The organism is Sphingomonas sp. (genome assembly GCF_019749955.1).
Classification (GTDB): domain Bacteria; phylum Pseudomonadota; class Alphaproteobacteria; order Sphingomonadales; family Sphingomonadaceae; genus Sphingomonas.
The window spans coordinates 109,831-164,623 of the sequence record NZ_JAIEPC010000014.1 but is presented as its reverse complement, the minus strand read 5'-3'; the positions used below and the strand labels follow the sequence as shown (position 1 = coordinate 164,623).

Sequence of the window (54,793 nt, the reverse complement as noted above, 5' to 3'; positions counted from 1 at the left end):
GCGATCTGGTGGTGAGCACCGGGCATGTCCGCTTCGAAAATGTCGTGTTCGATTACGACCCCGAGCGGCGCATCCTGAAGGGGATCGATCTCGATATCCCGGCGGGCGGCACGCTCGCGATCGTTGGCCCGTCGGGCGCGGGCAAGTCGACGCTCGCGCGGCTGCTCTACCGCTTCTACGATCTGACCAGCGGGCGGATCACGATCGACGGGCAGGATATTGCGCAGGTCACGCAGGCGAGCTTACGCGCCGCGATCGGCATCGTCCCGCAGGACACGGTGCTGTTCAACGACACGATCGCCTATAACATCGCTTATGGCCGTGAAGGCGCGACCCAGACCGAGATCGAGGGCGCGGCGCGGGGGGCGGCGATTGCCGATTTTATCGCGGCGCAACCCGGTGGCTATGGCGCGCGCGTCGGCGAACGTGGGCTGAAGCTGTCGGGCGGTGAGAAGCAGCGCGTGGCGATTGCGCGCACGCTCCTCAAGAACCCGCCGATCCTGATTCTGGATGAGGCGACCAGCGCGCTCGACAGCCGCACCGAAGGCGAGATTCAGGCGACGCTCGAGGCGATTTCGAAGCGCCAAACGACGATCGTTATCGCGCACCGGTTGTCGACAGTGGTCAACGCCGACGAGATTGTCGTGCTCGACGCGGGGCAAGTTCGCGAGCGCGGGACGCATACCGCGCTGCTGCGCAAAGGCGGGCTCTATGCCGAAATGTGGAACCGTCAGGCACAGGAACGCGCGGAGGAAACGCTGGCGGCGGAGTAGGGGTTAGCCCTCAGCCACTCCCCCGTTCGTTTCGAGCGAAGTCGAGAAACAGGCCGCAAGCTAAGGCCCAAGGTGTCTCGACTTCGCTCGACACCAACGGGGGTTGGCACAGCGTTGCTGCCTACAAACAACTCAACCGGATCACCTTGGCCGGTTTGTCGAATATGATCGACGAACAGCCCGCCAGTGCGTCGCGGCCGATGATCAGCACGTCGCGGCGTTTGCCGCCGCCTTTGGCGGTGACGACCACTTCATCCGGATCGGCATCCGCATCGGCAATGCCCGCGACCGAGCCGCTGTCGCCGATCCGCACCGGCACGCTGTCGAAGCGGAGCGGCCCGATCGCGAGCGACCGCGCTAGCTTGAGCGTGCGGATTGGCCGATCGATGCCGAACGCGACTTCGGCCTTGCCGGTCGCACCGACCAGTTGCCCGCCATAATCGGCCGCAATCGCACCGCCCGCGCCCGCCGTCGCCAAGGTCTGCGCGTGCTGCGGGTCGAACAGGATGTTGACCTCGCGCCCGGCGACCGTGATCCGGCTATAGGTCGGCTGGAACAGGCGCTGCACCAGCGGCAAAGTGGCGACGCGCTCGCCGGGGCGCGGGCTGCGGAGCTCGAAGCGAATCACCTCGGCGGGCAGTCCGCCCGGGCCGACCGCGCCGTCACCCTGCGGCTCATAACGCCGATCGAACCACACGACGCGGCGGCGAAAGCTCATCGTGCCGAAATCGAGCCGGGTGACGCTCGATTTGCCGTTCACCTTGACCGGGCCGACCTTGACCGCAAAGCCGAACCAGCCGCCCTTCAGCCCGATCCGGTCGGCGAAATCGGGGTTGAGCGTGGGCGCGGCGGGTGCCCAGGGGGTGATGCGGATGCGCGCGGCTGTGCCGCCGATGGTTGCGTTGACGAGCCCGTCACCGCGCACCACGAGCGGAGTCGTCGGTTTGGCGGCGCCCATCAGCAGGCAGAGTGCGGCGGACGCCATGACGATCGGCAACGGTCGCGTCGGCATCAATCTTCTCCTGAAAAACACGCCGTCGCATATCAGCCGCGCGTCATGGCCAAAGCAAGGCAGCTTAGCCGGGAGACGCCGCCGACCCCGCGAGCAGCCCGCCGTCGATGTCGAATTCGCTGCCGGTGACATAGGTGGCTTCGTCGCTGGCGAGGAATAGCGCCATGGCAGCGACTTCGTCGGGCAGGCCGAAGCGCTTGAGCGGGGTATCCTTGACCAGCGCCGCCATTTTGTCGGCGCGGTCGGCGCCGTCACCGAGCATTTGTTCCCAGATGTCGGTCAGGATCGCCGCCGGGTGGACCGAATTGCAACGGATGTTGAGCCCCTGTTGCGCGCACCACAAAGCCACGGTCTTGCTGTGGTTGCGCACCGCCGCCTTCGACGAGGCATAGGCCGCCGCCCCGGGAATGCCGACAAGACCCGAGCGCGACGAGATGTTGATGATCGCGCCCGATCGCTGCGGCCGCATCGCGCGGATCGCATAGCGGCATCCGAGCATCGTCCCGTCGAGGTTGACGCGGTGGACGGCATGCCATTCGGCAAGGCTGACATGTTCGGGATCGTGCCGCCCGCTATCGGGGCCAAGTCCGGTGATGCCGGCATTGTTGACGAGCACATCGAGCCGCGCGTCGCGATCGAGCAGATCGGCGATCACCGCTTCCCAATCGCTTTCGTCGCCCACGTCGAGCGGTGCAAAGCGCGTCGCGCCGCCGATATCATTGGCGAGCGCCGCCCCCGCTTCGCCGTCGATATCGGTGATCCACACCGTCGCGCCCTCCGCCACGAAGGCGCGGACGATGGCAGCGCCGATGCCGCGCGCCGCGCCCGTGACGAGCGCGATCTTGCCGTGCAGGCGGCCCGGGTGGCTAATCGTGTCGGTCATGATGTTTCCTCGTGCGCCCGATGGAGAGCATCAGACCGATTGCGCCAACATAACGCACCAACGCAAGCTACGGGCGCGACGATCGGCGCCGCGCGCGATCAGCCGCCGGTACGAAAGCCCCGTACCAGAGCGGCGCCGGTGATCGACGCCAGCACGCCGATCAACACCGCGTCGAACGCCAGCAACGCGACATCGGCGGCGAAGGGCGTGCGCAGCGCCAGCACGTGAAGGGCTTTGTGCAGATACCATGAGGGCGCGAACGCCAGCGGCAAAAGCAGCGCCAGCGCGACGAGCGCCTGCCAGCGGCGGACATGGTGCCAGACCGGCCGGCGACTATCGTCGAGCAGCAAGGCAATGATCGGAATCAGCAACAGGAGCTGGCTTGCCCAGTTGATCGCCACCACGATCGAGGCGAGCGGGCTCGCGCCGAGCGCGTGCTGGACCCATTGGATCGCAAACCCCAGCGCGTTCCACAAAGCGACCGCGACAACGACAGCGCCAACCGTTCGCCAACCCGGCAACAAGGCGGCGCGCACCGAACCAAGCGCATGGAAGCGCGCAAAGGCAAGGATCGCCATCACGAACGCGACCACCTTCGGCATCCCGAACGCCATCCGCAGGGGATCATTTCGGAGCGCGCGTGCCGCTTCAGGCGAATCGAAAATGCCCATGCCGAGTTCGACGACGTGTTGCAGCGCTTCGGGTACCACCACCAGCGCGGCAATGAGCGGCGCGGCGATCAGCCCGCGACCCCCTTCCGCATAGGTGCGCCACACCGCCGTCGCACCATCGCGCAGCCAGCGTCCGGGCGAAGATTTGACGGTTTGATAGGGTATCGTTGCCATCATTGCTCTCCTTCAAGATCGAATATGAGAATGTCGCCGGGCTGGCAGTCGAGCGCGAGGCAGATCGCCTCGAGCGTGGAGAAGCGGATCGCGCGTGCCTTGCCGGTTTTGAGGATCGACAGATTGGCGAGCGTGATGTCGACCTTCTCCGCCAGTTCGGTCAGCGTCATCCGCCGCTGGTGGAGCATCGCATCGAGCGTGACGCGGATCACCATCAGACCAACCCTTCGAGATCGGCCTGCATTTGGGCACCCTGGCGGAAGACTTGTGCGAGAACGAACAGCATCAGCACCGACAGCCAGCCGCCAAACGACAGACTCCAGCCGAAATAGTCGCCGGTCACCTTGCTGAGGCTGAGCGAAATCGCCCCGAACACGAGATCGAGCAGCTGGAGCGCGAGCATCGCCCAGGCAATCGTCTGGATGCGCCCGACATTGTCGGGGTGAAAGGTCGATCCGGCGACCACCGAATCGATCATCGCGATCAGCCGCGTGAAAATGCGATTGGTGGCAATGCCGGCGGGTACGACCAGCGCGCAGACCGCCACGAACGACCAACGGACCAGTTCTTCATTGCTGCCGAACCGCGTCGCCAGCCGCGCAGCAAGCGGGGCCGGATCGATGATCAGCACGACCATCACGATGCAGACAAAAGCCACCCCGATCCAGTTCAGGATGTTACAAAGCCGGAGCAACCATTTTGTCGATGAGAGCATGTGAACGAATCTCCTTATTGATATTCGATATATCACTTATTGCTATTCGGCAAGTTATTTATCGATGAACGATATGGAAGGTGCCCGAGTCGCGCTGTCTGTCGCGCCACAGCCGCTCGACAATCGCGCGCCCGAACGGCTAAGCGCGCCTGCGTGATCGATCCGCTTCCCATCCTGCAACAGACGTTTGGCTTTCCCGATTTTCGCGGCGTCCAGCGCGATGTGGTCGACCGCGTAATGGCGGGCGCGAATACGCTGGCGGTGATGCCGACCGGCGCGGGCAAGTCGCTGTGTTACCAACTGCCTGCGGTGGCGCTGCCGGGGACCTGCGTCGTGGTGTCGCCGTTGATCGCGCTGATGCACGACCAGCTCCGCGCCGCCGAAGCCGTCGGCATTCGCGCTGCCACCTTGACGTCCGTCGACACCAATCAGGCCGAGACGGTCGCGCGCTTCCGCGCGGGCGCGCTCGATCTGCTCTATGTCGCGCCCGAGCGTGCATCGAACGATTCGTTCCGCCATCTGCTGAGCCAGTCGACGCTCAGCCTGTTCGCGATCGACGAGGCGCACTGCGTCAGCGAATGGGGGCATGATTTCCGCCCCGATTACCGGCTGCTGCGGCCATTGCTCGACCGCTTCGAGGAGGTACCAAGGCTCGCGCTGACCGCAACCGCCGACGCGCATACCCGCGCCGATATTCTCGACCAGCTCGGCATTCCCGCCGATGGACTCGTGATCGCCGGGTTCGACCGGCCCAACATCCGCTATACCATTACCCCGCGCGACAATGTCGGCGCGCAGTTGGCGGCGCTCGCGCGCGCGGTCCCCGGGCCGGGCATCGTCTATACGACGACTCGCGCGGGCACCGAGCGGCTCGCGGCGCAGCTCGTGAAGACCGGGCGGCCGACGCGCGCTTATCACGCTGGGCTCGACCCGGCGGTGCGCGCGCGCAACCAGGCCGATTTCGTCGATAGCGAAGATATGGTGATGTGCGCGACGATCGCGTTCGGCATGGGCATCGACAAGCCCGATGTCCGCTTCGTCGCCCACGCCGGGCTGCCCAAGTCGGTCGAGGCCTATTATCAGGAAACGGGCCGCGCAGGCCGCGATGGCGATCCGGCGCAGGCGCATCTGTTCTGGGGCGCTGAGGATTGGGCGCAGGCGTGGCGGCGTGTCGGCGAGGTCGAGCCCGAGCGGCAGGCGGCAGGGCGCGCGCAGTTGAATGCGCTCCAAGGCTTGATCGAAACGCCGGGGTGTCGCCGCGCGGTGCTGCTGCGCCATTTCGGCGAGTCGCCGTCCGAAACCTGCGGCAATTGCGACAATTGCCTGTCGCAACCCGTGCTGTTCGACGCGACCGAGCTCGCGCGCAAATTCCTGTCGGCGGTGTATCGCACCGGGCAGAGCTTTGGGTTGGGGCATATCGAGAAGGTGCTGACTGGCTCAGCCGACGAGCGCGTGGCGAAGATGGGGCATGACCAGCTCAGCGTGTTCGGCATCGTTAGCGGCGACGATGTCAAGCTGATCAAGCCGCTGTCGCGCGCGCTGCAAGCACGCGGGCTGCTGACGCCGACCGAGCATGGCGGACTGCAACTCGGCGGCCGGGCGCGCGCGGTGCTGAAAGGCGAGGAATCGGTGCAGATCGTCGCCCCGCCGCCACCGCGCCGCCGCACGCGTGATCGCGCCGAGCCCCTCCCCGACGATCCGCTGTTCGATGCGCTGCGCACCAAGCGCCGCGAACTGGCCGCCGAGGCCAAGGTGCCGCCCTATGTGATCTTCCACGATTCGGTGCTGCGCGAAATGGCGGCGCTGAAACCCACCAGCCGCGCCGCGCTCGCGCAGATCAGCGGCATCGGCGCACGAAAGATGGAAGCTTATGGCGACGCCTTCTTGTCGGTGATCCGCGAAGCGGGCTAGGCTGCGTCCCATGATCATTCCGCTCGACCAACATTTCGCTGTCGCCCCGCAGATCACGCCGGCCGATGTCACCGACATCGCCCGCGCCGGGTACAAGGGCATCATCAACAACCGCCCCGAAGGCGAGGAGCCCGACCAGCCCGAAGGCGACGCGATCCGCCGCGTCGCCGAGACGCTCGGGCTGCGCTACGCCGAGATTCCGGTGACGCATGCCGGATTCGCGCATCCGCAGCTCGACGCAATGACCAGCGCGATGGCGGACGGCCCGGTGCTCGCCTTTTGCCGATCGGGGACGCGCAGTTGCATGCTCTGGGCGCTCGCCAGTGCCAAGGCAGGGGCTGAACCTGCGGAGCTGTTCAAAAAGGCAGCGGCGGCGGGCTATGACCTGTCACCGGTCGCGGGGATGATGCAGGCGCTCGCGGGCGGGCACTGAGATGTGGGTCCAGCTCGGCGGGTCGCTGGTCGCGGTGCTCGCGCTGGCGGGCCTGACGTGGCTGCTTAGGCTCGGGCGCACGCCGCCGATCGTCGATGCGGCGTTTGCCGTGCGCGAGGCCGAGGCGATGCTGTCGGGCTTTGACGCGCGCGAGGCGATTATCGCTACCGATGGCGAGACGGCGCTGGTCCACGGCCGCGACGGCAGCGTTGCGGTGCTGAAGCGGCACGGCGCGCATTTCGTCGCGCGGCGGGTGCCTGCCGACGCCGTGCATGAGACACCCGAAGGCTGGCAGGTCGACACCGGCGAAGCGCTGTTCGGCCCCGTCTTGGTTCGGCGCTGACACTGGTGTAAGCAAGCTGCCATGGCGCTTCCCAACCCCACCGATCTTGCCGTCCCCGGCTTTGTCGCGCTGGTGCTGATCGAAATGATCGCCGTGAAGCTGACCCATCCCCAACGCTATGAACCGCGCGACACGCTGACGTCGCTCGGTCTCGGGCTGGGGAGTGTCGTTTCGGGCGTGATCTTCGGCGGACTGCTCGGCGGTTTTGCGCTGGCGGTGTGGCAGTACCGGCTCTTCGACATCGGCTGGCAATGGTATTGGTTCGTCATCGCTTTCGTCGCCGATGATTTCTTTTACTACCTCGTCCACCGCGCCGGACACCGCATCCGCTGGCTATGGGCGAGCCATGTTATCCACCATTCGAGCCAGCATTATAATCTGTCGACGGCGCTGCGGCAGACCTGGACCGGTGCTTTCTCGATGGGCATCCTGATCAAGCTGCCGCTGTTCCTGATCGGCTTTCATCCGGCAATGCTGGCGTTCGTCGGCGGGATCAACCTGATCTACCAATTCTGGATCCATACCGAAGCGATCGACAAGATGCCGCGCTGGTTCGAGGCGGTGATGAACACGCCGAGCCACCACCGCGTCCACCACGCGACCAACCCGCGCTATCTCGACAAAAACTACGCGGGCGTGTTCATCGTGTGGGACAAATGGCTCGGCACTTTCGAGCCCGAGCGCGCCGATGAGCCGCCGCGCTATGGCATCGTCAAGAATCTCGGCAGTTTCAACCTGCTCTGGTCGGCGTTCCATGAATGGGTCGCGATTGCAAAGGACGTGTGGGCCGCGCCGACGCTCACGGCCAAGCTCGGCTATATGCTGATGCCGCCGGGCTGGAGCCACGACGGCAGCCGGGATACGTCCGAAATCATCAAGGCACGCTGGCTACAGCGGCAACAAAGAGAACAACAATTGGGGAGCGACGCGTGGAAGAAACCGATATCGTCGTCATCGGCGGCGGATCAGGCGGCAGCGCCGTCGCCGGTCGCCTGAGCGAAGGCGGCAAGTATAAGGTCACCTTGCTCGAAGCGGGCGGCAACAACACCGGCTATCGCACGCGCATTCCGGGGATGATCCCGTTTCAGACGCCCGCGACCAACTGGCAGTTCGAAACGGTGCCGCAAGTGGGGCTCAACGGACGGCGCGGCTATCAGCCGCGCGGCAAGGGGCTGGGCGGCTCATCGGCGATCAACGCGATGGTCTATATCCGCGGCAATGCGTGGGATTATGACAATTGGGCGGCGATGGGCTGCGACGGTTGGCGCTATGACGAGGTGCTGCCCTATTTCAAGCGCGCCGAGACCAATGTGCGCGGCGGCGATGAATATCATGGCGGTGACGGCCCGCTCTGGGTGAGCGAACAGACCAGCCCCAATCCCGGCACAATGGCGTTTATCGAGGCAGGCGCGAACCTCCAGATTCCGCGCAACGACGATTTCAACGGCGCGCGGCAGGACGGGATCGGCCTTTATCAAGTGACACAAAAGGGTGGCGAGCGCTGGAGCGCGTCGCGCGGCTATATCGAGCCACACCGCGACCGCGCCAATCTGCGCATCGAAACCGGGGTGACGGTTGAACGCGTGCTGTTCGACGAAGGCCGCGCCTGGGGCGTTGCCTATCTCCAAAAGGGTGAGGCCAAGGAGTTGCGCGCGCGCCGTGCGGTGATTCTTGCAGGCGGCGTGTTTGGTACGCCGCAAATCCTGATGCTGTCAGGCATCGGCCCGGCCGCGCATCTCGCTGAGCATGGCATTGCGGTGCGGATCGATCGCGGCGAAGTTGGCGGCAATCTGCAGGATCACCTCGATTATGTCGCGTCGTACGAATGCGATGATACGCGTTTCCTGGGGCAAACGCTGACCGGGCAGATCAACGGGCTGAAATCCTTTTGGCAATGGTTCACCAAGCGCAGCGGCGCGATGACATCGCCCTATGCCGAAGGCGGCGCCTTCCTGAAAGTCGATCCCGACTCGCCCTGCCCCGATGTCCAGCTCCATTTCGTGATTGCCGCGCTTGAGGATCACGGCCGCACCAAGGTGAAGGCGCATGGCTTTTCGGGGCATGTCTGCGTGCTGCGACCCGAGAGCAAAGGCACGGTGCGGCTCGCCTCGACCGATGCGCGCGCCGCGCCGTTGATCGACCCCGCCTTCCTCACCGATCCGCGCGACATCGCGCTGATGAAAAAGGGCATCAAGGCGATGTACCGCATCCTCGAATCGCCGCCGCTCTCTGACTACAACGGCCGCGACCGCAACCCCATTGACCTGAACGACGACGACGCGCTCGACCGGCTGATCCGCGCGCGATCGGACACGATTTATCACCCGGTCGGGACGGCGCGCATGGGGTCGGACGAGGGCGCGGTCTGCGACCCGCAGTTGCGCGTCCGCGGGGTCGAGGGGCTGTATATCGCAGATGCGTCGATCATGCCCAAGCTCGTCAGCGGCAACACCAATGCGCCGTCGATCATGATCGGCGAGCGCTGCGCCGATTTCGTGCGCGCCGATCTAGGCTAAGCTCAAGGGTTTCGCCCCGCCGCTAAAGCGCTTAGGCGGGGGCGATGGCAAAGACCAACTGGCGGCGTATCGGCCTTGTGGCCACCATCCTGTTCGTCCCGGGCGGTTTCCTGCTCGGCGCGTCGATGGCCGCGCGGCGGATGCGCAAGGAAGAGGCCCCCGTGCCGCCCTTACCCGAAACGCCACCCCCCGACAGCGAGCCCCCGGCGCTCAGCTAGAGGATGATGACTCTTCCTTGACCCGTTCGTTTCGAGCGAAGTCGAGAAACAGGCCAAAGGCGACGCGCCAGCGTTTCTCGACGTCGCTCGAAACAAGCGGATGGGTGGTGATTCAGTCCAAAAACCATCCCTCTCCAAAAAAAGGGCCGGTGACTTTCGCCACCGGCCAGTGCGTCCGCAGGAGGAACCTCGGTTGGGCCGCGTCGCACCCCCGTGCGCGCGGCCCGATCTCGTCAATAATTATAGGCGCGCTCGCCATGTTCGTTGATGTCGAGCCCTTCGGCTTCGACTTCGGCCGACGGGCGCAGGCCAATCGTGTATTTGAGCGCCAGGAACAGCACCGCGCTGACCCCGCCCGACCACAGCAGCGTGATGCCGACCGCTTGGAGCTGGACCCAAAGCTGCGTTCCCATGTCGTAAGCGTCGAGAACGGCGGGCGTGACCTTATAGTTGAAGAAGCCCTGCCCACCGAGTGCCGGGTCAGCGCAGATCGCCGTGCCCAGCGCGCCGACGATGCCGCCGACGCAGTGGACGCCGAACACATCGAGCGAGTCGTCATATTTCAGCGCGCGCTTCACCGTGGTCACGAACACGAAGCAGACGCCCGAGGCGACGAAACCGAGCACGATCGACGTCATCGGCGCCGCAAGGCCGCTTGCCGGCGTAATCGCGACGAGACCCGCGACGGCACCCGTTGCGGCCCCCAGCAGCGAGGGCTTTTTGTGGACGAATTGTTCGATCACCGCCCACGCAACTGCGGCGGCTGCCGTCGCGACATAGGTGTTGATGAACGCAACCGTGGTGACGCCATTGGCTTCGAGGTTGGAGCCGGCATTGAAGCCGAACCAGCCGACCCACAGCAGCGACGCGCCGATCATCGTCATCGTCAGCGAATGTGGCGGCATCGGATCCTTGTTATAGCCGACGCGCGGCCCGATGATCAGGCAGCCGACGAGGCCCGCGATCCCGGCATTGATGTGGACGACGGTACCGCCCGCGAAATCGAGCGCGCCCTTGCCCCACAGATAGCCGGTATCCGTCGGATTGGCGGGGAGGAAATCCGGGCCTGCCCAATACCAGACCATGTGCGCGATCGGGAAATAGGCAAGCGTCAGCCAGGCCACGACGAAAATCATCAGCGGGGTGAATTTCACCCGCTCGGCAAAGGCGCCGACGATCAGCGCGGGGGTGATGCACGCGAAGGTCATCTGGAAGATGACGAAGGCATATTCGGGCAAGTACACGCCGTTCGAGAAGGTCGCGGCAAACGTGCTTGCATCGACGCCCTGCAGCATCACCTTGGACAGGCCGCCGATGAACGGCGCGGTCGCACCGCTACCCGCCGTGAAGGCAAGGCTATAGCCCCAGCACACCCAGACAAGGCTGGCGACCGACACGATCATCAACACCTGCATCAGGATGCTCAGCATGTTCTTGGTGCGCACCAGCCCGCCATAGAAGAGCGCGAGCCCCGGCACCGACATCATCAGCACCAGCACCGATGAAATCAGCATCCACGTCGTGTCGCCCTTGTTGACCATCGCCGCTGTGGGCTGGAATGGCGCCGCCGGTGCCTGGGCAAGGGCCGGGACGGCATAGGCGAGCCCGAGCATCGCAATGCCCGCTGCCGCCATCTTCAAATTCTTGGTCATAATCCCCCTCACAGCCCCAATCACAGTGCGGTCTCGTCGGTTTCGCCAGTGCGGATGCGCACAGCCGAATCGATATCGAGGATGAAAATCTTGCCGTCGCCGATCGCGCCGGTCTGCGCCGCTGCCTGGATCGTCTCGGCGACACGCGGCGCGAGATCGGCACTGCACGCGATCTCGATCTTGATCTTCGGCACCATCGATGTGGTGTATTCGGCGCCGCGATAGATTTCGGTCTGGCCCTTCTGCCGCCCAAAGCCGCGCACTTCGGTGACGGTCATGCCCGCCGCCCCGATCGCGGTGAGCGCTTCGCGCACCTCGTCGAGCTTGAATGGTTTGATAATCGCGATGACGAGCTTCACATGGATCCCCCGGCTATTGCCACGGCAGATCGCTACGCAAACACCGTGCCAAACGTAATTCTACGTTAATCTGTGTGAATCGGCGTTAGGATCATGTCGCAGCGCGGTGGATTTTTGTGCAGTTGCGAAGGGCTGCCTGTTTTTTCAGCAGTCTAGCCCTGCGCCGCCGCGACGATCGCGCGTGCGTCGGCAAGGTCGCTGTCGTCGACCATCACCCGCACCGGGATGAAATATTGGCTGCCGTCGGCGATGCTCGCGCCTTCGTCAAACGCGACCGCCGGGATGCCCTGCGCGTCAAGCGCGCAGATCACGATATTGGCTTCGTTCTTCGAGAAGCGACCGAGTTCAGCCAGCGGCACCGGGTCAGGCGTCCCACGCAGGCATCGCCGTCTGCACTGTCACCGGCAGGCCATCGATGCTGTGCGTCCGCTCGGCAATCCGCGCGAGGCGTTCGACGGGGTCCTGCTGGGCGTGATATTTGACCAGCGTGCGGCGCTCGGCGTCGAAGGTCATGCGCGGCACGCCCCAGCCGCAGCTTTCCTGCACGCTGTCGACCGCGATGTCGAAGATCTGGCGCGCACCGGGCAGGCGTGGAAAATGGCTGGCTAGAGAGACGTACTCTGGCGTCCCGGCCACCACCGCATGCCCGCGTCCGTAAAGCCGCAGGATCAGCGCGGGATTGTCGAACGCGCAGAACATGATCGTGATGCGGCCATCGGCGGCGAGATGCGCATGCGTCTCATTCCCCGACCCGCCGAGATCGAGATAGCCGACGCGATTGTCGCCCAGCACGCGAAACGCATCCATCCCCTTGGGGCTCAGGTTGATCCGCGCGCCTTCGGCCGCAGTCGCCACGAAGAAGATCGGCTGGCGCGCGATGAAGGCGCGGTGATCATCGTTCAGGGCAGTGAAGAACTCGGACATCGGCGACCTCCGCATTGACGCGCATGACTGATGCGCATAAATTATGCGCATGAAGATCGATTCCATCGCTTCCGGCAAGCGCAAGGCCGTCAATCTATCGCTCGACACAGGCGTCGTCGAGGCTGCCCGCGCGGCTGGCTTGAACCTGAGCCAGATTTGCGAAGCGGCATTGCGCGAGGCGAGTCGAAGCGAACGTGCGCGCCAATGGCGCGAGGAGAATCGCGAGTGGGCTGATTCGGTCAATCGCTGGATTGATGAGCGTGGTCTGCCGCTCGAGCGCTACCGCCTGTTCTGATGGCGCAGTCTGACGTCTACATATTGATGGATGGCGGCATGGTCGTCGACTGCCAGGCAGATCATTTCGGGGGCATCGCGACGCGCCTTGTGGTGCCGCTTGAACCCGTCAGCCAGAGCCATCGGCAAGAACCCCGGCTCAACCCAATATTCTCAGTGAACGGCGAAGACGTGATGTTGATGACGCAATTTGCAACAGCGATTCGCGCCGCCGAACTACGTAAGCCCATCGCGTCGCTCGATCATGCACGCCTGGAGATCATCTCTGCCTTCGATATGTTGCTTACTGGCGTTTGAACGGCGCTAAACCGCCGTCCCGCCCACCGTCAGCCCGTCGACCAGCAAGGTGGGTTGCCCAACGCCAGCGGGCACGCTCTGGCCGCCCTTGCCGCACATGCCGACGCCTTCGTCGAGCGCGAAATCGTTGCCGATGCCGATCACGCGGGTGAGCACGCTCGGCCCGTCGCCGATCAAGGTCGCGCCCTTGATCGGCGCGCCGATGCGGCCATTCTCGACCAGATAGGCCTCGGTGCAGCTGAACACGAATTTGCCCGACACGATATCGACCTGCCCGCCGCCGAAGCTCTTGGCGAAGATGCCCTTTTTCACGCGGCCCAGCAGCTCGGCGGGGTTGTCGCGCCCGCCGCGCATGAAGGTGTTGGTCATGCGCGGCATCGGCGCGTGCGCGAAGCTCTCTCGCCTGCCGTTGCCCGTTGGCGCGACGCCCATCAGCCGTGCGTTGAGCCGGTCCTGGATATAGCCCTTCAGAATGCCGTCCTCGATCAGCGTCGTTTCCTGCGTCGGCGTGCCTTCGTCGTCGATCGACAGCGACCCGCGCCGATCGTTGAGCGAACCGTCGTCGACCACCGTCACGCCGGGCGCCGCGACGCGCTCCCCGATGCGGCCTGAAAAGGCACTGGTGCCCTTGCGGTTGAAATCGCCCTCAAGCCCGTGGCCGATCGCTTCGTGGAGCAGGATGCCGGGCCAGCCGGGGCCGAGCAGCACCGTCATTTCGCCCGCCGGTGCATCGACCGCGTCGAGATTGACCAATGCCTGCGCCAGCGCTTCGTCGATGGCGCGGTTCCAGACCTCGGGCGAGGTGACCTGATCATAGAGGTAGCGCCCGCCCAGCCCGAAGGTGCCCGTCTCGCGGCGGCCATTCTGCTCCACGACCATCGAGACGTTGAGGCGCACCAGCGGGCGGATGTCGGTCGCGACAAAGCCATCGGCGCGGACGATTTCAACGACGCTCCACGATCCCGACAGCGACACCGATACCTGGGCGACGCGCGGATCGCGCGCGCGCGCGGCAGCGTCGATCGTCTGGCACAGGTTCACCTTGTCGGCGAAGGGCATCAGGTCGAGCGGATCGGCGCCGGTGTAGAGGTGGCGATTGGTACCCTGCGGCGGTGGCGCCTTGGGGCCGGTGGCGGGATCGATCAGTGCCATCGTCTCGGCCGCGCGCTTGATCGCGGCGGCGCTGATTTCGCTCGAATGCGCGAACGCCGTCGTCTCGCCCGACACCGCGCGCAGGCCAAAACCGGCGTGCGAATCATAGCTGGCGGTCTTCAGTCGACCATCGTCGAAGCCGAATGCCTCGGCTTTGCGATATTGCAGGTAAAGCTCACCGTCATCGGCATGCGCGAGCGCCTGCGCGGTCAGCGCTTGCGCTTCGGCGGGGTCGAGCGTGGCGGCATAGAGGAAAGCGCGGGGGTCTGTCGGGCTGGTCATGCCCGGCAATATAGGGGCATCAGGCGGCGGCGCCAGCCACCCCGTCGGTATCCGCCGGGCCGCCGATCAGCACGAAGCGCCGGTCGCAATAGCCGCAATCGACGAAACCGCGCTCGTCGATCTCCAGAAACACGCGCGGATGGCCGAGCGCAGCGGGAATCCCGGCATGCGCGCCGTCGCAGGCAACGCGGGGTGCGCTAACGCGCGTGGTTTCGGGTGGCGGGATCATGGCGCTCGCGATAGCAATGCCGGGGAACCACAGCAACACAGGATCGCGCGCATGGCATCGAAGACTCTCGCGCTGATGCTCGCAGGCCTGGCGGTGACGGTGGCGCCCGCTGCCGCACAAACCGCACCGGGTGCGGTGACGCTGACGTCGATCCGCGCCGGGATGGCGGGGAGCTGGAAGGGGCAGCTCGAATATCGCGACTATCAGGCCGACCGCTGGTTCGGCTTGCCGGTGCAGGTGCGGATCGAGATCATGCGCGATGGGCTGACGCTGATCCGTCACGCCGATTTCGATGATGGCCCGAAGACCGGCATCGTCACGATCACGACCGCCGCGCTGCTCGATCCCGCCACCGGGCGCGAGCAGAGTGTAAGCTTCCGCAAGGGGCGCGACGCCGAACTCGACACCGCGACAATGCGCCTGACGCGCGCCGAGGCTGCCGATCGCTGGACGATCGAGGAAGTGCAGGACGGCCGCGATGACGACCGCCCGGCGCGCATCCGCGAAACCACCAAGCGCGACGGCGCGACGATGGTGACGCTGAAGGAAGTCGATTTCCTTGACGACAAGACCGAGACGTGGCTGACGCGCAATCGCACCACGCTGACGCGGGAGTAGAGCTTTCGATGTCCGACACGCCGTCTATCGGCGCCTTCGCGATTGTGCCGAGCAACGACCTGCCGGGGGCCATCCCCTTTTGGGAGCGGCTCGGCTTCGCCCGCACCGGCGGGTCGCACGAATACATCATCATGACCGGCTGGGGCTGCGAAGTGCATCTCATCCAGGCCGGGAGCGGCCCGTGGCGCGTGCCCGCCGACCATAATCCCTTCGGCGTCTTCATCCGCACGCCCGACGTCGACGCGATTGCCGCAAGGGTCGACGATCTGGTCATCCGCCCCGGCGGCGTGCTGCGCCACCGCGAATGGGGGCTGTACGAAGTCGGCATTGCTGGCCCGGATGGCCTGCTGGTCCGCATCGGCTGGCCGTCGGCGCTGATGGAGCGATAGGCGGGCGCCGAAAATATTTGGCGGCGCTGCTTTCGCGGCTTAAGCGGCAAGGATGACCGACGCCGCCATTTCGATCGACCGCCTGTCCAAAACCTATGCGGGCGGCAAGCGCGCGCTCGATGAGGTGAGCTTCGACGTCCCGCGCGGGCAAATCTTCGGGCTGCTCGGGCCGAACGGGGCGGGCAAGTCGACCCTCATCAATATCCTCGCCGGCCTCGTCAACAAGACCAGTGGCAGTGCGTCGATCTGGGGCTTCGACATCGACGCGCACCCGCGCAATGCCAAGGCGTCGATCGGCATCGTCAATCAGGAAATCCTGTTCGACCCCTTCTTCACCCCGTTCGAGACGCTCGAAATCCAGGCGGGTCTCTACGGCGTCCCCAAGGCCCAGCGGCGATCGATGGAGCTGCTGCGCGCAGTCCATCTGGAGGACAAGGCCAAGGCCTATTCGCGCACGCTGTCGGGCGGCATGAAGCGGCGGTTGATGGTAGCAAAAGCAATGGTCCACACCCCGCCGGTGCTGGTCCTCGACGAGCCGACCGCAGGGGTCGACATCGAACTGCGCCAGCAGCTCTGGGCTTATGTGCGCGAACTCAACCAGGGCGGCGTGACGGTGGTGCTGACGACGCATTATCTGGAGGAAGCCGAGCAGCTCTGCGACCGGATCGCGATCATCAACCACGGCAAGCTGATCGCGAACGAGCCGACGCGGGCTTTGGTCGGGATGGCGACCGAGAAGCTCGTCGAAGTGACGGTCGACCGTGACGTCACGGCGGCACCCAGCGATGCAGCCTTCCACAAGATCGAGCTGAAGGGCGAGCGCGTGCTGTCGATCACCTACCAAAAGGACCGCGTGAATGCCGGCCAGGTGCTCGCGGCGGTGCAGGCCAACGGCTACGGCATCGTCGACGTCTCGACCCGCGAGGCCGATCTGGAGGATGTGTTCCTCAATCTGACGCGGGCCACGAACTGATGGACGAGATTGAAGGGCCTGAAGACGGGAGCGAGACCGAGCCTGGCTCGAAGCGTTCAGCTAGGCGACGCGCCGACGAGATCAAGCAATTTCGCTGCAAGAATCTGATCGCTGTCATCGAAAACCCGACCGACATCAAGAATATTGGCACGGTGATCCGGAACGTGAACGCACTCGGCGTGGAGAAAGTCTGTGTCGTGGACAGCCGGAAGTCGCTACCCGATGACTGGCAAGAATTGCGCGAGCGGAAGGCCATTTCGAAAACCTCGGTTTCCGCTGTAAAATGGACCTTCGTGAAACGTTTCGACAGCACCGAGGAATGCTTCAATCATCTTGAACGAAAGAACTTCAGGTCCATCGTCACCTCGCCGCATGTGAAGGGCAAGGCGCACGCCTATCTGCATGAGGCAGATTTCGCTGCCTTTACCAAATTGGCCGTCTGGTTCGGCAGCGAAGCAGTGGGCATCAGCGACGCAGCCGTTGCGCGAAGCGAAATGACGGTCAGTATTCCGATGTTTGGGATGATCGAAAGCCTGAACCTTGGCACAAGCTCCGGCATTGTCTTGTACGAGGTTGCAAGGCAACGACGCGACTATCAAAGCAAGTACCGGCTTCGAGACAAGCGTGGACCGCGCGCCAACCCTCTGCCGACCGTCATCGCCCAAAAGGACACGCCAGAACAATAATGGCAAACGATCCGCATCAATCCGACGTCCTCATCATCGGTTCCGGCGCCGCGGGCCTCACCGCTGCGCTCAACCTCGCCGATCAGTTCAAGGTCACCGTGCTCGCCAAGGGGCGGCTCAACGAAGGGTCGACTGCCTGGGCGCAGGGCGGGATCGCGGCGGTGCTCGAGGAAGGCGATACCTTCGACAGCCATATCGAGGATACGATGACCGCTGGCGCGGGGCTCAACGATCGCAAGACCGTCGAGTTCGTGGTCGAAGGCGCGCCGCGCGCGATTGCGCGGCTGGTCGAGCTGGGCGTGCCGTTCAACATGGACGGCAACGGGCTGCATCTGACGCGCGAGGGCGGGCATAGCCACCGCCGCATCGTCCATGTCGCCGACGCGACCGGCTGGGCGGTGCAGGAGGCGCTGCAGCACGCGGCCGAAATCCACCCCAACATCACGCTCGTGCCCGACATGGTCGCGATCGATCTTGCGACCGGCAAGCATGAGGAGCGCTATTCGGGCTCCGGGCATGTGTGGGGCGTCTATGCCGTCAACCGCGCGACGGGCCGCGTCGAGCTGTTCACCGCGCGCGCGACTTTGCTCGCGACCGGCGGTGCGGGGCGGACCTATCTCTATTCGACGGCACCCCGAGGTGCGACCGGCGACGGCATCGCGATGGCGTGGCGGGCGGGGGCGCGCGTCGCCAATATGGAATTCATGCAATTCCACCCGACCTGCCTCTATAATCTCGACGTCAAGAATTTCCTGATCACCGAAGCGGTGCGGGGCGAGGGCGGGCATCTGCTGCTGCCTGAAAGCGGCTATCGCTTCATGCCCGATTTCGATCCGCGCGCTGAACTGGCGCCGCGCGACATTGTGGCGCGCGCGATCGATCATGAGATCAAGCGGCTCGGGCTCGATTATGTCCATCTCGACATCAGCCACATGGGCCCCGATTTCGTCCGCGAGCATTTCCCGACAATCTACGAAAAGCTGCTCGGGCTCGGTATCGACATGACGGTCGATCCGATCCCGGTGGTGCCCGCGCAACATTACACCTGCGGCGGGATCGTCGTCGATCTCGACGGGCGGACCGACTTGCCGGGGCTTTATGCGGCGGGCGAATGCAGCGAGAGCGGCTTGCATGGCGCCAATCGGCTTGCGTCCAACTCGCTGCTCGAATGTTTCGTGATCGGCGAGAGCGCGGCGCAGCATATCGCCGCGCATTGGGACGATCTGCCACCGCCGCCGCCGATCCGCGCGTGGGACGAAAGCCGCGTCGCCGACAGCGACGAGGAAGTCGTGATCAAGCAGAACTGGACCGAAATCCGCCGCTTCATGTGGAATTATGTCGGCATCGTGCGCACCACCAAGCGGCTCGAACGCGCGCAGCACCGCATCCGCATGCTGACCGAAGAGGTTGCCGATTATTACGGCCATTTCCGCGTGACGCCCGATCTGATCGAGCTGCGCAACCTGCTCCAGACCGCCGATCTGATCGTGCGGTGCGCGCTTGCCCGCAAGGAAAGCCGGGGGCTGCACTATACGCTCGATTATCCCGAGCTGCTGCCCAACGCCGTCGACACGGTGTTGATCCCTTAATCGCGCGCCCATTTTGGCGATTCGTCGCTTAAATCGGGCATTTGGGCGCTTCGCACGCCATGGGGTGATACCCCGGCAACCCTATGCCGGTCATGACATCGTGCAGCATGACCGCCATCGCCTTGAATCGACACCAGAACCGGACCCTGCCGCATTTTCGTGCGCTGATGGGCGCGGCGGTGGCGTTTGTGATTCTCGCCGGGTGCCAGTCGACCGAGCTGCCGCGCGTCGCGGTGGCCGCCGCGCCGCTTCCTGTCCCGAGCGCGACCATTGTCCCTCCAAAGGCACCGTCAAAGCCGCTGCCGCCCCCGGCGCCGGCTGCGCTGATTGCGACCGTCAATGAGCTGGCGCGCGGTTTTGACGGCAAGGTCGGGATTGCGGTGCGCAGCATCGACCGCGACTGGCAGGTCGCGGCCAATGGCGATCTGCCGCTGCCCCAGCAAAGCGTGAGCAAGCTGTGGGTGGCGATGGCGGTGCTCGACGCGCGCGATCAGGGGCGGTTGACGCTCGACGATCCGGTGACGGTGACGCGCGAGGATTTGACGCTGTTCCACCAGCCGATTGCGGCGATGGTGAAGGGCGATGGCTATAAGACCACCGTCAGCGAATTGCTCCAGCGCGCGCTGACGCAGAGCGACAACACCGCCAACGACCGGTTGCTGCGCTTTGTCGGCGGGCCCGATGCGGTGCGCGATTTCGTCCGCCGCAAGCAACTCGGCACGATCCGCTTCGGCCCCGGCGAACGCCTGCTCCAGAGCCAGACTGCGGGGCTGCAATGGCAATCGGGCTTTGCCACCGGCAACAGCTTTATCCGCGCGCGCGCGCAACTGCCGATTGAAACGCGGGTGAAGGCGTTTGATGCCTATATCGCCGATCCGCCCGATGGCGCCGCACCGGTCGCGATTGCGGGGGCACTGGCGAAGCTGAAGCGCGGGACGCTGCTGTCGCCCAGCTCGACGCAATATCTGATCAGCACGATGGAATCGTCGAAGACGGGCCGCCAGCGGCTGCGCGGGGCGGTGCCCGAGGGCTGGAGCGTCGGCCACAAGACCGGCACCGGTCAGGATCTGGCGGGCCGCACGGCGGGCTATAATGACGTCGGCATTTTGGTCGCGCCCGACGGGCGGTCCTATGCGATTGCGGTGATGATCGGCGACACCCCGCGCCCGGTTGCCGAGCGTCAGGCGCTGATGCAATCGGTGGTGGCAGCAGTGGTGGCGAACCACTCGTAAGCCGATCCTGCTGACAGGTTCGAGCGCAAGCAGCGGGATGCCTTGAACGCGCATGCGGCGCAAACTGCCAGTATGGAACACGACACTATCGCGGTTGGCCGCACGGAGAACTGGGGCGCCATCTCAGCCACGCTCGATGCGCAGGGCTGGGCGGTATTGCCCGCCCTCGTCTCGCCCGAACAAGCGCAAGCCACTGCCGCGCTGTTCGACGAGGACGCGCGCTTCCGCAGCCGCATCGTGATGGCCCGGCACGGCTTTGGGCGCGGGCATTATGGCTATTTCGCGCAGCCGCTACCGCCGCTGGTGGCGCGGTTACGACATGACCTCTATCCCCCACTCGCCATGATCGCCAACCGGTGGCAGGCGCGGATGGGCAGCGACACGCGCTTTCCCGATACGCACGCCGACTTCCTCGCGCGCTGCCATGCTGCCGGCCAGACGCGCCCGACCCCGCTGCTGCTGTGCTATGGCCCCGGCGACTATAACTGCCTGCATCAGGACCTGTACGGCGCGCACGCCTTTCCGTTGCAAGTCGCGATCCTGCTGTCGCAGCCGGGTGCGGACTTCACCGGCGGTAATTTCGTGCTGACCGAGCAGCGCCCGCGCATGCAATCGCGGGTCGATGTCGTCCCGCTCGCGCAGGGCGACGCGGTGGTGTTCGCCGTCAACCAGCGCCCGGTGCGCGGCACGCGCGGCGAGTATCGGGTGACGATGCGTCACGGCGTGGCGACGGTGCGCAGCGGCCAAAGGCATACACTCGGCATCATCTTTCACGACGCGACCTGAGCGCGCGCATCACGCGCTCAATGCGAAATAGTTGGTACGGCGCAACTGTTGGGCTATCCCTTGGCGCATGCCCCATCTCTATCTGGTCGACGGCTCCGGCTATATTTTCCGCGCCTATCACCGGCTGCCGCCGCTCACCAACAAGCATGGCGAGCCGGTCGGCGCGGTCTATGGCTATACGGCGATGCTGTGGAAGCTCGTTGACGAGCTCCACAAGGCCGATGGCCCGACGCATATGGCGGTGGTGCTCGACAAGGGCAGCCATACGTTCCGCAACGATCTGTACGACAAATACAAGGCGCAGCGTCCGCCCGCGCCCGAGGATCTGGTCCCGCAATTTCCGATGATCCGCGACGCGACGCGCGCCTTCAGCCTGCCGTGCATCGAAGAAGCGGGGTTAGAGGCCGATGACATCATCGCGAGCTATGCCAAGGCGGCGCTCGCACAGGGTTGGTCGGTGACGATTGTGTCGTCGGACAAGGATTTGATGCAGCTGATCGAGCCGGGACTCGACCTGTACGACACGATGAACAACCGGCGCCTCGGCGCGGAGCATGTCGTCGAGAAGTTCGGCGTCGGGCCGGAGCGGTTGGGCGATGTGCTCGCGCTGATGGGCGACAGCGTCGATAATGTGCCCGGGGTACCCGGGGTTGGCCCAAAGACCGCGTCGAAGCTGATCCTCGAACATGGCGATCTCGAAGCGGTGCTGGCCGCCGCGCCCGCGATGAAAGCCGGCAAGCTGCGCGACAATCTGATCGAGCATGCCGAAATGGCGCGGCTGAGCCGCGTATTGGTGACGCTGAAGGATGATGCGCCGCTCGCCGATCCGCTCGACTCGCTCGAACTCAAGGGGATTCCCGACGCGCCGCTGCGGGCGTTCCTTGAGCATCACGGCTTCCGCTCGCTGCTGGCGAAGTTATCGGCCGTCGCCGACACGCCGGTCGCGGCGCCCAAGGCGGTCGAGCAGGAGGAAGACCCGCCCTGCAAGCACGACGATTATGAAACCGTGGTCGACGAAGCCGCGCTTGATCGCTGGATTGCCGAGGCGCGGCATCGGGGCTGGGTCGCGGTCGATACCGAGACGACCGGCCTCGATGCAACCCAGGCCGATCTGGTCGGAGTCAGCCTGGCGCTTTCGCCCAATCGCGCCTGTTACGTGCCCGTCGCGCATGGCGGGACCGACATGTTCGCCGAAAAGCCCGATCAGCTCGACAAGGCAGTCGTGATCGCCAAGCTCAAGCCGCTGCTCGAAGACGCGAGCGTGCTCAAGATCGGCCATAACCTGAAATACGACATGATCATTCTCGGGCGGCTGGGCATCGATGTGGCCCCCTTCGACGACACGATTTTGATGAGTTTCGATCTTGATGCGGGGTTGCACGGCCACGGCATGGATGAGTTGGCGGCGACGCATTTGTCGCACCAGTGCATCGCCTTCAAGGATGTCGTCGGTACCGGCAAAAACCAGCGCGGGTTCGCCGAGATCGATCTCAAAACCGCGACCCGCTACGCCGCCGAGGATGCCGATGTGACGCTTCGGCTGTGGCGGCGCTTCAAACCCCGGCTCGCGGCGGAAGGCGCGACCCGCGTCTACGAATTGGTCGACCGTCCGCTGGCGCCGGTGATTGCGCAGATGGAACGCCACGGCATCAAGGTTGATCGCGATCGGCTCGCGCAGCTTTCGGGCGAATTTGCCGGCCAAATGGCGACACTCGAAACCGAGATCCACGGCCTCGCTGGTGGCCAGTTCACGATTGGATCGCCGAAACAGCTCGGCGATGTGCTGTTCGAGCGGATGGGCATCAAGGGCGGTCGCAAGGGCAAGTCGGGGGTCTATTCGACCGACGTGACCGAGCTGGAAAAGATCGCCGCCGACAAGAATTCGCCGGGCGCGGTGATCGCCGCGCGGGTGCTCGACTGGCGGCAATTGTCGAAGCTGAAGTCCACCTACACCGATGCGCTCCAGGCGCAGATCAACCCGCTGACGGGCCGCGTCCACACCAGCTATTCGCTCACCGGCGCGCAGACCGGGCGGTTGTCGTCGACCGATCCGAACTTACAGAACATCCCGATCCGCACCGAAATCGGCCGCCAGATCCGCGATGCCTTCGTGGCGGAACCCGGCAATGTCCTGCTCGCCGCCGATTATTCGCAGATCGAGTTGCGGCTCGCCGCGCATATGGCCGATGTGCCCGCACTCCGCGATGCGTTCGCAAGCGGCGCCGACATCCATAGCATGACCGCGCAGGAGCTTTTCGGCGAGGTCAACCGCGACACGCGCGGGCGTGCCAAGACGATCAACTTCGCGATCCTCTATGGTATCAGCCGCTGGGGCCTCGCCGGGCGGCTCGATGTGAGCGCCGATGAAGCGCAGGCAATGATCGACCGCTATTTTGAGCGTTTCCCGGGCATCAACCGCTACATCGCCGAGACCACGCAATCAGCGCGGGAGCGCGGCTATACCGAGACGCTATTCGGGCGGAAGTGCTGGTTCCCGCGCCTCAAATCTTCGGTCCAGCACGAGCGCCAAGGCGCCGAGCGCGCGGCGATCAATGCGCCGATCCAGGGGACGAGCGCCGACATCATCAAGCGCGCGATGGTCCGCATGGGGCCAGCGCTCGCCGAGGCCGGCCTGCATGACGTCAGGATGCTGCTGCAGGTCCACGACGAACTGGTGTTCGAACTGCCCGAGGGCGATGTCGCGGCCGCGAAGCCGGTGATCGAGCGCGTGATGGCAAGTGCCGCCGAGCCTGCTGTCACGCTGTCGGTACCGCTCGGGGTGGAGATTGGCACCGGGCCGAGCTGGGGCGCCGCGCATTGAGCTCAGCCGCGGCCGCGCCGTCCGACGACATCGCCGCGCTGGCCAAGGGAGGGCGGACCAATGTGTTCGGCTTCGGCTTGCGCCTGCTCGCACGCGTGCCGTTCCTGTTCATTGCCGGGCGGCTCTATGGCCCCGAGACGGTGGGCAAGTTCGCGCTAGCCGTGGTGGCAGTCGAACTCGCCGCGCTGCTCGCCACGCTCGGCATGAAGCGCGGGCTGGCACAGGCGCTGTCGACCACTGACCGCCCGCATGCCCATGTGGCTTGGGATGCGCTCGCGGTCGCGCTATTCGCCTCGATCGCGGCAAGCGCGCTACTGTTTGCGGTGCCGCAGATCATGTACCGGGGCGATCCGCCAGTGGGGATCGCGCATTGGCTGCCCGCGATCATCGTCGCGATTGCCTGGTCCGACATCAGCCTGGCCGCCCTTGCCTATCGCCGCAATCTGCGCGCGACCGTCACCGCGCGCGCGATCGTCGAGCCGTGGACGATCAGCATCGCGGCGGTGCCGATGTGGTATTACAGCCCGCACGACGGGCTCGAAATCGCCTATATGCTGTCGATGGTCGCGGCAGTGGTCGCTTCGCTGATCCCGTTTGTGCGCAGCTATGGCGTGCCAATCGGCTGGAAGCCGCGATTGGGCACGATATTGGGACTGGCGTGGGCGAATGTGCCGCTGGCGGGCGCCGATGCGATCGAATGGGCGACGCGCAACATCGACCGCTTCATCGTCGGCCAGCTCTTCCCGCCCGCCATCGTCGGCATTTATTATATGGCGCAACAGATCGCGTCGCTACCGGGGCGGCTGAAGACCAGTTTCGATCCGATTCTGGGGCCGGTGATTACCCAAAGCCTTGCGATCGGCGACCGCGCCGCCGTTGCTGCGCAAGTGCGGCAAGTCGGATTCTGGATCATTGCGGCGCAGGGGTGTCTGGCGCTGATGGGGTCGATTCCGGGCAAGGCCGTGATGGGGACGATCGGCCCGCAATTTGTCTACGGCACCGCCGCGCTCGCCTTTCTGCTCGTCGCCGAAGTGCTCGCCGCAACCGGATCGACCTGCGAAAGCGCGCTCGTTTATGTCGCGCGGCACTGGAATCTGCTGATTTCGGGGGTGATGCTGGCGTTGCAGATCGCGCTTAGCTTTGGCCTGATTTTCCTGATGCGGGAGTGGGGCTGGCCCGACAATTATCAGGCGGCGGGGCCAGCGATTGCGCTGATGGCGTCGCTGGCGATCACCTCGCTGGTGAAGGCGTGGTTGCTGCGTCGGTTGCTCGGTGCGCCGGTGTCGGGCTGGCGCTGGCAATTGGCGGTCGCGGCGGGCACGGCGGTCGCGCTGGGCGGCGGGTTCACGTTGCTGCCGCATCGCTTCGAATGGACGCAGCTGGTGATCGGCTTGCCGGTGATGGCGGCCAGCTATTTGTTCGTGATCTGGCGCGTGGCGTTCAAGGCCGAGGACCGCGCGCTGTTCAAACGGATGCCGACACCAGCGGCTTAGAGCGCGATGGCTTAAAGTCGAATCCCAACCCAGCCCGTTCGTGTCGAGCGAAGTCGAGACACCTTACGCATCGCCCGAGGCCCGTTTCTCGATGGCTCGACTTCGCTCGAAACAACCGGCAAGTGTAAAGTCGTCAGAATTCAATGCCGAAAATGGCGCATGCCGGTGAACAGCATCGCCAGCCCTCCTTCGTCGGCCGCCGCGATCACTTCCTCGTCGCGGATCGAGCCGCCGGGCTGGATCACCGCCGTTGCGCCTGCCTCGACCGCCGCCAACAGGCCATCGGCGAAGGGGAAAAAGGCGTCCGACGCCACCGCCGAACCGATCGTGCGCGAGGTCGCCCAGCCCGCCTTGTCGGCCGCGTCGCGCGCTTTCCACGCGGCGATCCGCGCCGATTCGAGCCGGTTCATCTGCCCCGCACCAATCCCCGCCGTCGCGCCGTCCTTCGCATAGACGATCGCGTTCGACTTGACGTGCTTCGCAACTGTCCACGCGAACAGCGCGTCGCGCAATTCCTGATCGGTCGGCGCACGCTTGGTGACCAGCTTGAGATCGGCTTCGAGGACGGTGCCATTGTCGCGGCTCTGGACGAGCCAGCCGCCGGTGATCGCGCGGACTTCGAGGCCCGGGCGCTGGGGTTCGGGCAAATCGCCGGTCAGCAGCAGCCGCAGATTTTTCTTGCGCGCGAACACCGCCAGCGCATCGTCATCGGCACTTGGCGCGACGACGACTTCAGTGAAAATGCCGCTGATCGCCTCGGCGGTCGCGCGATCAAGCGCGCGGTTGACGGCAATGATGCCGCCGAACGCCGACACGCTGTCGCAGGCAAGCGCTTCGGCATAGGCGTCGGCGATTGTCGCCGCCGTCGCGACCCCGCACGGATTGGCGTGCTTGACGATCACACAGGTCGGATCGGCGTGCTTGAATTCGCTGACGAGCGCGAGCGCGGCATCGGCGTCGTTATAGTTGTTGTAGCTCAGTTCCTTGCCCTGCACCTGCCGCGCATCGCCGATCCCGCGCGCGGCGGGGCCACGGTGGTGATAGAAAGCGGCGTGCTGGTGCGGATTTTCGCCATACCGCAGTGGCACCGGGCGTTCGAGGATGAACGGCAGCGTGGCGGGGAACATCTCACCCTGATCGGCAAAGGCAAACCAGCTCGCGATCATGGCGTCATAGGCAGCAGTCGCGGCAAAGGCCTTGGCGGCGAGGTGCTTGCGCGTGTCGAGCGTCGTCTCGCCGCCTGCGACCAGCGCATAATCGGCCGGATCAGTGACGATCGCGACAAAGGCGTGGTTTTTCGCTGCCGATCGCACCATTGACGGCCCGCCGATATCGATATTCTCGATCACGTCGTCGCGCGCGGCACCCTTGGCGACGGTCGCTTCGAACGGGTAGAGATTGACCACGACGAGATCGATCGCGCCGATATTGTGGTCGGCCATCGCCGCCACATGCGTCGCGTCATCGCGCACCGCCAGCAAGCCGCCATGCACCACGGGGTGGAGCGTCTTCACCCGCCCGTCCATCATTTCGGGAAAGCCGGTGAGCTCGCTGATGTCCTGCACCGCCAGCCCCGCGTCGCGCAGCGCCTTGGCCGTCCCGCCGGTCGAGACGAGTTCGACGCCGTGCGCCGCGAGCGCCTGACCCAGCGCGACGATCCCGGTCTTGTCGGACACCGACAGGAGGGCGCGGGTAATTTTGATGGTCGTCATGTCAGGGCTCCGGGGACAGCGGTGGCGCCGCTGTGGCCTGTCACCGCGCGCGCTTCAAGACCCAGCTGACGCTGGCCCCGCCGGCGGGTGCCTCACCAACGATCACGAGCTGTTTGGTGGGTTGGGGTACCCCGGCGCCATCGACCCACAGGCTGTCGTCGATCGCGAGCGTGCCGCCACGGCAGCGGAATTGCCACAGCGCCCCGCCGGGGACGCGCAGCAATGCGGCCATCCCGTCGCTGGTCGGCGTCGCCTCGACGCCTAGCCCAAGGTGGAATCGCACGACGAATGGGGTGGCTGCACGCCGTGATTTGCGTCCGGCGGGGAGCAGCATATCGTCGCCGCGCAGGTCGCGCCCGTCGCTGGTCAAGACGAGCTGGCGGCGGTGGAGAAAGCCGAAGCGCCGGGCATAACCGTCGTGGCTCGCCTCGATCCGGCTCGATGTTTCACTTTCCTGGCGGCTGAGCTCGACTTCGCTCACGCCCTTGCCGAGTGTGCCATCGGCGTGGATCGCGGTCGAATTGCTGTCGCCGACGATCAGCGTCGAATGCGCCGCTGTCGTGCGCAGCCCTTCGGCGAGCTTGGCGGGGAGCTTCGCCACCACCGCCCGCGCGCCGCCGCAATTGACGATCAGCCGTTGCGGCCCGTCCGAAAATTCGAACGCCAACGTTGAGCCACAGCCGCCCTCGATCAGCCGCGCGACCGGCGGCGGCGCCGCATCCATGATCAGCACGCTCGCGCCCGCGCTCATCCGCTGATAACCCCATTCGCGTGCCTGCCGCAGCGGGCGCGTGCGCACGCCCGACGCATCGATCACCGCCGCGATGATGTCAGTGGTCAGCGGCCCGCCGCCCTGCCAGCTCGACAGCGTGCGGTCGCCGTGCATCAGCCCGAGCAGCGCGGGCACCAGCTTGGCCAGCGTCTCGGCAACAAAAGCGGGCGGGTCGAGCCGCCGCGCGGCATAGCCTTCGCGCAAGGTCGTGAGCAGCGCGATCAGGTCGAGCTGGGCGATCCCTGAGCGCTGGACGCTGCCGCCATCGGCAAAGACCGACGCCGCGAGCGCGCGCTGGAGCCCAGCTTCGCCGCCTTTCTGGCGCGGCTCGCCACCCGCGATCATCAACCCCGCCATCGTCACGCCGCACCAGCCCGCGACGCGTCCCGTGCCGGGTGGCAGTTTCTCGACCGCGCGGTCGAGATGCCGCGCGCCCCGCGCCATCGCGTTGAGCACGGCTGACCGGTAGACAAGGTCGGCACTCGACAGGATCAGCGGCGCGTGCGCCGACCAGAACATGATCCGCCGCCCGAGCAGATCGGCGCGCCACGCCGGCGTGGACACCGTCTCCGCATGCTGGGCAAGCCAGGCGCGCATCAATGCTTCGGCAATCGGCGCGCCGCGTGCGCGCGTCGCGACGCTCGACAAGTCGCGCAGCCAGGTGAAGCTGTGCAGATAATCGGCCATCGCGGGCGACACAGTGAGTCGCGCGAAATCGATTCCGGCGAGCGGCAGCAACTCGCCGCGCAGATCGACCCATCCTTCGAGCAGCGTGGCACCGCGTGACACATCACCGAAGATCGGATCGTCGGGCACCGCGATCAGCTTGAGCGGATGCTTGCCGTTGAGGCGCATGCCGTGGATCGGCGTGCGCCACGCGAGCCGGTGGAGCCGCTCGGCGAGCCTTTCGGCGAGCGACAGCCCTTTGTCGCCGCCCAATCGGATCAACCGTCGGCCCTGCTCGATACTGTCGGCGAGCGTGTCGCGGGGGTCGTGATCGGCCACTATCCCCTCAGGGCAGCGATATTGGCGGCATAATGGTCAGGCCCACCGCGAAACACGGCGGTCCCGGCGACGAGCGCATCGGCGCCCGCCTCGATACAGGCCTTGGCCGTCGCCGGATCGACGCCGCCATCGACTTCAAGGTCGATGGCCTTGCCGAGCTTGTCGATCATATTGCGAATCGCGGCGATTTTCTTGAGCTGCGAGCTGATGAAGCTCTGCCCGCCGAAGCCGGGATTGACGCTCATCACCAGCACCAGATCGACTTCCTCAAGCACATAGTCGAGCATTTTGGCCGGTGTCGCCGGATTGAGCACCACACCGGCGCGCTTGCCGAGCGCCTTGATCCGCTGGAGCGTGCGGTGAAGGTGCGGCCCGGCTTCGGGATGGACGGTGATCGTATCGGCCCCGGCTTCGGCGAAGGCGTCCAAGAACGCATCGACTGGCGAGATCATCAGATGGACGTCGAACGGTTTCGCCGTGTGCGGCCGCAGTGCCTTGATGACCGCAGGGCCGATCGTGATGTTGGGGACGAAATGGCCGTCCATGACATCGACATGGATCCAGTCGGCACCCGCTGCATCGATCGCGCGCACCTCTTCGCCGAGCCGCGCGAAATCGGCGGACAGGATCGACGGGGCGATGCGGACGGGATGAACAGACTGCGGCATGACCGATTCTGTAGCACGCCCGACTCCGCCCGCAAGCGTGTTGGTCAGGCGATCCGCATCATTCGTGCGATGAAAAAGCCGTCACAACCGCCGACATCGGCGAGCGTGCCGGGGAGCGTGCGCAGCCAGCCCTGTTGTGCTGCCACCAGCCCGTGCGGCAGCTCGTCCGGCAGCACGCGATCAATCGCATAATCGAGCCGATCAGCGAGGAATCGGCCGATTTGCTCTTCGCCTTCTTCGGGTTCGAGCGAGCAGGTCGCATAGACCAGATAGCCGCCCGGTCGCACCCAATCGGCAGCGCGGGCGAGGAGCCTCGCCTGAAGTTCAGCCATTTCGGCGATCAGCGGCGCGCGCACCCGGTGGAGAACATCGGGATGGCGCCGGAAAATCCCGGTTGCGCTGCACGGCGCATCGAGCAGCAGCGCGTCAGCGGGGGCTGTCGGCTTCCAGTCGAACGCGTCCGCCGTCACGACGTCAGCCTTGAGCCCGGTGCGCGCGAGATTGTCACGAAGTCGCGCGACGCGACTCTTGGCAATGTCGATCGCGGTCACCTGCCACCCGGCGGCGGCAAGCTGAAGTGTCTTGCCGCCCGGCGCCGCGCACAGGTCGATGACGTGCCCCTCACCGCGCCCGATCAGCCGCGCGGGGAGGGAGGCAGCAAGGTCCTGCACCCACCAGCGGCCCTCGCCATAGCCTTCGATATCGGGCACTGCGCCGCGTTCGGCGAGGCGGAGATGGCCGGGCATCAGGCTGACGCCGCCCAGCGACGCCGCCATTGCTTCGGTCTCGGTCGGATCGGCAAGTGTCAGATCGAGCGCGGGCGGCTTGGCGAGCGCGCGCGCAGCCTGGACGAGCATGTCGTCGCCCCACGCCTGGTGCCAGCGCTCGGCGGTGGCGGGCGGTAGCGACGGCAGCGCGGGGAGCGTCACGCCTTTACGCATCAAGGTGCCGAACACACCGTGGACCAGTTTGCGCGGGCCTCCATCGACGAGCGGCAGCACGGTCGAGATCGCAGCATGCCCCGGGGTGCCGAGCGCCAGCGCCTGCGCCAGCGCGATCCGCAGCGCCATCCGCGCCTTGGCGTCATCGGGCAGCGGCCGCTGCGTCGCCGAATCGATCAGCGCGTCGAGATCGCCGAGCCGCCGCAGCACTTCGGCGGTGATCGCGTGCACCAGCGCACGGTCATCGGCGCGCGGGATGCCGCGCGTTGCCCCCGGCAGCCCCGCCTCGAGCGGCTGGCCGCGCCGCAGCACCGCATCGAGCAGCTTCAGCGCTGCCAGCCGTGTGGCGACCCCGGCCCCCAGCCCGTCCTTCGGCCCCTCTTGCACGTCGTCGTTCGAAATCCGATGTCTCCGGTTGTCAAAGGAGCCAGACCATGGGCCAGCGCCCCGATCATGTGAAGCCGCCCGCGCATCTGTCGCCCAACCCGCCGCTGCCCGCACCGGCGCCGGTTGCGGACGACAAGGGCAAGGACGATCCGCTCGGCCTGAACCCGGTGCGCTACGGCGACTGGGAACTCAAGGGCATCGCGATCGATTTTTAGGTCGCGAGCATCGCCGCGAGCTTGAGCACCGTGTTCCAGTTGCGCGCGGTGACGCACTTCGGAAAGCCGAGCTTCGCCGTCGCCAGATGCAGCCGTGAATCGCCGATATTGGCGGGATAGTCGACGAACAGCTCGCGCCCCACGGCGTGGAGGCGTTCGGGCCCGTCGTAGATCGTGGGCACGCGACCGAGCAGCGTGGCGGGAAACGCATCGCGGTGGAAATGCACCAGCAGATGCTGGGGACGGGCCTCTGCCGCATCGGGGAAGGGATTGGCGGCGATGATCGCGGCCATCGCGGTACCATCGCGCACCATGACATCGGTTTTGAGGCCAATCGCGGCAAGCGCCGCCTCGACCTGAGCAACGACGGCGGCTTCATCGCCTTCGTCGCAATCGAAGACGAGATTGCCCGAGGCCAGCAAGGTGCGCACATCGCGCCAACCGAGCGCCTCAACCGCCGCGCGCAAATCGGCCATCGGCAATTTGCGATTGCCGCCGACGTTGACGCCTTTCAGCAGTGCGGCCCAGCGCATCAGCGATGTTCTTCGCGCAACGGGCGGGCCAGCAGCGCCTCAATGACGTCACTTACCGGCGCGCCGCCCAGTAGTGCGCATACCGCATCGACGACGGGCATTTCGACGCCCGCGTCGCGCGTTGCCGCCTGGAGCACGGGCGCGGTGAACGCGCCTTCCGCAACGCTGCGCTTGCCCGCGAGTAGCGCTTGCGCCGACTGCCCCTGACCCAGCCCCACGCCGAGCGAGAAATTGCGCGAGCTGGTCGAGGAACAGGTGAGCACCAGATCGCCAAGCCCGGAAAGGCCCGTCAGCGTTTCCGCCCGGCCACCGCGCGCGAGGCCGAAGCGCGTCATTTCGGCAAAGCCGCGCGCAATCAGCGCGGCGCGGGCGTTTTGGCCGAGGCCAGCTCCTTCGACGACACCGCAGGCTATCGCGAGGACATTCTTCACCGCGCCGCCGATCTCGGCGCCGACCACATCGGTCGAGCGGTAGAGGCGAAAGCCGGGTCCCGACAGCCGGTCAGCGAGCGCCCGGCCCAGCGCCTCGTCTGTGCAGGCGAGCGTCAGCGCGGTAGGCAGGCCGCGCGCGACTTCGGCGGCAAAGCTCGGTCCCGAAAGGACCGCGATCGGCGCTCCGGGCGCGACCTGCGCGGCGACTTCGCCGACAAGCAGCTTGCTCCCGGCCTCAATCCCCTTGGCGCACAGGATCAGCGGCGTCGTGCCGGTCGCGGCTTCGGCCAGCACGGCGCGGACATGCTGCGCGGGCGCGACGATCAGCAATGCTTCGCTGCCCGCCAGATCGCGTAGGTTACTGGTAGCGCGGATCGCGGGCGACAAGGCGATACCCGGCAGAAACAGCGGATTGGCATGATCGCGATTGATCGCCGCCACGACGTCATCCTCGCGCGCCCACAACGTCACCGGACCCGCCCGCGCCGCGACCTGCGCCAGCGCCGTCCCCCAGGCGCCGCCGCCGATGACGCCGATCCTCATGCCTTCACCCCCGCGCCGCGCACGGCTTCGGCATCGGGGTCGAGCGGCCAGCGGGGCCTTGCTGCGGTATCGAGTGGATCGGTGAGGCCCGCCGCGAAGCGCTCCGCCCCCGCCCAGCCGATCATCGCGGCATTGTCGGTACACAGCCACAGCGGCGGCGCGACGAAGCGCAAGCCGTTGGCGGTGGCCAGCCCCGTGAGCGCGCCACGCACGGCTTGATTGGCAGCGACTCCCCCTGCGACGACCAGCGCCGTCGCGCCCGCAGCGCGACCAGTCGCAAGGCTGGTCCGATCGATCAGGCAATCGACCACAGCGGCCTGGAATGACGCAGCGATATCCTCGACGCGGTACTGTCTGCTGTCCGCCGCGCGCGCGACGGCGCTTTTCAGCCCCGCGAAGGAGAAATGCGGCTCGGACGAGCCCTTGAGCGGACGCGGGAGTGGCACCGCCATGGCGTCACCCGTAAGTGCCGCGCGCTCGACCGCCGGACCACCGGGAAAACCAAGGTGCAGCAGCTTGGCGGTCTTGTCGAACGCTTCACCCGCCGCATCGTCGATCGTCGTCGCGAGCCGCCGGTAGCGGCCAACCCCTTCGACGAACAGCAATTGGCAATGCCCGCCCGACACCAGCAGCAGCAGATAGGGAAAGGCGAGCTCGGGATCGGACAGCCGGGGCGACAGCGCATGCCCCTCCAGATGATTGACCGCCACGAGCGGCTTGCCCGCTGCGTGCGCGAGCGCCTTGCCGGTGACGAGCCCGACCATCACGCCACCGATCAGCCCTGGCCCCGCCGTCGCGGCGACGGCATCGACATCGCGGAGCGTCACCCCCGCTTCGGCAAGTGCTGCTTCGACCAGCGGCATCAGGATTTCGACATGCGCGCGCGCGGCAATTTCGGGCACGACGCCGCCATAGGGCCGGTGTGCGGCTTCCTGTCCGGCGAGTTTATGCGCGCGCACGACGCGCTCGGAGGTGACGAGCGCGGCCGCCGTTTCGTCGCAGCTCGATTCAAGGCCGAGGATCAGGGCCATGGCTTCCCTCTAGCCGGAAGGCGCGGTAGCACAAGGCCGATGACACGCTTTCGCCTTGGCACGCGCGGCTCGCCGCTCGCTCTCACCCAGGCGCGGATGGTCCGCGCCGCGCTTTCCACCACCCATAGCTGGGCCGAGGACGATATCGAGATCGTCGTCATCAAAACCACCGGCGACATCGTCCAGGACCGCGCGCTTGCCGAAATTGGCGGCAAGGCGCTGTGGACCAAGGAACTCGACCGCGCGCTGTTGGCGGGCGAAATCGACTGCGCGGTGCATTCGATGAAGGATGTCGAGACAATCCGCCCTACCGAAATCGCGATTACCGCGATGCTGCCGCGTGCCGATGTCCGCGATCGACTGATCGGGGCGGAGTCGATTGCGGGATTGCGCGAAGGTGCGGCGGTCGGGACCAGTTCGCCCCGGCGATCGGCGCAATTGAAGCGGTTGCGGCCCGATCTTCAAATCGTGCTGCTGCGGGGCAATGTCGACACGCGGCTGGCGAAGGTCGCCTCGGGCGAGATTGACGCGACCTTGCTGGCGGCGGCCGGACTTGATCGGCTGGGGCGGGGCGATGTTGGCGCGGCAATCGACATCGACGTCATGCTGCCGGCCCCGGCGCAAGGCGCCGTCGGCATCGAGGCGCGCGCCGGGAGCCACGCCGCGCAGCGAATCGCGGCGATCGGCGATGCGGCGACCATGACCTGTGTCCTGGCCGAACGCGCTTTGCTCGCCGCGCTCAACGCTGATTGCCATTCGCCGATGGCGGCACTGGCGAGGATTGAGGGAGACGCGATTCACCTGCGCGGCGAGCTGTTCGCGGCGGACGGCGCAGCGCATGTGGTGGGAGAAGCGACCGGCGCCACAGGCGATAGCGACTTTCCCGCGACGCTTGCCGTTGATCTGCTCGCGCGCGCGCCAGCCGAGGTGCGCGCGCTTTTCGGCGGGTGAGCCGCCCGATTGCCGTGCTGCGCCCCGAGCCGGGCAATAGCGCGACCTGCGCGCGGGTTCGGACGGCCGGAGCTCACGCCCTCGCGCTCCCGTTGTTCGAAATCGTCCCGCTGAACTGGACGCCGCCCGACCCCGCAAGCTTTGACGCACTTATCCTGACGAGCGCCAATGCGGTGCGGGCGGGCGGGCAAGCGTTGAAGCGCTATATCGGTCTGCCGGTTTACGCGGTCGGCGCCGCAACCGCGCGTGCTGCCGAGGCGGCGGGTTTCGCCATCGCCGCCATTGGGAGCGAAGATGCCGACGCCCTGATCGCGGCGGCAGCAACCGATGGCGTCACGCGCGCGCTCCATCTGGGCGGGCGCGAGACTGGTGTCGTCGCCAGCGGCATCATTGCGGCGTCGATCGCCGTCTATGCCAGCGAAGTGATCGACTTGGCGCGCGGATCGGTGCACGCGATTGAGGGAGCCACCGCGCTGCTCCATTCAGCCCGCGCCGCTGATCGGCTGGCCCAGCTGATCGACCACTATGGCATCGACCGTACGACGATGGCGCTGGCGGCGATCAGCCCGCTGGTCGCTCATGCCGCGGGGCCGGGTTGGGGCCAGGTCGTGATTGCCGCGCATCCCAACGACGCCGCGCTGATCGCAGCAGCGCTTGCCACAGGCGATTGACCCGCCGCACGCGCGCGCTGATAAGAAGGCCATGACCGACGACCCGCCGTTTGCGCCTGCCCGGCCCCGTACCGGCGTGCGTACGATTCTGCTGATCGTGCTCATTGCGTTCGCCATGGGTATCGCCGCCACCGCGCTGTTCCTGCGCCAATATCGCCAGTGGCTGCCCAATGCGATGCCGGTCGCCGTGACGACCGCGGCACCGACAGCGCCCGAACCAAGCGCCGCATTCATGCCGCCCCCTGAAGTCGGCCCCGGTGCGCCCACCGCCGACGACCGCATCGTTGCGATGCGGATGGCCGTGCTGTCGGCGCAACTGGCGGCGCTCGAAGCGCGGACCGTCAGCATCGACCGCGATTCGCGCGGGGCCGCCGCCAATGCCGGACGGGCCGAGGCAATGCTGACCGTCTTCGCGGCGCGCCGCGCACTCGATCGCGGGCTGGCGCTTGGCTATGTCGAGGGGTTGCTGCGCGCGCGCTTCGGCACCAGCCAGCCGCGCGAAGTCGCAACTTTGGTTGCGGCGAGCCAGACGCCGGTGACGATTGCCGACCTGCGGCTGGGGCTCGATTCGATTGCCCCCGATCTCGCGACCGGCACCACCAAGGATGGCTGGTGGGCGGGGCTGCAACGCGAACTTGCAGGGCTGATCGTGCTCCACCGCGACACGACGCCGTCGCCGCGCCCCGCCGACCGGCTCGCGCGCGCGCGCCAGAGCCTCGACGCGGCACAGGTCGAAGCCGCCCTGCTCGAAGTCTCGCGATTGCCCGGCGCAGCCAGCGCCGCTGCCTGGACCAGTGCAGCGCGCCGCTACATTGAGGCGCGCCGCGCGCTCGACACGCTTGAGGCCGTGGCGCTGCAGGGGCAGACTGCGGGTTCGGTCGCCCCTGCGTCGGCCACGACGGCGGCTGCGCCCGCTCAATTGGCGCCGACCGCACAAGTTGCTGTCCCAACGCCGACGCCCACCGCAACGCCTGCAGCGCCGACGCGGTAGACGTTGATGACGACCTTGACCCGTTCGTTTCGAGCGAAGTCGAGAAACAGGCCACGCGCGGGACGCAAGAGCTTCTCGACTGCGCTCGAAACGCACGGATCGCTAGTGAGTAAACCCGGATGAATCCCACTTCAGCGAGCGGGGTTTCGTCAATCGCCGGATAGGCGTCGCGGCTAAGCCGCGCCGTCGGACGCCGCTTGCGCGGCGCCGGCCCGGCCGCCAGCTTCGCTCAATTTAGCTGCGCTAAATCTCGGCTGGCGGCTGGAGCGGGCGAAGGGATTCGAACCCTCGACCCCGACCTTGGCAAGGTCGTGCTCTACCCCTGAGCTACGCCCGCTCTGGCGCCTGATGCCCTGCGCGTGCAGGGCTCGGGTAAGGGGGCGGCTGTTAGCACCCGTTTCTGGTGCCGACAAGCCCTGTCGATCGAATTGCAAAAAGCCTTGGCTTCGGCCCCCAAGCGCCCACATAAGGGCGTGTCACACGATCCGCCGCAACGGCCTTGGGAGCGAAAAATTGGCTAGTCTGGGCATGAGCACCGCTGAACGCGACGCGGTCGCCGCCTTCCGTCGCGATGTCGTCGAACCGTCGATGACCAAGCTCGTCATCATTGATTTCTGGGCCGAATGGTGCGGGCCGTGCAAGGCGCTGACGCCGCTGCTCGAAAAGGTTGCCGCCGCCTATGCCGACAAAGGCGTGGTGCTGGCGAAGATCGACACCGACAAGAACCAGTTCATCGCCGCGCAATTCCAGATCCGCACGATCCCGACGGTCTATGCGATGTTCCAGGGCCAGCTCGTCGCTGATCTGACGCCCGCGCGCACCGAATCGGCGCTGAAGACGATGCTCGACCAGATTCTTCGCCAATTGCCGATCGACAGCCCGGAGACCGAGGCCGAGGCCGAGATCGAACCGCTGATTGCGATGGCCGAACAAGTGCTTGCCGATGGCGATGCGCCGCGGGCGCTGGGCATTTTCACCCAGCTTCTGGAAATGGCGCCCGAGCATGCCGCCGTGCATTCGGGGTTGGTTCGCACGCTGGTCGCCGCAGGCGAACTCGACGCGGCGCAGGAGCATCTGGACGCGCTGCCCGAAGATATGGGAAAACTGCCCGAGATCGACCGCGCCCGCGCCGCGCTGGCGCTGGCAAAAGACGCGAAGCCCGTGGATGATCTGGCGGGGCTCGCCGCCGAAGTCGCGGCGAACCCCGATGATCACGAAAAGCGCTTTGCGCTGGCGGGTGGCCAGATGGCAGCGGGTGACCGCGATACGGCCGCCGCGACGCTGCTTGCGATGATCGCCGATGATCGCGCGTGGAACGAGGGCGCGGCCAAGGCGCAATTGCTCAAGCTGTTCGAAGTCGTCGGGCTCGAAGACCCCTGGGTGTCGGCGCAGCGGCGCAAGCTATCGGCGATTTTGTTCGGATGAGCGAGGCGCGCACCACGACGCGGCTGTCGGTGTTTCCGCTGGCGGGTGCGCTGCTGTTCCCGCGCATGCATTTGCCGCTGCACCTGTTCGAGCCGCGTTACCGTGCGATGATCAGCGATGCGCTCGCGCGCGACCGGCGGATCGGCATGATCCAGCCGCGCGGCGACGGCGCACACCCGACCTTGTTCAAGATCGGCTGCGTGGGAAAGATCGCGCAGTTCGAAGCGCTCGACGACGGTCGCTACAATGTCGTGCTTGAGGGATTGTCGCTGTTCCGGATCGTGCGCGAACTCAATGTGACGACGGCCTTTCGTCAGGTCGAAGCCGAATTGCTGCCGGTTAGCGCCGAGCCCGAGATTTTGTCGGGCGCGAGCCGGTCTTCGCTCGAATCCGAATCGCGGCGCTTTGCCGATAGCCAGGGCTATGCCGTCGATTGGGACTCGGTCGCGCGGCTCGACGATGAGTCCTTGGTCAATGGCGTGGCACAAATCGCGCCGTTTGATGTCGCGGCGAAGCAAGCATTGCTCGAATCCCCGACTCTTGAGGACCGCGCCGAAATGCTCGTCCAGCTCATGCAGTTTTTCGGCCGCCACGATGGCGAGGATTCGGTGACGCTTCAGTGAGCGTGGCCGGGTCTCTCGACCCCTGGCTGCTCGAGCGTCTGGTCTGCCCGCTGACGCGCACGCCGCTACGCCATGATCAGGCAGCGCAGGAACTGATCAGCGACGCGGCAGGCCTCGCCTATCCGATTCGCGACGGCGTGCCGGTGATGCTGGTGGAGGCGGCGCGGCCCCTAGGCGGGAAAGCCCTGTAGCAGCTTCGGCAAATCGCCGCTTTCGCCGCGCGCTTCGGCCATGAAACGGGCCTTCAGCGGTGGGATCGCTTGCACCGCGCTCAGCCCGAAGCGGCGCACCGCGCTTGCGGTCTTGCCGGGGACCGAGAAGATCCGGTTGAGCGTGTCGGTCGCGACCGCCACCGACAAAGTGTCGAACCCGCGCCAGCGTTCGTAGCGCGTCAGCAGCGCCGGATCGCCGAGATCGAGCCCGAGGCGCTTGCCGTCGACCAGCACTTCGGTGAGCGTCGCGACATCGCGCAAGCCAAGGTTGAGGCCCTGCCCTGCGATCGGATGAATCCCGTGGCCAGCGTCACCGACCAGCGCGAGACGCTCGGCGGTGACCTTGGCGGCGTGGTGGAAGCCCAGCGGATAGGTCGAGCGCGGTGCGAGATTGCTCAAGCTGCCGAGGAACCCGCCCATGCCTTTGGCGGCTTCGGCGAGGAACGCGCGGTCGGACATTTTGAGCATGCCCGCCGCGTCGCGCGCGCTGACCGTCCACACCAGCGCCGACCGGTGGCGCGCGCCTTCATCGCTGAGCGGCAGAATCGCGAACGGCCCGGCGGGGTAGAAAATCTCGAACGCGCAATTGTCGTGCGGATATTCGTGGTCGAACGCAGTGATGATCGCATTGTGATTATACGACCAGCGCGCGATCTTGATTCCCGCTGCCTCGCGCGTCGGTGAATTGCGGCCTTCGGCAGCCACCAGCAGCGGCGCGCGCACTGTCGTGCCATCGCTAAGCGTCGCGGTAACGCCTGCCGCGCCCCGGTCAACTGAGGTCGCGCGCGTCTTCATGCGCAGATCGATGCCCGATGCGGCAACAGCGGCGTCATTGAGCACGATCCGCAGCGCGCGGTTTTCATACATCACACCAAGGGCGCCATCATCGGCGTCGGGTTCGAAATCGAGCGCACCAGGCTCAAGTCCATCGCTGACCCGGATCGAGGCGATCGGGCAGCCCAGTCCTTCGAGCCGATCGCTGAGGCCAATCGCGGCGAGCATCCGCCCGCTCGCGCTGGCAATCGCCGAGGCGCGTCCGTCGAAACCGGGCGCCAGCGTGACGACCGGATCAGCCGGGTCGACGACAATGCTCGTCAGGCCATGCGCGTCGAGCGCCAGCGCCAGCGTGCAGCCAACAAGGCCGCCACCAAGAATAAGGACATCCGCTTTTTCCATGCGCCTGCTTTAGGCTGGACCGCGAGTTCTGCCAACGCCTGCTTGACGCGGGACTCGCCACGCGCGATTGTCCTGCCCCGGAACATCCAGTGCATTTTTGGGGAACGAAAATGGCGAGCGCGCACCCGCCGCTTTGGCGTGAAACCGTCCGACACGGCGCAAGGCGGAGCAGCGCTTTAATCGGCGCGATGTTGATCGGGCTGATAGCCTTGGGTTTGGCGCTGGCATTGGCAAGCTATCGCCCCGGTGATCCATCGCTGTCGACCGCGTCGGGCGGGCCGGCGGCCAATCTGCTCGGCATCCCCGGCGCCATCGTGGCAGACGCCGTGCTGGCGCTGCTTGGTTGGCCCGCCGCGCTGCTGGTGCCGTTTGTCACGCTGTTCGCGACGCGGCTGTGGCGCGATGTCCCGGTTGGTGCGTGGCGGCGGATGACGTTGAAGGTGCTGATCGGGATTGTTCTGATCGATATCGCGTTCATGCTGATCGGCGCGGGTGCGGTGAGCACGCTGCCGGCGGGCTATGGCGGCGCGGCGGGCCTTGCGATTGGAGGGCTGCTGCGCTGGGGCATCGACGCGATCGGCGATCCGACCGCGATTTTGTGGACGACGCGCGGGGTTGCGGGGCTCGCGGCGCTGGGCGGCATCATTGTCTATGCGCTGGGCTTTGAAATCGATCCGGGCGGTGCAAATTGGCAATTCAAGCTGCCACGCCGAGCAGCGCGCGCAGCCGAATTCCCGGCAGCGGAAGAAGAAATCGCCGAACCCGCGCGGCCCAAGCCTGCGCCGCGCGCCGTCGCCTCGGTCGATCCGCGCCCCGCACCGGTGATCGCTGATCGTGCGCCCAAAATTGCCGCCGCCGCCCCCAAGCCGCCGCGTCAGGCATCGTTCGACCTCGGCGATTCGAGCAGCCTGCCCCCGGTTGATCTGCTCAAACCCGCGCCACCGACGCCGGGCACCGCGATCGACAAGGCGTCGCTCGAACGCAATGCGCGGCTGCTCGAATCGGTGCTCGATGACTTCCATGTTAAGGGCGCTATCGTAAACGTCCGCCCCGGCCCGGTGGTGACGATGTACGAACTCGAACCGGCCAGCGGCATCAAGGCGAGCCGGGTGATCCAGCTCGCCGACGATATCGCGCGCAACATGTCGGCCGTGTCCGCGCGCGTCGCGACGATCCCCGGGCGCACCGTGATCGGCATCGAATTGCCCAATACGCGCCGCGAGATGGTGAGTTTGCGTGAGTTGATCGAATCGCTCGACGATCAGCCGGGGTCGCTGCCAATCATCCTCGGCAAGAATATCGCGGGGGACGCGGTGATCGCCGATCTCGCGCCGATGCCGCATCTGCTCGTCGCGGGCACCACCGGGTCGGGCAAGTCGGTCGGGCTCAACTGCATGATCCTGTCGCTGCTCTATCGGCTGCGGCCCGACCAGTGCCGGATGATCATGATCGACCCCAAGATGCTCGAACTGAGCATGTACGACGATATCCCGCATCTGCTCTCGCCCGTGGTCACCGATCCGGCCAAGGCGGTGCGCGCGCTCAAATGGGCAGTCGAGCAGATGGAGGACCGCTATCGCCAGATGTCGTCGGTCGGCGTGCGCAGTCTGGCGAGCTTCAACGACAAGGTGCGCGCGGCGAAAGCCAAGGGCCAGTCGCTCGGCCGCAAGGTGCAGTGCGGCTACACCGACACCGGCCAGCCGATTTATGAGGAAGAAACGCTCGACTATCAGGTGCTGCCGCAGATCGTTGTGATCGTTGACGAGCTCGCCGATCTGATGATGACGGCGGGCAAGGAAGTCGAATTCCTGATCCAGCGGCTCGCGCAAAAGGCGCGCGCGGCGGGCATTCACCTGATCATGGCAACGCAGCGTCCCTCGGTCGACGTCATCACCGGGGTGATCAAGGCCAATTTGCCGACGCGAATCAGCTTCCACGTCACCTCGAAGATCGATTCGCGCACAATCCTCGGCGAACAGGGCGCCGAACAGCTGCTCGGCAAGGGCGACATGCTCTATATGCCCGGCGGCAAGGGCATTGTCCGCGTCCACGGGCCGTTTGTGAGCGATGATGAAGTGCGCGCGGTCGCCGATCACTGGCGTGGGCAAGGACGCCCCGATTACATCCAGTCGGTGACCGAAGAGCCCGAGCAAAGTTTCGCGCTCGACGGCGCCCCCGAAGGCGAGGACAGCCCCGAAGACCAGCTCTATCGCGCGGGCGTCCAACTTGTGGTCGAGAGCCAGAAGGCGTCGACTTCCTGGCTCCAGCGGCAGCTCCGCATCGGCTATAACAGCGCCGCGCGCCTCATTGAGCGGATGGAGAAGGAAGGGATCGTCAGCAAGCCCGACCATGTCGGCCGTCGCGAAGTGCTGCGCGATCGCGACGGCAATCCCCTCTGAATTACGCGCAGCACCCCAAGCGGGTTCACGACGGGTTCAATCGTCCCCATCTAGCGGGGACGCCTGAATATCGCTGGAGATCCGGTTTGTTGACCCGTTTGACGATTGCCATGCTCGCCGCGCCCTTGGTCGCCGCCGCCACGCCGACCGATGGGTTGCCGCTGGTGAAGGCGCATCTGGCGGCGGTCGAGTCGATGACCGCCGATTTCGTCCAGACCGACCGCACGGGCAAAAGCCTGAGCGGCGTGCTGACGCTCAAGAAGCCCGGCAAGATCCGCTTCCAATATGAAAAGGGCGTGCCGATATTGGTCGTTGCTGACGGCAAGTCCCTCTGGTTCCTCGACTATCAGGTTGGCCAGAAGCAACGTTGGCCGATTGCCAATGCGCCGCTCGGTGTGCTGCTCGATCCTACAAAAGATGCGACCCGTTTCGCCAAGGTCATCCCCGGCGGCGACCCCCGCGTCATTTCGGTCGAAGCCAATGACCCCAAGCATCCCGAATATGGCAAGATCACGATGATCTTCGCGCGGACGAGCGGCGCGCCCGGCGGGCTGATGTTGCAGGGCTGGGTCGCGCTTGACGCGCAAAACAACCGTACCTTGGTGCGGCTGGCGAATCAGAAATTCAACATCGCGATCGCCGACAACGCGTTTCGCTTTAACGAGCCGACGCGCAACGTTCGCCGGAATTAATGTTGCGCCGAAAACCGTTCATATTGGCGACAGCTTTGCGTCGCTAAAACAGTAACTGCGAACGGTGCATCGGGTTTTCCCCCTGTTACCCCTAAGTACCGTTCTGCCTGCGTGACGAACGCTAGGTCGGCCCTCGTTCCATGCCCCCGGGACGAGGGCCTTTCCCTGTCAGGCGGTGGGGCTTACATCGCGCCATGGCCGACACGATCCGCATCGCTTCCTGGAACATCAACTCGGTGCGATTCCGCATCGCAATCGTCGAGCAATTCCTGCGTGAGGCGGCCCCCGATGTGCTGTGCTTGCAGGAAACCAAAACGATTGATACCGAGTTTCCGGCGGCGACCTTTCATGCGCTGGGCTATCGCCACATCGTGCTGCACGGCCAACGAATGCACCACGGCGTCGCGATCGTCTCGAAACTGCCGCTCGTCGAAGACGACCGATTCGACTGGCAGGCAAATCAGGAAGCGCGCCACATCGGCGTGCGGTTGCCCAACGGGCTCCGGCTCGAAAATGTTTATGTCCCCGCTGGCGGCGACGTGCCCGATCGCGAGGCCAATCCCAAATTCGGGCAGAAGCTCGATTTCCTTGAACGGATGACGCGCTGGTCCGAATCGCTCGATGGGCCGACCTTGCTGGTAGGCGATTTCAATATCGCCCCACTCGAATCGGACGTTTGGAGCCATAAGGCGTTGCTGGATGTGGTCAGCCACACGCCAATCGAAGTCGAAGCGCTCGCCGGCTTGCAGGCATCGAACGACTGGGTCGACCTCGGGCGAAAATTCGTGCCGCCACCGGACCGGCTCTACACCTGGTGGAGCTACCGCGCGAAGGATTGGCTCGCGTCCGATCGCGGACGGCGGCTCGACCATATGTGGGCCAGTCCCGATGTCGCGGCGGCGGCGACGCGGCACGACGTGTTTGAGAGCTGCCGGAGCTGGATCAAGCCGTCCGACCATATCCCGCTGCTCACCGAGTTCGCGCTTTGAGCGACGTCGCTGCCGAACCGCGCCGTGCTGCCCAGGCGATCGATGCGCTGCGCCGTGGTTGGCCCGTCCAGCTCGAAACCGCAGCGGGTCCGCTCGCGCTGCTGCCGATCGAGACCGCCGATGCACCGCGGCTGGCGGCATTTGATCCTGCGGGCGTGGCACCGGTGCTGCTCTCCGCCGGGCGTGCGGCAACGTTGAAGCTTGTCAACCAACGCCCGGCGGCCGCGCCCGATTGCCCCGTGCTGATCGAGCGCGTGCCGTGGCTCGATTTCGACGCAGCGACCGCGCTCGCCGATCCCCAGCTCGATTTGCTGACCCCGCTCAAAGGGCCGTACCGCGCGATCGACATCGATGATCCGAACGGCGCACGCTGGGCGCTCAAGCTGGCGACGCTCGCGGGGATGCTGCCGGCCTTTTTCGTGATTCGCGGGGGCGATTCGGAGGTTCGCATCAGCCCCGCCGATATCGAAGCGCATGAAGACGCGACCCGGCTGGTGATTGCCGCGCGCGCGCGCCTGCCGGTCGCAGGCGCCGAATCGGCCGAGATCGTCGCCTTCCGCAGCCCTGAAATGGCAGGCGAGCATGTCGCGCTGCTGATCGGCAGCCCGAATGGTGCGCCGCCGCTGGTCCGGCTCCACAGCGAGTGCCTGACCGGCGATGTGCTCGGCAGCCTCAAATGCGATTGCGGGCCGCAGTTGCATGCGGCGATTGCAGCGATTGCGGCGAACGGCTGGGGCATCCTGCTCTATCTGCGGCAAGAAGGGCGCGGGATTGGCCTGATCAACAAGCTGCGTGCCTATGCGCTGCAGGATCAGGGGTTCGATACCGTTGATGCCAACACGCGGCTGGGTTTCGCGGTCGATTCGCGCAATTTCAAAGTGGCGGCGCGGATGCTGGCGTTACTCGGGCAGGACCGCGTCCGGTTGCTGACCAATAATCCCGACAAGGTCGCGCAGCTTGAAGCGGCGGGGATTCAGGTGTCCGAACGCGTGCCGCACCGGCTGCCGCCCAATCCGCACAACGAGCGCTATCTGGCAACCAAGCGCGACCGCACCGGCCATCAATTTTAGGCGAGCAGCCGCGCTACCGCCGCAAAATCATGCGCGATGGCGGTAACGCCAAGGTCGCGCAGTGCTGCCTCGTGATCGGGACCGCAGTGATTGCCTGCGCATAACCCGATCACGAACGCGCCCGACGCGACTGCGCCGGTCGCCCCGACGGGCGAATCCTCGATGATCGCGCAATCGGCAATCGGCACACCAATCGCTTCGGCGGCGTGCCAGTAGAGATCGGGCGCGGGTTTGCCGCGCGCGACATGCTCCTTGCCACTGTAGAGATGTTCCCCGAACACCGTGCGCAAGCCGATATGGTCGAGGTGGCGGGCGATCCACCGCGTCGAGCTCGACGAGGCAATCGCGCGCGGCAGATCGTTGGGCAGGCCGCTCACGAAGGCAACCGCACCAGCGACTTCGTCGATCCCCTCGCGCATGATCCGCGCATCTTCTTCGGCGCGCGCGGTCGCGAAATGCGCCGGCAGCGGCCCGCCGATCCAGCGTTCGATCGCAGCGATGAAATTGGCACCCGACAGCCCCATGAAGCGCGCCATCGCTTGCTCGGCGGTGGTCGGATAGCCCGCCGCGGTCAGAAATTCCGCGACATGGCGATTGCCGATGAACTCGCTGTCGATCAGCACGCCGTCGAAATCGAAGATGATGCCTTTGACCTTCATGTACGCGCGCCGAACAGCGCGGTACCGACGCGGAAGTGCGTCGCGCCGAGCGTTACTGCTGTTTCGAAATCGCCCGACATGCCCATGCTGAGGCCGCCAAGACCATGGTCCGCCGCCAGCTTCGCCAGCAGCGCGAAATAGGGTGCCGATTCGATATCGGCAGGCGGGATGCACATCAGCCCGGTCACCGGCAAATCGGCAGCACGCGCCTCGGCGAGCAGCGCCGCGAGATCGGCCGTGGGGACGCCGCCCTTTTGCGGTTCATCGCCGATATTGACCTGGATGAAACAATCCGGCCGCCGCCCAGCCCTGTCCATCGCGCGGGCGAGCGCCGTCACCAGCGATGGGCGGTCGACCGAATGGATCGCATCGAACAGCGCAACCGCATCATCGGCCTTGTTTGACTGAAGCTGACCGATCAGATGGAGCGCGACATCGGGTGCTGCTTCGCGCAGCGCTGGCCACTTGGCCTGCGCTTCCTGCACACGATTTTCGCCGAAGATGCGGTGCCCAGCATCGATCAGCGGTGTGATTGCCTCCGGCGGCTGGGTTTTCGACACCGCGATCAGCTGCGTCTCGGCGGGGTTGCGCCTTGCCAGACCGGCAGCGGCGGCAATGCGCGCATGAATGGCGGCGAGACGATCGGCGGGTTCCGGTAGGCGCATCGGCGCTGCTATAGGGACACGCGTGCGCCGCCACCACCCCGATTGCCTCAGCCTTTGGTTGATGACTGATGAGCGGCTGGGCGATGGCTTATGGACCGCGCTCGATCGCTTGCCGCGCGGCGGGGGTGTGATCTTCCGCCATTATTCGCTGCCGACCGGGGAACGACGCGCCCTGTTCGCGCAAATCGCCCGAGTTGCGCGGCGTCGCGGCCTGATTTTAGTACGAGCCGGGACGACTCCGATGCGTGGCGAACAAGGCGTACATGGCCGCAGCTTGAAACAAGGGCGCGGACTCAGGACTTGGCCGGCGCATAATCTGCGCGAAGTCATCGCCGGGCGACGCGCCGGGGCAGATGTAATCCTGATCTCGCCGGTGTTCACGACACGCTCGCATGCCGATCAGCGACCGCTCGATGTCGTTCGGGCAGCGCGGCTGGCGCAGGCGGCGCGCGGAAAAGCGGTTGCGCTGGGGGGAATGAACCCGCCATCGTTCCGTCGCCTGAGCGGTACCCGCTTTACCGGTTGGGCAGCAATTGATGGCTGGGTCGGCGACCGCGCAGCGCAAGATCAGAAGCGCAGCGCCGTCCCGATATAGACGGCCTGGCTATCGCGGCGATCATCGCGCACGCGATCAAGGCGGTAGTTCTCGGACTTGAAGCGCGAGCCGCCGGTCAGGTCGACATTGCGGGTGAGGCGGAAAGCGTTGGTCGAGTCGAGAGTCGACACGGTGCGATCGTCGCCGGTCAGCTTGGCGCCGACGACGGGCGCTTCGGGAAGCGGGCGCAACCGCGCCGACCGCGCCGTTTGGACCGGCACACCCAGATCGAAGCTGCGCGCACTGCCAACCGGATCGGCGCGCACCGTTTCGGTTGTGCCGACAAACTTCTTCCAGCCTACAGACACGCCCAGATTATAGGCAATCGGCGCGACATTGACCGAGGTACCAACCGGCGCCGCTTCAGGCTCAGCCTGCGCGCGGGCAACCGTCTTGGCGGCAAAAGCGACCGGGGCGGTCGAACGGCGCGCTTCGGCCGGCGTGAATTGATAATCGCGCGCGCCGATCCGCGCCTTGCCGACCATCGCCGCGAGCCGCCGGTCAGCAAAGGCCGGCGTGAAGCCGTCGATGCCGCTGAAGCCCTTCGCGAGCGCGGGATGCGGGGCACGCAAGGATGCATCGGGCGCGCCGAACGCAGGCGCAACAAGCGCGGCGGCGAGCAACGCCCCTGCAACTGTTCCTGCCATGACGCGACGCTTCACGATCACATCCTCACTTTCACCAACGCCCCTAACATGATTCGAACGGCGTGCGCCACAGGTCTGACGCTTTTATCGATATGGTGTTGCATTCCGCCCACAGCAAGCGCGCGCTTGCGGCGCCCGACGGACTATCTATAGAGTGGCGCCACGCCGTTTTGCTCAGGATTTTGCCCATGCCCCGCCGGTTGCGCACCGCTTTGCTGCTCTCGCTCCTTCTGCCCGTCGCTGCCTGTGGCGGTGGCAAGGATCGGCCGAAGGGTGATCTCGCCGCGGCCCGGGTGACCACGATCGGCGTCAATGCCTATCTGTGGCGCGCCTCGCTCGACACGATCAGCTTCATGCCGCTGCTCCAGACGGACTCGTCGGGCGGCGTGATCGTCACTGACTGGTACGCCAATCCGGCGGCGCCTGCCGAACGGATGAAAGTCACGGTGTCGATCCTCGACCAGGACCTGCGCGCCGATGCGGTGCGCGTCGCGGTGTCGCGCCAGATCAACCGCGACGGCCAGTGGATCGACGCGCCGGTGAAGGCCGCGACCGCGCAAAAGCTGGAGGACATCATCCTCACCCACGCCCGCGACTTGCGCCGCGCTGCGCTGCCCGGCTGAGGATCGCCCAAATGGCATCGCGCTTCAACGCGCTGAAGGCCGATGCGGCCTGGCAGGCGATCTGGGAAGAGCGCCGGACCTTCGCCGCCGACAGCGACAGCAACAAACCGCGCAGCTATGTGCTTGAGATGTTTCCCTATCCGTCGGGACGCATCCACATGGGGCACGTCCGCAACTATACGATGGGCGACGTGCTCGCGCGCTATCGGCGGATGACGGGGATGGAAGTGCTCCACCCGATGGGCTGGGACGCGTTTGGCATGCCGGCCGAAAATGCCGCGATGGAAAAGAAGGTCCATCCCGGCGACTGGACCCGCGCCAATATCGCGACGATGCGCGCACAGTTGAAGCGGCTGGGCTTCGCCCTCGACTGGACGCGCGAACTCGCGACGTGCGAACCCGATTATTACGGCCATGAGCAGGCGCTGTTCCTCGATCTGATGGCGGCGGGGCTGGTGTACCGCAAGGAATCCTCGGTCAATTGGGACCCCGTCGACATGACCGTGCTCGCCAATGAGCAAGTGATCGACGGGCGCGGCTGGCGTTCGGGTGCGCTGATCGAGCGGCGCAAGCTGAGCCAGTGGTTCCTGAAAATCACTGATTTCGCCGACGAACTGCTCGAAGGCCTGGGCGAGCTCAAGCATTGGCCCGACAAGGTCCGGCTGATGCAGGAGAATTGGATCGGCAAGAGCCAAGGCCTCGCGTTCAGCTTCGCGCTGTCGGATGACGGCGCGGTCGAAGTGTTCTCGACCCGGCCCGACACGATTTTCGGCGCGAGCTTTGTCGCGGTTGCCGCTGACCACCCGATTGCGCGCGCGGCGGCTGAGTCCGATCCAGAAGCGGCCGCGTTCATCGAGCTGTGCCGCAAGGGCGGGACGACCGCCGCCGAGCTCGAAACGCAGGAAAAGCTGGGCTATCGGCTCGGCATTTCCGCGACGCATCCGCTCGATCCGAGCTGGCAGTTGCCGGTCTATATCGCCAATTTCGTGCTGATGGACTATGGCAGCGGCGCGGTGTTCGGCGTGCCCGCGCACGACCAGCGCGATCTCGACTTCGCGCGCAAATATGGCCTCGCTGTCAAGCGCGTGGTGTCGGACGGCGCCGAGGAAAGCCCCGAATTCTTCGGCGACACGGCCTATAATGGCCCCGGCACGATCGTGAATTCGCATTTCCTCGATGGCATGGACATTGAGGATGCCAAGCGCACGGTCATCCAGCGCGCCGAGGGCGAAGGCTGGGGCAGCGGACGCACCGTGTTCCGCCTGCGCGACTGGGGGGTGAGCCGCCAGCGTTACTGGGGGACGCCGATCCCGATCATCCACTGCGACGCGTGCGGCATCGTGCCGGTGCCCAAGGACCAGTTGCCGGTGGTGCTGCCCGAGGATGTGAGCTTCGACATCCCCGGCAATCCGCTTGATCGCCATCCGACGTGGAAGCATGTCGCCTGCCCGAGCTGCGGCGGTGCGGCGCGGCGCGAGACCGACACGCTCGACACCTTCGTCGATTCGTCTTGGTATTTCATCCGCTTCGCCAGCCAGCCCAAGGACGCGCCGTTCGATCGAGCCGAGGCGGAAAAGTGGCTGCCGGTTGCGCAATATATCGGCGGAGTCGAACATGCGATCCTGCACTTGCTGTACGCGCGCTTCTGGACACGCGCGCTCAAGCACATCGGACGGCTTGACGTCAGCGAGCCGTTTGCGGGGCTGTTCACGCAAGGGATGGTGACGCACGAGACGTATCGCGCATCTCGAACAACTTACAGCAGCTCACAGATCGGCGAAGCCCACGAGCACTTCGACAAGCCGACCGACGCCTCCTACTGGGTCAATCCCGATGACGTAGAGCGGCGCGCAGAGGGGTTGTTTGTCCGGGGTACGGATGATCAAATTACCGTCGGTCGCATCGAGAAGATGTCGAAGTCGAAGAAGAACACGGTCGACCCCGAGCCAATCGTCGACCAGTATGGCGCCGATGCGGTGCGCTGGTTCATGCTGTCCGACTCGCCGCCCGAGCGCGATTTGCCGTGGAGCGAAGCGGGGATCGAAGGCGCATGGCGCTTCGTCCAGCGGTTGTGGCGGATGTTGCAGCCCGGGGAGGGCGTCGCCGAGGGGCAGGACGCCGCGCTCGACCGCAAGCTGCATCAAACCATCGACGGCGTCGCGCGCGATATCGAGGCGCTGTCGTTCAACAAGGCGGTCGCGCGGATCTATGAACTCGCCAATGCGATCGAGCGCGCCGCGCCGTCCGCCTCGCGCAACAGCGGCATCGAAGGGCTGCTTAGGCTCGTCGCACCGATGGTGCCGCACCTTGCCGAAGAAATCTGGGCATTGCGCGGCGGCGAAGGACTGATTGCCGATGCGGCCTGGCCTGAAGTCGACCCCGCGCTGCTGATCGAGGACGAAGTCACCATCGCGATCCAGGTCAATGGCAAGCTGCGCGACACGCTGACGATGCCGCGCGGGACGCCGAGTGACACTGTTGAAGCCGCCGCGCTTGCGTCCGACAAGATCGTCCGGCTGCTCGACGGCAAGCCCCCCAGGAAAGTGATCGTGGTGCCCGACCGCCTCGTCAATCTCGTCGCATGAAGCGGCTCGTGATCCTCGCGGCGCTGCTGCTCCCCGCCTGCGGGCTGCATCCGCTTTATGGCGGCGGCAGCGGCGGGCGCGTTGGCACGACACTTGGCCATATCGAAGTCGCGCCGATCGCCGGCCAGTCGGGCTATCTCGTCAGCAATGCCGTGCGTGATCGGCTTGGCACCGGGCGCGGTGAAGCGCCGCTCTACCGGCTCGAAATCAAGCTCGACGACAAGATCATCGGTCTCGGCGTGCGCCGCGACGACACGGTCACGCGTGAACGGCGAACGCTGCGCGCGCGCTATCAGCTGATCGACCTTTCGAACGGCACGGTGCTGCTCGACGCCACGGCGGGGTCGGACGCGGGCGTTGACGTCGTCGGCTCCGAATATGCGACGATTGCCGCCGAGAATACGGCGCTCGAGCGGCTGTCGACGATCGTCGCAAGCCAGATCGTCGCGCGCATTGCGCTCTACGCCGAACGCACGACGCCGCCCGCGGACAAGTGAAGGCGAACGAAAACCAGCTGCGCACGGCGCTCGACAAACCCGGTCCGGCGACGCGCTTCGTTCTGCTGCACGGCCCCGATGAATCGGGCGCGCGCGATCATGCCCAGCGGCTTGCGCGCGCGATGGGGCCTGAGGCCGAGCGGGTCGACCTTGATGGGGCGGCGCTGAAGGCCGATCCGGGGCGGCTCGCCGCCGAGGCTGCGTCAATGTCGCTGTTCGGCGGCGCGCGGCATATCCGCGTGACTGGCGTCGGTGACGAAAGCCTTGAGGCGTTTGAACTCTTGCTCGGCGCCGAAACCGCCGGGAACCCTGTTGTCGCGATCGGACCCGGGCTGAAGGGCACCAGCAAATTGCTCAAGCTCGCGCTGGCATCACCTGCGGCGCTGAGTTTTGCCTGTTATTTGCCCAACGCTGCCGACGCCGACCGCCTCGCGAGCGCAATCGCTGCCGAGCATGGCCTGCGCACCACCGGCCGCGCGGCGCACCGGCTGGTCGCAGCGACCGGGGGCGACCGGGCCATCATCGCGCGCGAAGTCGAAAAGCTCGCGCTCTATCTCGATGCGGCGCCCGATCGGCCGGGGACGCTCGACGACGCGGCGCTCGACGCGATCGGCGCCGATCTGGGCGACAGCGAGATTTCGGGGGCGATCGAAGCCGTGGTCGCAGGCGATGCCGCGCTGCTCGGCGCTGAACTCGCCAAGCTCGACGAAGCCGGGGTGTCGCCGATTCCGCTGCTGCGCGGGCTGGTGCGACGGCTGATGGCGCTCGCCGACATGCGCGGTGAGGTTGATGCAGGGGCCGGCGTGAACGATGTGATTGAGCGCCACCGCGTGTTCTTCAAGGAAAAGGCGGCAACCGCGCGCGCCTTGCGGGCTTGGTCGCCGCGACGGCTGGCGCAGTCGATCGAGCATATACGACAGGCCGAGCGCGCGACGATTGCCCCCAATACCGCCGGCACGGTGATCGCGGCGGCGGCGTGTCTCGCGGTGGCGCGCGGCGGCCGGCGCGCGGGTTAAAGCGTGTCGCCGCTCAGCCGCTGGCAGATCATGTCGAGCTGGTCGAGCGTCGAATAGCCAAGCGTCAGCGTGCCGCCCTTGGGCCCGAAGCTGATCTTGACGGCAAGCCCCAGCATATCGGCGAGCTGATGTTCGAGCGCGACGATATCGGCATTGGGGCCGGTGCGCGTGCCGCTGCCGCCATTCGGCTTGGCCGCCTGCGCGCGCTTTTCGGTGTCGCGGACCGATAGCCCGCGCGCGACGACTTCGCCCGCGAGCGCTTCGACATCGGCCGCACCGATCAGCGCGCGCGCGTGACCCATCGTTAGCCGTCCTTCGACGACATGCGCCTGCACGGCATCGGGCAGGTCGAGCAGCCGCAGCAGATTGGCGACATGGCTGCGCGATTTGTGGACGATTTTGGCGAGCGCTTCCTGGGTATGGCCATAGTCGCCGATCAGCCGGGCATAGGCCTGTGCTTCTTCGATCGCGTTGAGATCCTGGCGCTGAATATTTTCGATGAGTGCGATTTCGAGCGTTTCGGCTTCGTCGAAATCACGAACGATTACAGGAACTTCGTGAAGGCGTGCGCGTTGGGCGGCGCGCCAGCGACGCTCACCGGCAACGATCTGGAAGCTCGCGCCATGCGGGCGCACCACGATCGGCTGGATCACCCCGCGCATCGCGATCGAGGCGGCAAGCTCATCGAGCGCGGCTTCGTCGAAGCGGCGGCGCGGCTGGCCGGGATGCGGCGTCATCGAGCCGACCGGTAACATCCGCAGACCCGGCGCATGGCTTGCACCGGGGGCGAGCGGTTCTTCGCGGGCGATATCGCCCATCAGCGCCGACAGCCCACGGCCAAGGCCGGGGCGCGATTTGCGGGTAGCGAGCGGGGTGTCGAGAATCGGATCGGTCATGCGGCGGCTTTGGCTGGACTGGGGGTTGGGGCAGGCAGCCGCGCGATCAGCTCGCGGGCGAGCGCGATATAGGCTTCGGAACCCGAGCAGCGATGATCATAGATCAACGCGGGCAGGCCATGGCTCGGCGCTTCCGAAAGGCGGACATTGCGCGGGATAACCGTGTCGAACACAACCTTGCCGAGCACCGCGCGGACATCGTCGGACACCTGATCGGTCAGACGGTTACGGCGATCATACATTGTCAGCGCGACGCCCATGATCGACAGATTGGGATTGAAGCGTGAGCGGATGCGCTCAACCGTGTTGAGCAGCTGGCTCAACCCTTCGAGCGCGAAAAATTCGCATTGCAGCGGCACCAGCAGCGAATCGGCGGCAACCATCGCGTTCATCGTCAGCAGCCCGAGCGACGGCGGGCAATCGATCAGGATGACATCCCACGCCTCGCGCCCCTTGGCGATGGCATGCGCAAGGCGATGCGTGCGTTCGGCGAATTCGACCAACTCGATCTCGGCTCCCGAGAGGTCGACCGTTGCCGGCACGATATCGAGGCGGGGCACCTTCGTCGGCATCGCGGCATCGGTGAGTCCCAAATCGCCGACCAGCAGATCATAGGAGGAATGCGCGCGCTCGGCATTGGCGATGCCGAGCCCGGTCGAGCAATTGCCCTGCGGATCGAGATCGATCAGCAACACGCGCTTGCCGGTTGCCGCGAGCGCGGTGCCCAGATTGATCGCGGTCGTCGTCTTGCCGACGCCGCCCTTTTGGTTGGCAATGGTGATGCAGGTCATCGGCGCGCGACTTTCTCGGCAAGGATGATCAGGGAGTCGGGGTCGGTCAAACTCTGTTCCACGTGGAACACACCATGCCATGTCACCTGCGCCGCCGCCACCTCTTCGCGTGCCGATTTGCCTTTGGGAAGCACCCAGCGCGTCTTTCTCGTGGATAAATGCACCGTTGCGGCGAGCAATTCGGGTAAAGCAGCAACCGCGCGCGCCGAGATAACGCCTGCATGGCCGGTAATCTGCTCGGCGCGCGCGGCGCGCACGGTGACGCGATTGTCGAGTCCCAGCGCGGCAGCGGCGGCACGGAGGAAGTCGGCGCGCTTGCGGCGAGGCTCAACCAGCATCACCGGTGCATCGGTCAGCATCGCGACCACCAGCCCCGGAAAGCCCGCGCCGCTGCCGATATCGATCCACTCGCCGCGGATTGGCCCTGCGAGCGCAATCAATTGGGCTGAATCGACGATGTGCCGACGCCAGATGTGCGGCAGCGTCGCCACCGATACCAAATTCTGCTGCGCGGCCTCGGCGACGACAATGTCGACGAAGCGCGCGACCAATGTTTCACGTGGAACACCGAAATGCTCGCGCACCCATGCGCGCGCGTCGTCCTCGGTCACGCCGCGCGCCGACTGTGCAGCAGAATTGCCGAGAGCGCGGCAGGGGTGATCCCACGGATTCGCCCTGCGGCGGCAAGCGTCGGGGGTGCGGCCATGCTGAGCCGCTCGACCATCTCCGCCGACAGACCGGGGATCGTGGCATAGTCGAGCGGGGGCAGCGGCACAGCTTCTTCGCGGCGCAACAGCGCAATCTCGTTCGCTTGCCGGTCGAGATGCGGGGCGTAACGTGCATCCTCGGCGATTTCGGCAAGCAGAGCGGCATCATATCGAGCGGGCAACTCGGGCGCGACCTGCGCCAGCGTCACGCCCGGAAAGCGCAACCAGTCATAGGCCGACCGCCGCACGC

60 protein-coding genes and 1 tRNA gene (2 of these 61 running past the window's edge) are annotated in these 54,793 nt (G+C 65.9%); 34 read left to right on the top strand and 27 right to left on the bottom strand.

Annotated features, from left to right (window positions below):
• On the top strand, positions 1-773 hold the end of the coding sequence (locus tag K2W81_RS05060) for an ABC transporter ATP-binding protein/permease (protein ID WP_294101934.1). The gene continues 1,051 nt to the left of window position 1, outside the view; only the last 773 of its 1,824 coding nucleotides appear in the window; its start codon lies off the left edge, out of view; the stop codon is at positions 771-773.
• Between the two features lie 121 nt (positions 774-894).
• Here the strand turns inward: K2W81_RS05060 and K2W81_RS05055 are convergent, their stop codons facing one another.
• From K2W81_RS05055 to K2W81_RS05035, 5 genes are all read right to left on the bottom strand, one after another.
• Entirely contained in the window at positions 895-1,785 is an 891-nt protein-coding gene (locus K2W81_RS05055) for a hypothetical protein (protein WP_294101932.1), read from the bottom strand.
• A gap of 64 nt (positions 1,786-1,849) precedes the next feature.
• Positions 1,850-2,668: an SDR family oxidoreductase gene (locus K2W81_RS05050; protein WP_294101929.1), complete on the bottom strand. Its 819-nt coding sequence runs from the start codon at positions 2,666-2,668 to the stop codon at positions 1,850-1,852.
• A gap of 98 nt (positions 2,669-2,766) precedes the next feature.
• Complete coding sequence (locus tag K2W81_RS05045) at positions 2,767-3,513, bottom strand: hypothetical protein (protein ID WP_294101927.1); 747 nt, start codon at positions 3,511-3,513, stop codon at positions 2,767-2,769.
• On the bottom strand, positions 3,513-3,728 hold the full coding sequence (locus tag K2W81_RS05040; protein ID WP_294101926.1) for a helix-turn-helix transcriptional regulator: 216 nt from the start codon (positions 3,726-3,728) through the stop codon (positions 3,513-3,515). The genes K2W81_RS05045 and K2W81_RS05040 overlap by 1 nt, the downstream gene beginning before the upstream one ends.
• Positions 3,728-4,228: a DUF2975 domain-containing protein gene (locus tag K2W81_RS05035; RefSeq protein ID WP_294101925.1), complete on the bottom strand. Its 501-nt coding sequence runs from the start codon at positions 4,226-4,228 to the stop codon at positions 3,728-3,730. Before K2W81_RS05035 ends, K2W81_RS05040 begins: the two co-directional genes overlap by 1 nt.
• Positions 4,229-4,381: 153 nt before the next feature.
• Between K2W81_RS05035 and recQ the strand changes: the two genes are divergently transcribed.
• Genes recQ through K2W81_RS05005 form a run of 6 tightly spaced genes read left to right on the top strand, consistent with a single transcriptional unit; the run spans position 4,382 to position 9,649 of the window.
• Complete coding sequence (recQ, locus tag K2W81_RS05030; protein WP_294101924.1) at positions 4,382-6,139, top strand: DNA helicase RecQ; 1,758 nt, start codon at positions 4,382-4,384, stop codon at positions 6,137-6,139.
• Between the two features lie 10 nt (positions 6,140-6,149).
• Positions 6,150-6,572, top strand: coding sequence for a TIGR01244 family sulfur transferase (locus tag K2W81_RS05025; RefSeq protein WP_294101923.1), 423 nt, complete (start codon positions 6,150-6,152; stop codon positions 6,570-6,572).
• 1 nt (position 6,573) lies between these two features.
• On the top strand, positions 6,574-6,915 hold the full coding sequence (locus tag K2W81_RS05020) for a hypothetical protein (protein ID WP_294101922.1): 342 nt from the start codon (positions 6,574-6,576) through the stop codon (positions 6,913-6,915).
• A gap of 21 nt (positions 6,916-6,936) precedes the next feature.
• Positions 6,937-7,911 (top strand): sterol desaturase family protein, encoded by a 975-nt coding sequence (locus tag K2W81_RS05015; protein WP_294101921.1) that lies wholly within the window; start codon positions 6,937-6,939, stop codon positions 7,909-7,911.
• Positions 7,845-9,431, top strand: coding sequence for a GMC family oxidoreductase N-terminal domain-containing protein (locus K2W81_RS05010; protein WP_294101920.1), 1,587 nt, complete (start codon positions 7,845-7,847; stop codon positions 9,429-9,431). Before K2W81_RS05015 ends, K2W81_RS05010 begins: the two co-directional genes overlap by 67 nt.
• 44 nt (positions 9,432-9,475) lie before the next feature.
• A complete protein-coding gene (locus K2W81_RS05005) occupies positions 9,476-9,649 on the top strand; it encodes a hypothetical protein (RefSeq protein ID WP_294101919.1) in 174 nt (57 codons plus the stop codon).
• A gap of 233 nt (positions 9,650-9,882) precedes the next feature.
• Here K2W81_RS05005 and K2W81_RS05000 read toward each other — a convergent pair whose 3' ends face one another.
• The 4 genes from K2W81_RS05000 to K2W81_RS04985 form a co-directional block, all read right to left on the bottom strand.
• Entirely contained in the window at positions 9,883-11,301 is a 1,419-nt protein-coding gene (locus tag K2W81_RS05000) for an ammonium transporter (RefSeq protein WP_294101918.1), read from the bottom strand.
• Between the two features lie 20 nt (positions 11,302-11,321).
• Entirely contained in the window at positions 11,322-11,660 is a 339-nt protein-coding gene (locus K2W81_RS04995) for a P-II family nitrogen regulator (protein ID WP_294101917.1), read from the bottom strand.
• Between the two features lie 152 nt (positions 11,661-11,812).
• Positions 11,813-12,019, bottom strand: a complete 207-nt coding sequence (locus K2W81_RS04990; protein WP_294101916.1) for a DUF2007 domain-containing protein — start codon at positions 12,017-12,019, stop codon at positions 11,813-11,815.
• Positions 12,020-12,023: 4 nt separating this feature from the next.
• Positions 12,024-12,584, bottom strand: coding sequence for a pyridoxamine 5'-phosphate oxidase family protein (locus K2W81_RS04985; RefSeq protein ID WP_294101915.1), 561 nt, complete (start codon positions 12,582-12,584; stop codon positions 12,024-12,026).
• A 43-nt stretch (positions 12,585-12,627) separates the two neighbouring features.
• Between K2W81_RS04985 and K2W81_RS04980 the strand changes: the two genes are divergently transcribed.
• Both K2W81_RS04980 and K2W81_RS04975 read left to right on the top strand, forming a co-directional pair.
• The gene (locus K2W81_RS04980; protein ID WP_366932211.1) at positions 12,628-12,879 is read left to right on the top strand and encodes a type II toxin-antitoxin system CcdA family antitoxin; all 252 of its coding nucleotides are present in this window, start codon (positions 12,628-12,630) and stop codon (positions 12,877-12,879) included.
• A complete protein-coding gene (locus K2W81_RS04975; RefSeq protein WP_294101914.1) occupies positions 12,879-13,175 on the top strand; it encodes a CcdB family protein in 297 nt (98 codons plus the stop codon). Before K2W81_RS04980 ends, K2W81_RS04975 begins: the two co-directional genes overlap by 1 nt.
• A 6-nt stretch (positions 13,176-13,181) precedes the next feature.
• Here the strand turns inward: K2W81_RS04975 and tldD are convergent, their stop codons facing one another.
• Together tldD and K2W81_RS04965 are read right to left on the bottom strand one after the other, a co-directional pair.
• Positions 13,182-14,609 (bottom strand): metalloprotease TldD, encoded by a 1,428-nt coding sequence (gene tldD / locus K2W81_RS04970; RefSeq protein ID WP_294101913.1) that lies wholly within the window; start codon positions 14,607-14,609, stop codon positions 13,182-13,184.
• A gap of 19 nt (positions 14,610-14,628) precedes the next feature.
• Positions 14,629-14,838: a zinc-finger domain-containing protein gene (locus tag K2W81_RS04965; protein WP_294101912.1), complete on the bottom strand. Its 210-nt coding sequence runs from the start codon at positions 14,836-14,838 to the stop codon at positions 14,629-14,631.
• 51 nt (positions 14,839-14,889) lie between these two features.
• Between K2W81_RS04965 and K2W81_RS04960 the strand changes: the two genes are divergently transcribed.
• From K2W81_RS04960 to K2W81_RS04920, 9 genes are all read left to right on the top strand, one after another.
• Positions 14,890-15,456, top strand: coding sequence for a hypothetical protein (locus K2W81_RS04960; protein WP_294101911.1), 567 nt, complete (start codon positions 14,890-14,892; stop codon positions 15,454-15,456).
• An 8-nt stretch (positions 15,457-15,464) separates the two neighbouring features.
• A complete protein-coding gene (locus tag K2W81_RS04955) occupies positions 15,465-15,845 on the top strand; it encodes a VOC family protein (protein WP_294101910.1) in 381 nt (126 codons plus the stop codon).
• Between the two features lie 52 nt (positions 15,846-15,897).
• Positions 15,898-16,818, top strand: coding sequence for an ABC transporter ATP-binding protein (locus K2W81_RS04950; RefSeq protein ID WP_294101909.1), 921 nt, complete (start codon positions 15,898-15,900; stop codon positions 16,816-16,818).
• Positions 16,818-17,504, top strand: a complete 687-nt coding sequence (locus K2W81_RS04945; protein WP_294101908.1) for an RNA methyltransferase — start codon at positions 16,818-16,820, stop codon at positions 17,502-17,504. The genes K2W81_RS04950 and K2W81_RS04945 overlap by 1 nt, the downstream gene beginning before the upstream one ends.
• Positions 17,504-19,093, top strand: coding sequence for an L-aspartate oxidase (gene nadB, locus K2W81_RS04940; RefSeq protein WP_294101907.1), 1,590 nt, complete (start codon positions 17,504-17,506; stop codon positions 19,091-19,093). The genes K2W81_RS04945 and nadB overlap by 1 nt, the downstream gene beginning before the upstream one ends.
• Before the next feature lie 107 nt (positions 19,094-19,200).
• On the top strand, positions 19,201-20,325 hold the full coding sequence (gene bla, locus K2W81_RS04935) for a class A beta-lactamase (RefSeq protein WP_294101906.1): 1,125 nt from the start codon (positions 19,201-19,203) through the stop codon (positions 20,323-20,325).
• Positions 20,326-20,397: 72 nt separating this feature from the next.
• A complete protein-coding gene (locus tag K2W81_RS04930) occupies positions 20,398-21,111 on the top strand; it encodes a 2OG-Fe(II) oxygenase (RefSeq protein WP_294101905.1) in 714 nt (237 codons plus the stop codon).
• 67 nt (positions 21,112-21,178) lie between these two features.
• Positions 21,179-23,932, top strand: a complete 2,754-nt coding sequence (gene polA, locus K2W81_RS04925) for a DNA polymerase I (RefSeq protein WP_294101904.1) — start codon at positions 21,179-21,181, stop codon at positions 23,930-23,932.
• Positions 23,929-25,425, top strand: coding sequence for an oligosaccharide flippase family protein (locus K2W81_RS04920; RefSeq protein ID WP_294101903.1), 1,497 nt, complete (start codon positions 23,929-23,931; stop codon positions 25,423-25,425). The genes polA and K2W81_RS04920 overlap by 4 nt, the downstream gene beginning before the upstream one ends.
• A gap of 140 nt (positions 25,426-25,565) precedes the next feature.
• On the opposite strand, the gene purH is transcribed toward K2W81_RS04920, so the two are convergent.
• The 4 genes from purH to K2W81_RS04900 are packed head-to-tail and all read right to left on the bottom strand — an operon-like array spanning position 25,566 to position 30,910.
• Positions 25,566-27,137, bottom strand: a complete 1,572-nt coding sequence (gene purH, locus K2W81_RS04915; protein WP_294101902.1) for a bifunctional phosphoribosylaminoimidazolecarboxamide formyltransferase/IMP cyclohydrolase — start codon at positions 27,135-27,137, stop codon at positions 25,566-25,568.
• Positions 27,138-27,177: 40 nt separating this feature from the next.
• On the bottom strand, positions 27,178-28,914 hold the full coding sequence (locus K2W81_RS04910) for a heparinase II/III family protein (protein ID WP_294101901.1): 1,737 nt from the start codon (positions 28,912-28,914) through the stop codon (positions 27,178-27,180).
• Positions 28,914-29,582 (bottom strand): ribulose-phosphate 3-epimerase, encoded by a 669-nt coding sequence (rpe, locus tag K2W81_RS04905; RefSeq protein ID WP_294101900.1) that lies wholly within the window; start codon positions 29,580-29,582, stop codon positions 28,914-28,916. Before rpe ends, K2W81_RS04910 begins: the two co-directional genes overlap by 1 nt.
• 44 nt (positions 29,583-29,626) lie before the next feature.
• Positions 29,627-30,910, bottom strand: a complete 1,284-nt coding sequence (locus tag K2W81_RS04900; protein ID WP_294101899.1) for an RsmB/NOP family class I SAM-dependent RNA methyltransferase — start codon at positions 30,908-30,910, stop codon at positions 29,627-29,629.
• Positions 30,911-30,957: 47 nt separating this feature from the next.
• Between K2W81_RS04900 and K2W81_RS04895 the strand changes: the two genes are divergently transcribed.
• Positions 30,958-31,125, top strand: a complete 168-nt coding sequence (locus K2W81_RS04895; protein ID WP_294101898.1) for a DUF1674 domain-containing protein — start codon at positions 30,958-30,960, stop codon at positions 31,123-31,125.
• Here the strand turns inward: K2W81_RS04895 and K2W81_RS04890 are convergent.
• The 3 genes from K2W81_RS04890 to tsaD are packed head-to-tail and all read right to left on the bottom strand — an operon-like array spanning position 31,122 to position 33,663.
• A complete protein-coding gene (locus tag K2W81_RS04890) occupies positions 31,122-31,658 on the bottom strand; it encodes a DUF1697 domain-containing protein (RefSeq protein ID WP_294101897.1) in 537 nt (178 codons plus the stop codon). The two genes, K2W81_RS04895 and K2W81_RS04890, sit on opposite strands and share 4 nt — an antisense overlap.
• Entirely contained in the window at positions 31,658-32,632 is a 975-nt protein-coding gene (locus K2W81_RS04885) for an NAD(P)H-dependent glycerol-3-phosphate dehydrogenase (protein ID WP_294101896.1), read from the bottom strand. The genes K2W81_RS04890 and K2W81_RS04885 overlap by 1 nt, the downstream gene beginning before the upstream one ends.
• Entirely contained in the window at positions 32,629-33,663 is a 1,035-nt protein-coding gene (tsaD, locus tag K2W81_RS04880; RefSeq protein ID WP_294101895.1) for a tRNA (adenosine(37)-N6)-threonylcarbamoyltransferase complex transferase subunit TsaD, read from the bottom strand. The genes K2W81_RS04885 and tsaD overlap by 4 nt, the downstream gene beginning before the upstream one ends.
• 39 nt (positions 33,664-33,702) lie before the next feature.
• Between tsaD and hemC the strand changes: the two genes are divergently transcribed.
• From hemC to K2W81_RS04865, 3 genes are read left to right on the top strand one after another with little or no spacing between them, the layout of a single operon-like run.
• Positions 33,703-34,614, top strand: coding sequence for a hydroxymethylbilane synthase (gene hemC / locus K2W81_RS04875; RefSeq protein ID WP_294101894.1), 912 nt, complete (start codon positions 33,703-33,705; stop codon positions 34,612-34,614).
• The gene (locus K2W81_RS04870; RefSeq protein ID WP_294101893.1) at positions 34,611-35,285 is read left to right on the top strand and encodes a uroporphyrinogen-III synthase; all 675 of its coding nucleotides are present in this window, start codon (positions 34,611-34,613) and stop codon (positions 35,283-35,285) included. Before hemC ends, K2W81_RS04870 begins: the two co-directional genes overlap by 4 nt.
• Positions 35,286-35,316: 31 nt before the next feature.
• Positions 35,317-36,276: a hypothetical protein gene (locus K2W81_RS04865; protein ID WP_294101891.1), complete on the top strand. Its 960-nt coding sequence runs from the start codon at positions 35,317-35,319 to the stop codon at positions 36,274-36,276.
• Positions 36,277-36,538: 262 nt separating this feature from the next.
• On the opposite strand, the gene K2W81_RS04860 is transcribed toward K2W81_RS04865, so the two are convergent.
• Positions 36,539-36,613 (bottom strand) — tRNA-Gly (locus K2W81_RS04860).
• Positions 36,614-36,804: 191 nt separating this feature from the next.
• Between K2W81_RS04860 and K2W81_RS04855 the strand changes: the two genes are divergently transcribed.
• The 3 genes from K2W81_RS04855 to K2W81_RS04845 are packed head-to-tail and all read left to right on the top strand — an operon-like array spanning position 36,805 to position 38,515.
• Positions 36,805-37,701, top strand: a complete 897-nt coding sequence (locus K2W81_RS04855; protein ID WP_294101889.1) for a tetratricopeptide repeat protein — start codon at positions 36,805-36,807, stop codon at positions 37,699-37,701.
• Positions 37,698-38,324, top strand: a complete 627-nt coding sequence (locus K2W81_RS04850) for an LON peptidase substrate-binding domain-containing protein (protein ID WP_294101887.1) — start codon at positions 37,698-37,700, stop codon at positions 38,322-38,324. The genes K2W81_RS04855 and K2W81_RS04850 overlap by 4 nt, the downstream gene beginning before the upstream one ends.
• A complete protein-coding gene (locus K2W81_RS04845; RefSeq protein WP_294101886.1) occupies positions 38,321-38,515 on the top strand; it encodes a Trm112 family protein in 195 nt (64 codons plus the stop codon). The genes K2W81_RS04850 and K2W81_RS04845 overlap by 4 nt, the downstream gene beginning before the upstream one ends.
• Here K2W81_RS04845 and K2W81_RS04840 read toward each other — a convergent pair.
• A complete protein-coding gene (locus K2W81_RS04840; RefSeq protein WP_294101885.1) occupies positions 38,495-39,712 on the bottom strand; it encodes a UbiH/UbiF/VisC/COQ6 family ubiquinone biosynthesis hydroxylase in 1,218 nt (405 codons plus the stop codon). The genes K2W81_RS04845 and K2W81_RS04840 overlap by 21 nt on opposite strands.
• Before the next feature lie 110 nt (positions 39,713-39,822).
• Here K2W81_RS04840 and K2W81_RS04835 point away from each other — a divergent pair, with 110 nt between their 5' ends.
• The 4 genes from K2W81_RS04835 to ribA all read left to right on the top strand — a co-directional run bounded on the left by K2W81_RS04835 (position 39,823) and on the right by ribA (position 44,862).
• Positions 39,823-42,111 carry a DNA translocase FtsK 4TM domain-containing protein gene (locus K2W81_RS04835; RefSeq protein ID WP_294101883.1) on the top strand — a complete coding sequence of 763 codons (2,289 nt, stop codon included), beginning with the start codon at positions 39,823-39,825 and terminating at the stop codon, positions 42,109-42,111.
• 110 nt (positions 42,112-42,221) lie between these two features.
• Entirely contained in the window at positions 42,222-42,803 is a 582-nt protein-coding gene (locus tag K2W81_RS04830) for an outer membrane lipoprotein carrier protein LolA (protein ID WP_294101963.1), read from the top strand.
• 194 nt (positions 42,804-42,997) lie between these two features.
• The gene (locus K2W81_RS04825) at positions 42,998-43,792 is read left to right on the top strand and encodes an exodeoxyribonuclease III (protein WP_294101882.1); all 795 of its coding nucleotides are present in this window, start codon (positions 42,998-43,000) and stop codon (positions 43,790-43,792) included.
• Complete coding sequence (ribA, locus tag K2W81_RS04820) at positions 43,789-44,862, top strand: GTP cyclohydrolase II (RefSeq protein WP_294101881.1); 1,074 nt, start codon at positions 43,789-43,791, stop codon at positions 44,860-44,862. Before K2W81_RS04825 ends, ribA begins: the two co-directional genes overlap by 4 nt.
• Here ribA and K2W81_RS04815 read toward each other — a convergent pair.
• Together K2W81_RS04815 and K2W81_RS04810 are read right to left on the bottom strand one after the other, a co-directional pair.
• Positions 44,859-45,521, bottom strand: coding sequence for an HAD family phosphatase (locus tag K2W81_RS04815; RefSeq protein WP_294101880.1), 663 nt, complete (start codon positions 45,519-45,521; stop codon positions 44,859-44,861). The two genes, ribA and K2W81_RS04815, sit on opposite strands and share 4 nt — an antisense overlap.
• The gene (locus K2W81_RS04810) at positions 45,518-46,186 is read right to left on the bottom strand and encodes a YggS family pyridoxal phosphate-dependent enzyme (protein ID WP_294101879.1); all 669 of its coding nucleotides are present in this window, start codon (positions 46,184-46,186) and stop codon (positions 45,518-45,520) included. The genes K2W81_RS04815 and K2W81_RS04810 overlap by 4 nt, the downstream gene beginning before the upstream one ends.
• Before the next feature lie 61 nt (positions 46,187-46,247).
• On the opposite strand from K2W81_RS04810, the gene K2W81_RS04805 reads away from it, so the two are divergent.
• Positions 46,248-46,781: a thiamine phosphate synthase gene (locus K2W81_RS04805; protein ID WP_294101878.1), complete on the top strand. Its 534-nt coding sequence runs from the start codon at positions 46,248-46,250 to the stop codon at positions 46,779-46,781.
• Here K2W81_RS04805 and K2W81_RS04800 read toward each other — a convergent pair.
• Positions 46,754-47,443 (bottom strand): hypothetical protein, encoded by a 690-nt coding sequence (locus K2W81_RS04800; RefSeq protein ID WP_294101877.1) that lies wholly within the window; start codon positions 47,441-47,443, stop codon positions 46,754-46,756. The two genes, K2W81_RS04805 and K2W81_RS04800, sit on opposite strands and share 28 nt — an antisense overlap.
• 173 nt (positions 47,444-47,616) lie before the next feature.
• Here K2W81_RS04800 and K2W81_RS04795 point away from each other — a divergent pair, with 173 nt between their 5' ends.
• Genes K2W81_RS04795 through holA form a run of 4 tightly spaced genes read left to right on the top strand, consistent with a single transcriptional unit; the run spans position 47,617 to position 52,149 of the window.
• On the top strand, positions 47,617-48,051 hold the full coding sequence (locus K2W81_RS04795; RefSeq protein ID WP_294101876.1) for a DUF3576 domain-containing protein: 435 nt from the start codon (positions 47,617-47,619) through the stop codon (positions 48,049-48,051).
• A gap of 11 nt (positions 48,052-48,062) precedes the next feature.
• A complete protein-coding gene (leuS, locus tag K2W81_RS04790; protein ID WP_294101875.1) occupies positions 48,063-50,636 on the top strand; it encodes a leucine--tRNA ligase in 2,574 nt (857 codons plus the stop codon).
• Positions 50,633-51,133 (top strand): LPS assembly lipoprotein LptE, encoded by a 501-nt coding sequence (gene lptE, locus K2W81_RS04785; RefSeq protein WP_294101874.1) that lies wholly within the window; start codon positions 50,633-50,635, stop codon positions 51,131-51,133. The genes leuS and lptE overlap by 4 nt, the downstream gene beginning before the upstream one ends.
• The gene (holA, locus tag K2W81_RS04780) at positions 51,130-52,149 is read left to right on the top strand and encodes a DNA polymerase III subunit delta (protein WP_294101873.1); all 1,020 of its coding nucleotides are present in this window, start codon (positions 51,130-51,132) and stop codon (positions 52,147-52,149) included. The genes lptE and holA overlap by 4 nt, the downstream gene beginning before the upstream one ends.
• Here holA and K2W81_RS04775 read toward each other — a convergent pair.
• The 4 genes in view from K2W81_RS04775 to mnmG are tightly spaced (each overlapping or abutting the next) and all read right to left on the bottom strand, a layout consistent with a single transcriptional unit that may run on beyond the window.
• Positions 52,146-53,045 carry a ParB/RepB/Spo0J family partition protein gene (locus K2W81_RS04775; RefSeq protein WP_294101872.1) on the bottom strand — a complete coding sequence of 300 codons (900 nt, stop codon included), beginning with the start codon at positions 53,043-53,045 and terminating at the stop codon, positions 52,146-52,148. The genes holA and K2W81_RS04775 overlap by 4 nt on opposite strands.
• A complete protein-coding gene (locus tag K2W81_RS04770) occupies positions 53,042-53,836 on the bottom strand; it encodes a ParA family protein (RefSeq protein WP_294101871.1) in 795 nt (264 codons plus the stop codon). Before K2W81_RS04770 ends, K2W81_RS04775 begins: the two co-directional genes overlap by 4 nt.
• Positions 53,833-54,447 (bottom strand): 16S rRNA (guanine(527)-N(7))-methyltransferase RsmG, encoded by a 615-nt coding sequence (gene rsmG, locus K2W81_RS04765; protein ID WP_294101870.1) that lies wholly within the window; start codon positions 54,445-54,447, stop codon positions 53,833-53,835. Before rsmG ends, K2W81_RS04770 begins: the two co-directional genes overlap by 4 nt.
• A protein-coding gene (mnmG, locus tag K2W81_RS04760; RefSeq protein WP_294101869.1) for a tRNA uridine-5-carboxymethylaminomethyl(34) synthesis enzyme MnmG crosses the window boundary here: on the bottom strand, positions 54,444-54,793 show its 3' portion. 1,486 nt of this gene lie beyond the right edge of the window; the window shows 350 of its 1,836 coding nt (coding positions 1,487-1,836); its start codon lies off the right edge, out of view — the gene reads right to left on this strand; its stop codon occupies positions 54,444-54,446. Before mnmG ends, rsmG begins: the two co-directional genes overlap by 4 nt.

What these genes read in the sequence shown, in the direction of transcription:
- K2W81_RS04835 (WP_294101883.1), top strand. Translation starts at nt 39,823, where the DNA reads ATGGCGAGCGCGCACCCGCCGCTTTGGCGTGAAACCGTCCGACACGGC.
- K2W81_RS04960 (WP_294101911.1), top strand. Translation starts at nt 14,890, where the DNA reads ATGGCATCGAAGACTCTCGCGCTGATGCTCGCAGGCCTGGCGGTGACG.
- K2W81_RS04840 (WP_294101885.1), bottom strand. Translation starts at nt 39,712, where the DNA reads ATGGAAAAAGCGGATGTCCTTATTCTTGGTGGCGGCCTTGTTGGCTGC.
- tldD (WP_294101913.1), bottom strand. Translation starts at nt 14,609, where the DNA reads ATGACCAGCCCGACAGACCCCCGCGCTTTCCTCTATGCCGCCACGCTC.
- bla (WP_294101906.1), top strand. Translation starts at nt 19,201, where the DNA reads ATGACCGCCATCGCCTTGAATCGACACCAGAACCGGACCCTGCCGCAT.
- K2W81_RS04795 (WP_294101876.1), top strand. Translation starts at nt 47,617, where the DNA reads ATGCCCCGCCGGTTGCGCACCGCTTTGCTGCTCTCGCTCCTTCTGCCC.
- K2W81_RS04805 (WP_294101878.1), top strand. Translation starts at nt 46,248, where the DNA reads ATGACTGATGAGCGGCTGGGCGATGGCTTATGGACCGCGCTCGATCGC.
- leuS (WP_294101875.1), top strand. Translation starts at nt 48,063, where the DNA reads ATGGCATCGCGCTTCAACGCGCTGAAGGCCGATGCGGCCTGGCAGGCG.
- tsaD (WP_294101895.1), bottom strand. Translation starts at nt 33,663, where the DNA reads ATGGCCCTGATCCTCGGCCTTGAATCGAGCTGCGACGAAACGGCGGCC.
- rpe (WP_294101900.1), bottom strand. Translation starts at nt 29,582, where the DNA reads ATGCCGCAGTCTGTTCATCCCGTCCGCATCGCCCCGTCGATCCTGTCC.
- K2W81_RS04775 (WP_294101872.1), bottom strand. Translation starts at nt 53,045, where the DNA reads ATGACCGATCCGATTCTCGACACCCCGCTCGCTACCCGCAAATCGCGC.
- K2W81_RS04930 (WP_294101905.1), top strand. Translation starts at nt 20,398, where the DNA reads ATGGAACACGACACTATCGCGGTTGGCCGCACGGAGAACTGGGGCGCC.
- K2W81_RS04810 (WP_294101879.1), bottom strand. Translation starts at nt 46,186, where the DNA reads ATGCGCCTACCGGAACCCGCCGATCGTCTCGCCGCCATTCATGCGCGC.
- K2W81_RS04850 (WP_294101887.1), top strand. Translation starts at nt 37,698, where the DNA reads ATGAGCGAGGCGCGCACCACGACGCGGCTGTCGGTGTTTCCGCTGGCG.
- K2W81_RS05050 (WP_294101929.1), bottom strand. Translation starts at nt 2,668, where the DNA reads ATGACCGACACGATTAGCCACCCGGGCCGCCTGCACGGCAAGATCGCG.
- K2W81_RS04980 (WP_366932211.1), top strand. Translation starts at nt 12,628, where the DNA reads ATGCGCATGAAGATCGATTCCATCGCTTCCGGCAAGCGCAAGGCCGTC.
- K2W81_RS04955 (WP_294101910.1), top strand. Translation starts at nt 15,465, where the DNA reads ATGTCCGACACGCCGTCTATCGGCGCCTTCGCGATTGTGCCGAGCAAC.
- K2W81_RS04895 (WP_294101898.1), top strand. Translation starts at nt 30,958, where the DNA reads ATGGGCCAGCGCCCCGATCATGTGAAGCCGCCCGCGCATCTGTCGCCC.
- K2W81_RS04825 (WP_294101882.1), top strand. Translation starts at nt 42,998, where the DNA reads ATGGCCGACACGATCCGCATCGCTTCCTGGAACATCAACTCGGTGCGA.
- K2W81_RS05020 (WP_294101922.1), top strand. Translation starts at nt 6,574, where the DNA reads ATGTGGGTCCAGCTCGGCGGGTCGCTGGTCGCGGTGCTCGCGCTGGCG.
- K2W81_RS05040 (WP_294101926.1), bottom strand. Translation starts at nt 3,728, where the DNA reads ATGGTGATCCGCGTCACGCTCGATGCGATGCTCCACCAGCGGCGGATG.
- K2W81_RS05015 (WP_294101921.1), top strand. Translation starts at nt 6,937, where the DNA reads ATGGCGCTTCCCAACCCCACCGATCTTGCCGTCCCCGGCTTTGTCGCG.
- K2W81_RS04945 (WP_294101908.1), top strand. Translation starts at nt 16,818, where the DNA reads ATGGACGAGATTGAAGGGCCTGAAGACGGGAGCGAGACCGAGCCTGGC.
- K2W81_RS04975 (WP_294101914.1), top strand. Translation starts at nt 12,879, where the DNA reads ATGGCGCAGTCTGACGTCTACATATTGATGGATGGCGGCATGGTCGTC.
- K2W81_RS05045 (WP_294101927.1), bottom strand. Translation starts at nt 3,513, where the DNA reads ATGGCAACGATACCCTATCAAACCGTCAAATCTTCGCCCGGACGCTGG.
- K2W81_RS04890 (WP_294101897.1), bottom strand. Translation starts at nt 31,658, where the DNA reads ATGCGCTGGGCCGCACTGCTGAAAGGCGTCAACGTCGGCGGCAATCGC.
- K2W81_RS04965 (WP_294101912.1), bottom strand. Translation starts at nt 14,838, where the DNA reads ATGATCCCGCCACCCGAAACCACGCGCGTTAGCGCACCCCGCGTTGCC.
- hemC (WP_294101894.1), top strand. Translation starts at nt 33,703, where the DNA reads ATGACACGCTTTCGCCTTGGCACGCGCGGCTCGCCGCTCGCTCTCACC.
- K2W81_RS05005 (WP_294101919.1), top strand. Translation starts at nt 9,476, where the DNA reads ATGGCAAAGACCAACTGGCGGCGTATCGGCCTTGTGGCCACCATCCTG.
- lptE (WP_294101874.1), top strand. Translation starts at nt 50,633, where the DNA reads ATGAAGCGGCTCGTGATCCTCGCGGCGCTGCTGCTCCCCGCCTGCGGG.
- polA (WP_294101904.1), top strand. Translation starts at nt 21,179, where the DNA reads ATGCCCCATCTCTATCTGGTCGACGGCTCCGGCTATATTTTCCGCGCC.
- K2W81_RS04865 (WP_294101891.1), top strand. Translation starts at nt 35,317, where the DNA reads ATGACCGACGACCCGCCGTTTGCGCCTGCCCGGCCCCGTACCGGCGTG.
- K2W81_RS04885 (WP_294101896.1), bottom strand. Translation starts at nt 32,632, where the DNA reads ATGAGGATCGGCGTCATCGGCGGCGGCGCCTGGGGGACGGCGCTGGCG.
- K2W81_RS04855 (WP_294101889.1), top strand. Translation starts at nt 36,805, where the DNA reads ATGAGCACCGCTGAACGCGACGCGGTCGCCGCCTTCCGTCGCGATGTC.
- K2W81_RS05000 (WP_294101918.1), bottom strand. Translation starts at nt 11,301, where the DNA reads ATGACCAAGAATTTGAAGATGGCGGCAGCGGGCATTGCGATGCTCGGG.
- K2W81_RS05035 (WP_294101925.1), bottom strand. Translation starts at nt 4,228, where the DNA reads ATGCTCTCATCGACAAAATGGTTGCTCCGGCTTTGTAACATCCTGAAC.
- K2W81_RS05025 (WP_294101923.1), top strand. Translation starts at nt 6,150, where the DNA reads ATGATCATTCCGCTCGACCAACATTTCGCTGTCGCCCCGCAGATCACG.
- K2W81_RS04815 (WP_294101880.1), bottom strand. Translation starts at nt 45,521, where the DNA reads ATGAAGGTCAAAGGCATCATCTTCGATTTCGACGGCGTGCTGATCGAC.
- K2W81_RS04950 (WP_294101909.1), top strand. Translation starts at nt 15,898, where the DNA reads ATGACCGACGCCGCCATTTCGATCGACCGCCTGTCCAAAACCTATGCG.
- K2W81_RS04830 (WP_294101963.1), top strand. Translation starts at nt 42,222, where the DNA reads ATGCTCGCCGCGCCCTTGGTCGCCGCCGCCACGCCGACCGATGGGTTG.
- purH (WP_294101902.1), bottom strand. Translation starts at nt 27,137, where the DNA reads ATGACGACCATCAAAATTACCCGCGCCCTCCTGTCGGTGTCCGACAAG.
- K2W81_RS04985 (WP_294101915.1), bottom strand. Translation starts at nt 12,584, where the DNA reads ATGTCCGAGTTCTTCACTGCCCTGAACGATGATCACCGCGCCTTCATC.
- nadB (WP_294101907.1), top strand. Translation starts at nt 17,504, where the DNA reads ATGGCAAACGATCCGCATCAATCCGACGTCCTCATCATCGGTTCCGGC.
- K2W81_RS04770 (WP_294101871.1), bottom strand. Translation starts at nt 53,836, where the DNA reads ATGACCTGCATCACCATTGCCAACCAAAAGGGCGGCGTCGGCAAGACG.
- K2W81_RS05055 (WP_294101932.1), bottom strand. Translation starts at nt 1,785, where the DNA reads ATGCCGACGCGACCGTTGCCGATCGTCATGGCGTCCGCCGCACTCTGC.